This window comes from Pseudomonas huaxiensis, assembly GCF_003231275.1.
Lineage (GTDB): Bacteria > Pseudomonadota > Gammaproteobacteria > Pseudomonadales > Pseudomonadaceae > Aquipseudomonas > Aquipseudomonas huaxiensis.
Genome location: NZ_QKVL01000032.1, coordinates 1 through 56739 on the forward strand (window position 1 = coordinate 1; position 56739 = coordinate 56739).

The following is a 56739-nucleotide window of genomic DNA, read 5'->3' on the forward strand; positions in this document are numbered from 1 at the left end:
CCGGCCATAAAACAGACCAAATAAAAAGGGCTTGTCTCGTATCGAGGCAAGCCCTTTTCGTATGGTGCGAAGTAATCAGTCGCCGGTGTACTCACATCCGCTGGTACAGGTCTCGTGAATACGAACCTTGCTCAACTCCGGCAGCAGCGGTTTGACCTGTTCCCAGATCCACTTGGCGATCACTTCACTGGTCGGGTTTTCCAGGCCAGGAATGTCGTTGAGGTAGTTGTGATCCAACTGCTCATAGAGCGGCTTGAAGATGGCTTTGATTTCGGAGAAGTCGCGAATCCAGCCGGTATGAGGATCCAGCGGGCCGGTGAGGTGCAGGGCGACCTTGAAGGAATGGCCATGCAGGCGACCGCATTTGTGACCGGCGGGGACGTGCGGCAGGCGATGTGCCGATTCAAATGTAAATTCTTTGAAGATTTCCACGGTATCTATAACTCTGAGAACCAATGCTGGGGCGCAGTTTACCAGCAAGGTCACTTCAGTGGTTGCAGATGGTCGCCCAGCCTGCCGCTCTCCACCAGTTCGAGAAACGCGTCGCCCAGCCGTTGGCTTTCACTCATTGCCGTGTGCCAGTAACGCTGACGGCTAGAAGCATCGCCCATGAAACGTTTGAAGTCGCTGCGGTCTGGCAGCTTGCCGTAAGGCAGGCGTGCCAGGTATTGCGCTGACGGCGCCAGCAGCAGGACGTCTTGCAGTCGGTCCGCGTCGCCGCGTCGCCACGGCAATGCCTTGTCGAACCAGCCGGGAATCACCTTGTCGGTGAAGTGCGGGTAGAGAACGATGTCTTCGCCGGCGTAGGGCAGGTCGAGGTGGTAGTCGAGCAGGCCGCCGTCGCGATAGGTCCCTGGCCCTGCGCCCGGGATGTCCCGTACACCTTCCATGACCATCGGGATCGAGCCCGACGCCAGTAATGCATGGCGCAGGTTGCTGCTGGCCAATGGCAGATAACGCGACGGGAAATCTATCAGCGGCTGCAACGGCGGCGCGCTGCGGGCGTCGTGGAGGATGATTCGTTCGAAGTGTCGCGCCAGCCGCGGCCGACCGATCAGGTTGTCCGCGATCACCGAGGACAGGCCGATGCCCAGCCGCCCACGATGGTCATCGGCAAGTAAGCCATGGCTTTTCACTACGACGATGTTGAGTCGGTAAAGCGGGTTATCGAGGATGCTGGCATCACGGCCTTCCAGCAGGTCGTCGAGCATGCGTTGGCAACTCAGGCTGACTTCGCCTTGGGTCACGCCCTTGGCGAAGTCCTGGGCGGTATAGAGGTCGCCGAGTCGGCGGAGGGCCTGGGCCGGGTCGGGCAGACAGGCGCTGGCGAAGCGCCAGGAACCGATCGAGGCGCCAATCAGCGCGCGCTCGCGTGGTGCACCTGGCAGCCACTGACCGAACAACGCCAGATCCAGCCCCTGTATGCCCAGCGCCTTTGGCCCGCCAGCAGCGCCGGGCAGTACACCGATGTCAGCGGGCGCCAGGCCGCGTTGACGGATGCGGGCAAGGGCACGTTTACCGGCCTTCAGGGTCAGCGCGGGGTATTTGATCTGGATGGCGGTCATGCGGGTCTCTCTGTGTCGAGGGTGCGAGTATAGAGAATCGCTGCGACCTTGCGCGCCAAGACGGTGCGCCCCTGCGGCGCTATCATGTCGCCAGCTGTTTTCAGGTTCAATTAAGTTCGGCTGGGTAATATTTCCTCGTACCCCACCGAACCTCAATGGAGAAACACGATGAAGACCCTGACTGCCCTGTTCGCAACCGCTGCCCTGGCCTTGAGTGCCAACGTCGCGATGGCCAAGGATGTGCGCACCGACGAAGTGGTGAAACTGGTCCAGGCCAAGCAGATCCAGTCGCTGGACGAACTCAATCAGAAGGCGCTCGCCAAGCACCCCGGCGCCACGATCAAAGACACCGAGCTGGAAGACGTCTACGGCCGTTACGTCTACAAGGTCGAACTGCGTGATGCGCAGAACGTCGAGTGGGATGTGGATCTGGACGCCAAAACCGGTGAAGTGCTCAAGGATGTTCAGGACCGCTGATGATCCGGCTTTCGCAAACGGCACGCTGGACACTGCTCGCGCTAATGGCCTGCTGCTCGCTGGCCATGGCCCGCGACCTTGACCAGGACGAAGCCCTGCAGTTGCGGCGAGAAGGGGTGATCCTGCCGCTCGAGCAACTGTTGCAATCCGCCCTGGGACGCTATCCCGGGGCGCGTTTGCTGGAGGCGGAGCTGGAAGAGGACGACGATGAATACGTCTACGAGGTCGAGTTGCTGACTGTCGAAGGCGTGGTGCGGGAAATCAAGTTGCATGCCGCCACCGGTGTCCTGCTCAAAGATGAGGAAGATGATTGATGCGTTTGCTACTGGTTGAGGACACCGTCTCGCTGGCTGACGAACTGACCGTCAGCCTGCAACGTCAGGGCTACGCGGTGGACTGGCTGGCCGATGGCCGTGACGCGGTGTATCAGGGCAGCAGTGAGCCCTATGACCTGATCGTGCTCGACCTCGGTCTGCCCGGCATCCCCGGTCTTGAAGTGCTGAAGCAATGGCGCGCGGGAGGACTGGCCATACCGGTACTGATCCTCACCGCACGCGGTTCCTGGGCTGACCGCATCGAAGGGCTCAAGGCCGGTGCCGATGACTACCTGAGCAAGCCGTTCCATCCCGAAGAGCTGCAATTGCGTATCCAGTCGTTGCTGCGCCGAGCACGTGGCCTGGCCAATCAGCCGACCCTGGAAGCCTCTGGTCTTCATCTGGACGAAGGGCGCCAGTGTGTGACCCGTGAAGGCGAGGACGTACAACTGACTGCCGCTGAATTTCGCTTGTTGCGTTACTTCATGCTGCACCCGCAGCAGATCCTTTCGAAAAGCCATTTGGCCGAACACCTTTACAACGGCGAGACCGAACGTGACTCCAATGTTCTGGAAGTCCACGTCAACCACCTGCGCCGCAAGCTGGGCCGTAGCGTGATCGAAACCCACCGGGGCCAGGGCTACCGCTTCGGTGGGGCCGTGGCGTGAAGTCTATTCAGTCACGCCTCAGCCTCGGCCTGGCCGGGGTGTTGATCGTCGTGGGCCTGGCTCTGGCCCAGGTCAGTCTCTGGTTGTTCGAAGTGGGATTGCAGCGTTACCTCGAAGCCGGCCTGCGCAAGGAAAGTGAGAACCTGCTGGTCGCCCTGGTCCACGGTCACGACGGTGTCGAGCTGGATCAGCAGCGGATTTCTGCCGCCTACAACCGGCAGTTCTCCGGCTATTACTTCCGCATCGATTTCGACGGCAAGACCTGGCGCTCCCGCTCGCTGTGGGACATGGAAATGCCCAAACCGGAGACGCCCGGGCTGCACGACGGCTTCGAGCTCGGCCCGCGCGGCCAGCAGTTGCTGGTGTTGCGAGCCGACTACCGGCGTCAGGGCCAGGCGATGTCCATCAGCGTCGCCCAGGACTACACGCCGATGCGCGACAGCTTCCGACGTCTGCAACAGATCGGCCTGGGCCTCGGGCTGTTGGCTTTGGTGCTGGTGCTGGTGTTGCAGCGCGTGATCGTCAAACGCTCGCTGAATCCGCTTGAGCGCGCCCGCGAGCAGATCGCGCAGTTGCAGCAGGGCAAGCGTTCGCAACTGGACACCGAGGTGCCGAGCGAACTCGAACCGTTGGTGGCGCAGGTCAACCACCTGCTGGCCCATACCGAAGACAGCCTGCGCCGTTCACGCAACGCGCTGGGCAATCTCGGACACGCTTTGAAGACGCCGCTGGCCGTGTTGCTCAGCCTTGCCGCCAGCGAGCGCCTGCGGGAAGTGCTGGGGTTGTCCGCGCAGATGCGCGAGCAACTGGAGCAGATCCAGCAGCGTTTGAGTCGCGAACTGAACCGCGCCCGGCTGGCCGGCGATGCGCTGCCGGGCGCGCATTTCGATTGCGATGCGGAATTGCCAGGCCTGCTTTCCACCCTGGGAATGATCCATGGTGACGGGCTGTTGATCCGTCAGGACGTTCCTGCCGGCCTGTCATTGCCGTGGGACCGTGAAGACCTGCTGGAGCTGCTCGGCAACCTGCTGGACAACGCCTGCAAATGGGCCGACAGCGAAGTCTGCCTGAGCATCAGCCAGACGCCGGATCACTACCGACTGTGTATCGATGACGACGGTCCGGGTATTCCCGAGGACGCCCGGCAGGGCGTGCTGGAACGCGGCGCGCGGCTGGATGAGCAGATCGATGGCCACGGCCTCGGCCTGGGCATCGTGCGCGATATCGTCGAGGCCTGGCATGGCCGGATGGACCTGGAGGGGAGTGCGCTTGGCGGGTTGCGGGTGAGTATCGAGCTGCCGCGCCGGGCCGGGCGCTGAGGCCCGGCCGGCGCGGCATACAGATCAAACCTGGAAGTGATCCATCAGGCTTTGCTGCTGGTTGGCCAGGCTGTTCAGTGACTGGCTGACCCGGGCCGACTCATCGGCCTGATGAGACAGCGACTCGGTGACGTCACGGATGGTCGCGACGTTGCTGCTGATTTCCTCGGCCACCGCGCTCTGTTCTTCAGCGGCACTGGCGATCTGCAGATTCATGTCAGTGATGACCGTCACCGCTTCGCCAATCTGGCGCAGCGCGCTTACCGCCTGACCGACCTGCTCGACACTGCCCTGGGCCTGGCGATGGCTGCTGTCCATCGCACCGACCACTTCGCGGGTACCGGCCTGCAACTGCTCGATCACATGGCGGGTTTCTTCCACCGATTCCTGAGTGCGCTGGGCGAGGTTGCGCACCTCGTCGGCGACCACCGCGAAGCCGCGCCCGGCCTCGCCGGCGCGGGCTGCCTCGATGGCAGCGTTGAGCGCGAGGAGGTTGGTCTGTTCGGCGATGGAGCGGATCACTTCCAGTACCGAACCGATCTTCTCGCTGTTTTCCGCCAGGCCTTCGACCTGATTCATCGCGGTGCTCATGTTGGCGGCGAGGGCGTCGATGCTGCTGGTGGTCTGGTTGATCACCGCCAGGCCCTGGCGAGTGGCCTGATCGACGTCGCGGGCGGCTTGCGCGGCTTGTGCGGCGCTGCGGGCCACGTCATGGGCGGTGGCGCTCATTTCGTGGGACGCGGTGGCCACCTGATCGACCTGGCGGTATTGCTGCTCCATGCCGGCGCTGGTCTGGCTGGCGATCGCCGAAGACTGGTCGGCGGTGCTGCGCGCCGCGTGCACCGAGCGTTTCACCTCGGCGATGGTCGGTTGCAGTTTGTCCAGGAAGCGGTTGAACCAGCCGGCCAGTTCACCGAGTTCGTCCTGCTTGTTGTAGGCCAAGCGGCTGGCCAGGTCGCCGTCGCCGCTGGCGATTTCGCGCAGGCGGTGGGCGACGTGGAGAATCGGCCGGGTCACGCCGCGGGCCATCAGCCAGATCAACAGCAGGCCGACCACCGCGGCCAACAGGCCAAGCCCCAGTTCGATCAGCGTGCCATTGGTGTTGCGTTGATCGAGTTCCTGCTTGAGGGTTTCGGCGGGGCCGATCAGGGCGCTTTCCGGCACATCGAGCAGCACGCCCCAAGGCTTGGCGCCCGGGGTCGGGGCGAAGGAGGCGAGGATTTTCAAGCGGCCGTCGTTCTGAATGCTGTGCAGCACCTTGCCGTCGGCCATCAGGCGCACCAGTTCGGCGCCGTTGCGGGCGTCGATCTGTTCGTAGCGCTGGGCCAGCTTGCTGGCGTCCGGGCTGTAGCCGGCCAGCAGGCCGGCGGGGCTGAGGATGCCGATCTGGGTCTGGCCGCCGTAGAGGTTGGCGCTGGCCTGTTTACTCATGGCTTGCAGGCTGTTCAGGTTGATGTCGATGGAGAGGGTAGCGATCACCTTCTCGGCGACGATCAGCGGGAACACGATGCTGGTCATCAGCACCTGCTGGCCGTCGATTTCGTAGAAATACGGTTCGGTCACGCAGGTCTTGCGGGTGGTGCGCGGGCACACCGACCAAGTGTTGGCGGGCTCGCCGCTCGGGCCGATGGTGGTGTCGGCCATGTCACGCTCGGGCAGCGCCATGGAGGTCAGCTTGCCCGGGGTCGGCTGCGACCAGTACAGGGCGAAACGGCCGGTTTCGTTGCCGCCGATGGCCTCCTGGCCGGCGAACAGTTCATCTTTGCCATCCAGCGCGTTGGGTTCGAACACCAGCGACAGGCCGAGCAGGTCGGGGTTGGCCTGCAGCGCCGAGCGCACCTGGCGGGTCATGTCCTCGCGCAGGTCGAAGGCATCAAGGAAGCGCTTTTCCGCTTGTTCACGCAGAAACAGCACCTGGCGCGAGAAGCCCGCGCCATATTGATAGGCGTCCATGAACTGGCGCCGGATGTTCAGTGCCTGGACTTCGCCCTGGGATTCGATACGGCCCTGGGCCGCCTCGGTGAGCATGTGCATGCTGCTGGCCTTGACCAGCTCCGTTGTGTGTTCCATGCGATACAGCGAAAGACCCACCAGCAGGGTAACGATGCCTGCGAGGCACAGCCCGGCCAGTGAAGTGATCTTCCATTGAATGGAAAGTTGTCTGAACAACATCGGCGAAATCCTTTGGACCAAAAGAGATAGACACTGCCGACTGTAACGGCAATCTGTGAACTTTCTTTATTCAAACGTTCAATTGAAATGCGCCGTTTTCGTTCATTCAGGCGACCCTTGCACCAAGGCGAGGCGTCGCGCTTTGACATCCGCGGGGGCCTCCGTCAGAGTGTGCGCCTTCCAAAAACATACCGTCATTCGGCCAGTGCCTGAGGGCAAAACTGTCGCCGACGTACCCGCTTTTTGTCCGTTTCAAGAGGTTCACAGAATGAATGCAGTCATTGCCGCGGTCGGCATCATGCTGATACTGAGTCTGTCCCGCGTGCATGTGGTCATCGCCCTGATCGTCGGTGCGCTGGTCGGTGGCCTGGTGGGCGGATTGGGTATCGAGGCCACGCTGAAGGCCTTCAACGGTGGCTTGGGCGGTGGTGCTACCGTGGCGCTGTCCTACGCCTTGCTCGGCGCTTTCGCCGTGGCTATCGCCAAATCCGGCCTGGCCCACGCCCTGGCTGATCGCGCCCTGGCGATGTTCCACGGGCAGAGCGAAGGCAACGGTGCCCGGGTGAAGTGGTTGCTGGTCGGGCTGATGCTGGTGGTGGCGATTTCCTCGCAGAACGTTCTGCCGATCCACATCGCCTTCATTCCATTGCTGGTGCCGCCGCTGCTCTATGTGCTGACGCGCCTGCAGATTGATCGCCGGCTGGTGGCCTGTGTCATCACTTTCGGCCTGATCACGCCGTACATGTTCCTGCCCGTAGGCTTCGGCAATATCTTCCTCAACGAAATTCTGCTGGCCAATGTGGCTCGCAGCGGTGTCGACGTCAGTGGCGTCAATGTCACCCATGCCATGGCCATTCCGGCAGCGGGCATGCTCGCTGGCCTGCTGATCGCAGTGTTTTTCAGCTACCGCAAGAAGCGCGTCTACGATCTGGAGAAAATCGAGCAAGTGGAGCAAGTGGCGGTCAGCTACAACCCGCTGACCCTGCTGGTAGCCGGTTGCGCCATCGCTGCGGCGTTCATCATTCAGTTGTGGCTCGACTCGATGATTATCGGCGCCATGGCGGGCTTCCTGATTTTCTCGGCCTCCGGCATCGTGCGCTGGAAGGACACCGACGACCTGTTCACCGAAGGCATGAAGATGATGGCGATGATCGGCTTCATCATGATTGCCGCGTCCGGGTTCGCCGAGGTGATGAAGGCGACCGGAGAGGTGAAGACGCTGGTGGAAGCATCCGCGTCGTGGATCGATCACAGCAAGGGCGTCGGCGCTTTACTGATGCTGCTGGTGGGCTTGCTGGTGACCATGGGCATCGGATCGTCGTTCTCCACCGTGCCGATTCTCGCGGCCATCTTCGTGCCGCTGTGCGTGCAACTGGGTTTCGATCCGATCGCCACCGTGTGCATCGTCGGCACCGCCGGCGCCCTGGGCGATGCCGGTTCGCCGGCGTCTGACTCGACCCTCGGCCCGACCTCGGGGCTGAACGTCGACGGTCAGCATCATCACATCTGGGACACGGTGGTACCGACCTTCATCCATTACAACCTGCCATTGCTGGCGGCGGGATGGGTGGCGGCGATGGTGCTGTAAGCAGGAAGCGCAAGAGGGCGGGGCGCGAGGCTCAGCCCTTTTTGGGAGGCGGGGAGATGCGGTTGAGGACGGTGTTGCCGTCTTTGTCCTGGGTCAGGTAGACCGGCAGTACCTTGGGCAGGCTGCGGACCAGACGGTTGACGTCGTTGGTGTTGTAGATACCGCTGATGCGCACGTTGCCGGTGCTGGCATCGGCCAGACGCAGCGGGCTTTCCAGGTAGCGGTTGATCAGCGGCAGTGCCTGGTCGAGGGTGAGGTTGTCGATCACCAGCTTGCCGCTGCGCCACGACAGGCTGGAGTCGTTGGCGTAGGTCTGGTTCAGGCTCGGTTCGAGATCGCCGGTATTGTAGCTGGCCTGCATTCCAGGGCCGAGGCGGTAGCCGCTGCCGGGCTTGAAGCTCTCGCTGCTGACCAGCACCGAACCTTCCACCAGCGTCACTTTGACCTGATCACGGTATTTCCAGACGTTGAACTGGGTGCCAGTCACCTGCGTCTGGCCGTTGCCGGCGCGGACGATGAAGGGATGGCTGGTGTCGTGATGGACCTTGAAGAACGCCTCGCCCTTGACCAGGGTCACCCGGCGCTCATCCTTGTAGTGGGTGTAGCGCAGGGAGGTGCCGAGGTTCAGTTCGACTTCGCTGCCGTCGCCCAGGGTGACGGTTCTGCGGGCGTCGGTGGTTTTTTCCGACTGGTAGTCGTTGGGCAACCAGCCTTGTTCCCAACCGATCCAGGCGCCGACCGGCAGCGCCAGCAGGGTGATCACTGCTGCCGACGCGTAGTGACGCAGACGCTGGGGCTGTGGTCTGGGCTTGACCGGCAGGTGCAGAATCTGTGCCTGCGTGGCTCGCGGCAGGTGATCGGCAGTGACCCAGATCTCCTGCATGGCTTCGTATTCCTGCAGGTGAAGCGGGCTGGCAGCCAGCCATTGTTCGAATTCGGCGAGTTCTTGCGCGGTGCAGTCATCAGCGTGCAAGCGCATGCACCAATGCGCGGCGGCATCGGTGATGGCATTCAATTCGGCGTCGCTGGGGCTGACCTGATTCATTGATACTCCCGGTTTTGCGCAATTCTAACCCCGCCGGGTAGGCGGGGAGAACCGAGATCATGGCGAATCACTATCAGTTGTGAGATTTATTCGCAGGAAATCACCTACAAAAACGATTTTCTCCGCACAAACCGACCAACGGTCGCAAGACTACGGCAAGCCGCCTCGCTCGCCGTAGTGCGTGCAGTTCAGAACTGTTCGGCGGCCAGTTGGAACAGGCTGTCGCTACCCGCCTGAATGCTCGCCTGCAACGACAGAACCCGTGGCAGCAAACGCTCGAAGTAGAACGTCGCCGTGGCCAGCTTGGCGCCATAGAAGTCCGGCTCGTCGGCGTGATGCGCGCGGGCGGTGGCGGCCATGCGCGACCACATGTAAGCGTAGGCGACGTAGCCGAACAAATGCAGGTACTCCACCGACGCAGCACCCACGGCATTGGCGTCCTGGCTGGCCTGCTCGCGCAGCCACTGGCTGGTGTTTTCCAGCCGCTCCAGGGCACCCAGCACCTGCGCGGCGAACGGCGGTTCGCTTTCGCAGAAGGCACGGATTTCCGCCGCCAGCAACGCCAGCGACTGGCCGCCATCGGCCACCACTTTGCGCCCCAGCAGATCCAGCGCCTGGATGCCGTTGGTGCCTTCGTAGATCTGCGCAATACGCACATCCCGTACCAGTTGCTCCTGGCCCCACTCGCGGATATAGCCATGGCCACCGAACACCTGCTGGCCGAGTACGCAACTCTCGAGGCCGGTATCGGTGAAGAACGCCTTGGCCACTGGTGTCAGCAGTGCGACGAGGCGTTGCGCCGCCTCGCGCTCGGCGGCGTCTTCGGTGTACTTGGCGGTGTCCAGTTGCTGGCCGACGTAGGTGGCGAAGGCGCGGCCACCTTCGGTCAGGGCGCGCATGTTCAGCAGCATGCGGCGCACGTCGGGGTGGACGATGATCGGGTCGGCGATTTTGTCCTTCGCCTGCGGGCCGCTGGCGGCGCGGCTTTGCAGGCGATCGCGGGCATAGCGCGCGGCATTCTGGTACGACGCCTCGGCGCAGCCGATGCCCTGGATGCCGATGGACAGGCGCTCGTAATTCATCATGGTGAACATCGCCGCCAGGCCGCGGTTCGGCTCGCCGACCAGGTAGCCGACAGCGCCGTCGAAGTTCATCACGCATGTGGCCGATGCCTTGATGCCCATCTTGTGCTCGACCGAGCCGCAACTGACCGCGTTGTCTACGCCCAGGCTGCCGTCCTCAGCGACGATGCGCTTGGGCACCAGGAACAACGAGATGCCTTTCGGTCCGGCCGGGGCGTCAGGCAGCTTGGCTAGCACCAGATGGATGATGTTGTCGGTGAGGTCCTGGTCGCCGCCGGTGATGAAAATCTTGGTGCCGCTGATGGCGTAGCTACCGTCGATCAGCGGCTCGGCCTTGCTGCGGATGATCCCCAGGTCGGTGCCGGCGTGGGGTTCGGTCATGCACATGGTGCCGGCCCACTCGCCGCTGTACAGCCGTGGCAGGTACAGGGCGCGCAGTTCGTCGCTGGCGTGGGCGTCAATCGCCAGGCAGCAGCCGGCACTCAGCGCCGAATACAGGCTGAAGCTGCAGTTGGCGGCGTAGAGCATTTCCTCGAACTGCACCGCGAGCATCTTCGGCATGCCCATGCCGCCGTGTTCCGGGTTGCCGGCGAGGCCGACCCAGCCGCCTTCGCGGTAGGTCTGCCAGGCCTGCTTGAAGCCGTCGGGCGTGGTGACTTGACCCGCTTCGAAGCCGACTCCCTGTTCGTCGCCGCTGCGGTTGAGCGGGGCGATCAACTGACCGGTGATTTTCGCCGCTTCTTCAAGGATCGCGTCGGCGGTCTCGGCATCGACACTGGCCGCCAGCGCGGGCAGGCGTGCCCATTGGGCCGGGCCTTGGAACACTTCGTGGAGGACGAAACGCATGTCGCGCAGCGGGGCATTGAATTCAGGCATCGTGGTTCTCGTTCGAATAAGTAGGAGGGATCAGAGCGCCTTGGCCCAGTCGCGCAACAGGTATTTCTGGATCTTGCCGGTGGAGGTCTTCGGCAGCTCGCGGAACACCACCGTCTTGGGCAGCTTGAAGCCGGCCAGGTGTTCGCGGCAGAAGGCGATGATTTCGACCTCGCGGGTATCTTCGTAGCCGGCCTTGAGGGTGATGTACGCGCACGGGGTCTCGCCCCACTTTTCGTCGGGCCGGGCTACTACCGCAGCTTCCAGCACGGCGGGGTGGCGGTAGAGGGTGTCTTCGACTTCGATGGTGGAGATGTTCTCGCCGCCGGAAATAATGATGTCCTTGAGCCGGTCCTTGATCTCGACGTAGCCGTCCGGGTGGCAGACGGCGAGGTCGCCGGTGTGGAACCAGCCGCCCCGGAAGGCTTCGGCGGTGGCTTCGGGGTTCTTCAGGTAGCCCTTCATCACCGTGTTGCCGCGCATGAAGATCTCGCCCAGGGTGTTGCCGTCGCGGGCCACCGGTTCGAGGGTTTGCGGGTCGGCGACCATCAGGCCTTCGAGGGTGGCGTAGCGCACGCCTTGGCGCGACTTGATCCGCGCCCGTTCCTGCAGCGGCTTTTCATCCCATTCGGCATGCCAGGCGCAGACGGTCACCGGGCCATACACCTCGGTCAGGCCATAAACGTGGGTGACCTTGATGCCCATTTCTTCCACGGCGCCAATCACCTTGGCCGGCGGCGCGGCGCCGGCGACCATGGCGTTGACCGGGTGATCGATCGCCGCCTTGGCCGAGTCAGGCATGTTGATCAGCGCATTGAGGACAATCGGCGCGCCGCACAGGTGAGTGACCTGGTGTTCGCGGATCAGCGTAAGAATCTTCTGCGGATCGACCCGACGCAGGAACACATGCGTGCCGGCCAGCGCGGTGACGGTCCACGGGTAGCACCAGCCATTGCAGTGAAACATCGGCAGGGTCCACAGGTAGACCGGATGGTTGCCCATCGCCCAGGTCATCTGGTTGCCCAGCGAGTTGAGGTAGGCGCCGCGGTGGTGATAGACGACGCCCTTGGGGTTGCCGGTGGTGCCGGAGGTGTAGTTCAGCGAGATCGCCTGCCACTCGTCCTCGGGCCAGTGCCAGGCGAACTCCGGGTCGCCCTCGGCCAGAAACGCCTCGTAGTCCAGCTCGCTGACGGCGCAGCCTTCGCCGTATTCCGGGTCATCGACATCGATCACCAGCGGCGGATGAGCCATGAGCTTCAGCGCAGCGCTGATGATCTTGTGGAATTCACGGTCGGTGATCAGCACCTTGGCTTCGCCGTGTTCGAGCATGAAGGCGATGGCCTCGGCGTCGAGGCGAACGTTGAGGGCGTTGAGTACCGCGCCGATCATCGGCACGCCGAAGTGCGCTTCGAGCATCGCCGGGATGTTCGGCAGCATGACCGCCACCGTATCGCCCTGACCGATGCCGCGGCCCGCCAGGGCACTGGCCAGGCGCCGGCTGCGCTGGTAGGTTTCCTGCCAGTTGCGGCGGATCGAACCGTGGATCACGGCAGGGTACTGGCCGTAGACCGCGGCGGTGCGTTCGATGAAGCTCAGGGGGGTGAGGGCGACGTGGTTGACGGGGGCGGGCTGCAGGCCCTGAGAGAAGATCGACATGAAAAGCATTGTCCTGTGCAGGAGGCAGCCTGCCCGGACGGTGTACGGCAAGTACACGCCCTGGACGCATGCTGAAACCTCCGATGGCTGATTGTTAGCTCTATCAGGTTTCGTGGAGCAGATTCACGGGGACTGCTCCGGTGGTGCATTTTTACGCTGTTCGCCATGTTACCTGGAAGATAGACTATAGCAATATGGTACAAATACTATAAAAATCCCGGAGCAGACGCTTTGATCGCCATCCCCTCGGCCTTGCTCGACAAGGACCCGCAGCCCAGTTTGCTGCTCGATGCCGGTGCCAGCCTGCGCGCGGCCAACCCCGCGATGCTTGAACAGCTCAATGGCTGGCCGCCGCAGAGCCTGGCCGTGTTGCTGCCGGCCAATCATGGCGCCCTGGTCAGTGCCTGCCTCAGCCAGCAACGGGCGATCAGCGATGTCGAGAGCCAGGCCGGCGAGCGCATTTTGCTCTGGACCTTTATCCCCGCCAGCGAAGCCCTGGTTATTGCCCGCTGCCGCGACGCCACCGCCGAGCGCTGTGCCGAACGCGAGGCCAGTCAGGCCCGCCGGCTATACCGGCTGATCACCGAGAACACCACAGACCTGATTTCCCGGCACACGCCCGACGGCTGTTTTCTCGACGCGTCGCCGGCGTCCTATCGCCTGCTTGGTTACTGGCCGGAAGAGCTGCGCGGGGTCGCGGTGCAGTCGCTGTTCCATCCTCAGGACCGCCAGCAATTCCTGCAACAGGCGGCGCAGGCGCTGGAGAAAGACGGCTACCAGACCATGACCTGCCGGGTGCGCCACCGCGATGGCCGCGACCTGTGGTTCGAGATCGCCAGCCGGGCGATCCGCGAAACCTACACCGGCGCGGTGGTGGAGATCGTCAGCGTCTCGCGGGATATCAGCGTGCGCATCGAGGCGCAGGAAAACCGTCGGCGACTGGCCGAAGTCGTCGAAGCCAATACTGATCTGGTGCTGTTCACCGACCCGGACGGTCGCCTGACCTACCTCAATCGTTCCGCGCGCCGTGCCCTCGGGTTGATGGACGTGGACGCGGTGCCGCCGCTGCGCCAACTGCTCGATGAAGACGCCCAGCAGCGTCTGGATGATGAAGGCTGGCTGTGCGCCGAGCGCGATGGTGTCTGGCAGTGCGAGGCGCGGCTGGCGCCGTACCATGGCGGCGCGGCGTTTCCGGTGTCGCTGGTGTTGCTGGCACACAGCGCCGCAGGCGGCGAGCGCTATTACTCGCTGGTCGCTCGTGACATGACCGAGCGCGAGCTGCGCGAGACCCAGCAACGTCGGCACCAGGACGAACTGGCCCACACTGCGCGGCTGGTGACCCTCGGCGAACTGGCGTCCGGTATCGCCCACGAAATCAACCAGCCGCTGGCTTCGGTGCTCAACTACGCCGCCGCCAGCCAGCGCTACCTGCATGCACTCGATCGTGATCCTCAGGCGGCGGGGCGGGTTGCTCAGGGCTTGCAGCGCATCAGCGAACAGGCGACCCACGCCGCCGAAGTGATCAAGCGCCTGCGCGCCTTCCTGCGCAAGGAGCCGCGGCGTTTGCAGGCGCTGTCGATCGCGCAGGTGGCGCGCGAGGCGGTGCGCCTGTGCGCCTGGGAAGCCAATCACGCGCAGGTGACGATCGAGCAGCGAATGACGGACAATCTGCCGCCGGTCTACGCCGACCGGGTGCTGCTGGAGCAGGTGCTGCTCAATCTGCTGCGCAACGCCATCGACGCCAACCGCGAGAAACAGCCGGGCCAGCCTTCGCGGATCGTGCTCAGCGGTGAACAGGAGAGCGGCTGGCTGTTGATCCAGGTGATCGACCAGGGCCCGGGCGTGGCGCTGGATCGGCTGGACGGGATTTTCACCCCGTTCACCACCAGCAAGCCCGAAGGGCTGGGCCTCGGCCTGAGCATGAGCCGTAGCATCGTCGAAGGCTTTGGCGGCACCTTGCAGGCCGGCCCGAACGAGGGCGGCGGATTGATTTTGAGCTGTCGGCTGGCGCCGGCGGCGAGTGTTTGAACAAGGGGATTTTCATGCAGGATCCGAAGGTCTATGTGGTCGATGACGACCAGGGCATGCTCGACTCCACGGTCTGGCTGCTCGAATCCGTCGGCCTCAAGGCGCTGCCCTTCACCAGTGGCCAGGCGTTTCTCGATGCCTGCGAGGGCGACTTGCCGGCCTGTGTGCTGCTCGACGTGCGCATGCCCGGCATGGGCGGGTTGAGTGTTCAGGAAGCGCTGCGCGCACGCGGCGTTGACCTGCCGGTGATCTTCGTCAGTGGGCACGCCGACGTGCCCATCGTGGTGCGGGCATTCAAGGCCGGCGCCTGCGATTTCATCGAAAAGCCCTACAACGACCAGTTGCTGCTGGACAGCGTTCAGGAAGCCTTGGGCCGCTCCTCGAAAGTCCAGGTGGGAAGCCGTCAGCGCGACACGGTGCAGGCGCGGATCGACAGCCTGACCCCGCGCGAGCGGGACGTGTTCCTGCCGCTGGTGCAGGGCTACACCAACCGCGAGATTGCCGAGCAACTGGAAGTCAGCGTGAAGACCGTGGATTTGTACCGTTCGCGGGTGATGAAGCGAATGCAGGCCGAGCACCTGCCTGATCTGGTGGGCATGGCGATTGCCTGTTCGCTGGTGGATCCGTTGCAGTTGCGGTGAGGGATCAGGAGATTTAGCGCCGCTCATGCGGCGCATCGCTGCGGTTCGGCGCCTCGACAAGCCATCTCCCACAGGTATGTCACGCCATGCACCAAGGCCGGCAACGCCAAACTCACCGGCGATGGCGCGTTGCAATCAATGTGGGAGCCGGCTTGCCGGCGATGCGCCGCGCGGGCGGCGCTCAATCTCCAATGCGCTGAAAATCAGTCGGCTAGCACATGGCGGCCACAATTTTCAGCTCAAGGCCTGCGCCCCAGCAGCAACCCCACCACCAGCCCGAAACCCGCCGAAATCGCCACGGTCTGCCACGGATGGCCGCCAATGTAGGTCTCGGTGGCGTCCACCACCGGCTTGACCTGGTCGCGCACGCTGCCGACTGCATTACTTGCCTGCTTGAGCTTGAGCTGTAATTGCGCCCGCAGGGTTTCGGCTTCTTCGCCGACCAGCGCGGCGCTCTCGCTCAGCAGCTTTTCCGATTCTTCGATCAGTGCCTGCAAGTCACTGAACGCCTGATCCTTGATTTGCTCGCTTTCGCTGTGCAGGGTGCTTTTCCTCGCCATGAATACTTCCTCGGGTAAGTGATGGACCTACAGAATGGAGTGTCCGTCTGTACGGAAAGTTGCAGTGGTTTGCCGGGCGTCGGCGGCTACAGTGTAAGATAGCGGCCATTTTCACGCGGCAGGAATTACCCCCATGAGTTTCAATCTGGCCAACAAGAGCTTTGCCGAGCGGGCGGAGATCGAGGATGAGAAAGCGCGGCTGTTCGAGCTGTGGCAGACCAACCTGGCCAAGGCCAAGGGCGAAGCGGCCCGCATGATTGGCGAGAAGCCGCGGCGCAAGGGCAAGTGGGCCGAGTGGGTGCGCGCGGAGCTGGACAGCATGACACCGCCGGAATTCGCCAACATGGTGCGCAGCGAGATCAACAAGCTGATGGCGGCGGCCAGCGCCGGGAAGTCCTGACCCAGGCCGCATGCCTCAGGCTATTCAGCATTTTTGAGGCCGGGCGCGCCCTGCGCTCGGTCTCGACATCCCTCCTAAAATCCGACAAAAAAACCAGACCTCTCGCTCAAGATTGAAATTCGGACACATTATGAAAGATACTGTTTCTCATTAACGTCCGATAACTCCTCCCACCGGCGATCCTTCTTCCCATGCTGACGTCTCCCGTGTCCGGGCTGCTGGCCAGTTTCCAGGAACACTACGATGAGCTGTTGCAGTTCCTGACCCGGCGCATGAACGACCGCCAGCGCGCGGCCGATGTCGCCCAGGAAACCTACCTCAAGCTGGTGAAGATCGAGCAGCAGGCGCTGCCGGTGCTGCATGCGCGCAGTTTCATTTTCCGCGTCGCCGGCAACCTGGCGATCGACACCTTACGCCGCGAACAACGCCAGGAGAGCAACCTCGGCGACAGCGACGCCGCAGCGCAAATGGCCTGTCCTGCGCCAGCACCGGAGGCGGCGCTGCTGGCCCGGGAGCGTCTGGAAATTCTTGATGAAGCCTTGTTGCAACTGTCGGACAACGCCCGTCAGGCGCTGTTGCTCAATCGCGTCGAGGGCCTGACCCAGGCGCAGATTGCACAACGGCTGGGCGTTTCCGAGAGCATGGTGGCAAAATACATCGGCCAGGCCCTGCGCCATTGCCGGGATTGGCTCAAGCACAACCATGACTGAAGCCTCCATGTCCGAACCGCAGCCACTGACCGACCTTTCCGACGATGCCATCGACTGGCAGGTCCTGTTGCATTCGGGCAACGCCAGCCAGGCCGACCGTGAGCGTTACCAGCGCTGGCGCGGGCTCAGCGCCGAGCATCTGGCCGCCGCTGAAGAGGCCGAAGCGCTGTGGGGCGATCTCGGTCACACCCAGACCGCGATGCAACTGCCGAAGGCCCCGCATCGTCGCCATTGGGGTTCGGCCATCGCCGCCTCGCTGCTGGCGGCCATGCTCGGCTACGGCGGCTGGCAGCAGGCCCCGGCGCTGCTGGCCGATTACCACACCAGCACCGGCGAGCGTCGCACCATCACCCTGGAAGATGGCTCGAAGGTCACCCTCAATAGTGCCAGCGCGCTGTCGGTGAATTTCAGCGGCGAGCGCCGGACGGTGTCGCTCAAGGCGGGCGAGGCGCTGTTCGAACCGGCCGCGGACCCGCGCCCCTTCGTGGTGGACAGCGGCGCCGAGGCGGTGCAGGGCAGCGACGCGGTGTTCAGCGTGCGTCGGCAGGGCAGCGTCAACAGCGTGGTGGTCACCCGTGGCGAAGCGCAAGTGGGCGAGCGGCGCGTGACGGTCAGTCCTGACGCCCAGGCCCAGACCGCCTGGCAACGCGGCAAGCTGATCTTCAATGGCCGGCCGCTGCGTGAAGTGATCGCTGAACTTGAGCGCTACCAGCACGGGCGCATTCTGATCTCCGATAGCCAGGTGGGCGCGCTGCAAGTCAGCGGCGTGTTCGACCTCAATGACCCCCATGCGCTGCTGCGCACCCTCGAACAGCGCTATGCGCTGAAGGTCACCTACCTGCCGTGGTTGGCCGTGCTCTACTGATTTTTTCCGGGCGAAAATAATTTCGGAAAGTCACTGCAAGTTCTTCGACGCCAGATCGTCGTAGTGGGACTGATCAGCAATCCGTTCTCATTTACGTTTACCTGTCTGGAAGAAAACAGTGAAAGGTCCGTTCAACTCCGCCGCGCGTTCCACCGACTATTTCAAGCATGCCGTGCTGGCATCCTCCGTTGCCGCCGCGTTGCTCGGCGCCGTTGCCGTGCAGGCCGCCGAGGCCGTCGCCCCGGTACAGGCCGCCGCTTCGCAGGCCCGCCAGGTCAGCCTGGACCTGCCAGCGCAAAGCCTCGACCAGACCCTGACCCGCTTCGCTGACCAGGCCGATTTGCACCTGCTGTTCACTACCAGCGATGTCGCCGGGCTGTCCAGCACCGAGCTGCGTGGCATCTTCAGTATCGAAGACGCGTTGCAGCGGCTGCTGGCTGGCAGCGGCATGAGCTGGCAATTCAGTGACGCGCGCACGGTGATCCTGCGCAAGGGCGAGCCGCAGGCCAGCGTCAGCCTCAAGCCGATCGAAGTCAGCGTTGCCTCGCGTACCAGCACTTCCATCAGTGAAATCCCTGGTACTGTCTGGGTGGTCGACCAGGAGCAATTGAAAGAACAGATCAGCAGTGGCGTCAGCCTCAAGGAAGCCATCGGCAAGCTGGTACCAGGCCTCGACCTGGCGCCGGAAGGGCGGACCAACTACGGCCAGAACATGCGCGGCCGCAACGTGCTGGTGATGATCGACGGCGTCAGCCAGAACAGCTCCCGCGGCCTGTCGCGGCAGTTCGACAGCATCTCGCCGTTCAACGTCCAGCGCGTCGAAGTGCTGTCTGGCGCCAGCGCCATTTATGGCGGCGGCGCCACGGGCGGCATCATCAACATCGTGACCAAGAAGGGTGAGCCGGGACCGGCGCGCTTCGAAACCCAGGTTGGTGCCAGCAGCGGCTTCAACAACAGTGATGACCTGTCGACCCGCGTCGCCCAGTCCATCAGCGGCGGCAACGAGCGCATCAATGGCCGCCTGGGCGTTTCCGCCGAGCAGAACGAAGCCTTCTACGATGGCGCCGGCAACCAGATCTTCATCGACAACACCCAGACCGACCTGCAATACAACCGCACCATCGACGTGATGGGCAGCCTCGGCCTGCAGTTTAACGAGCAGCAGAGCCTCGACCTGCTCGCCCAGTACTACGATTCGGGCAACCACGGCAGCACCGGGATCTTCTTTCCGCACCTGAACTACAACGCCCCGTCGGACCTGGAAAACGCCGAGCTGCGCAGCGGCTACTCCACCGACCTGGAGCCGCGCACCAAGCGCTTGCTGCTCAACGCCAACTATCACCACGCCGACGTGCTTGGTCAGGACTTCTACCTGCAGGCGTCGTACCGCAAGGAAGACGACAACTTCTACCCGTTTCCCTACTACAACTCGGGCACACCGACAGGTTCCCGTGGCGTGTACTTCGCCGCATCGCAACAGAACTTCGAAGTCAGCAGCCTGAAGGCGTTGTTCGCCAAGCAGTGGGACAGCCTCAAGCTGACCTACGGCGTGGACCTCGACCGCGAACGTTTCAACGCCGAGCAGACCACCTTCGACGCCCGCACTTCGTCGAGCAGTGGCGGCCTGGATCTGAACGAGGCGAGCAAGGCGGCGCGCTATCCCAGCTACCGCGTCGACGGCATTTCCGCCTATGCGCAACTTGATTGGCACCTCACCGACAACCTGACCCTGTCCGGCGGCGCCCGGCGCCAGCAGATGGACGTGGATGTCAGCAACTTCAAGGGCGTTCCCGGCGGCAGCAACGATTACCAGGTCAGCCTGTACAACCTTGGCGCAATCTATGACTTCAAGAACGGTCATCAGGTCTGGACCAACTACGGCGAGGGCTTCGACCTGCCGGACCCGGCCAAGTACTACGGCAAGGCCGGTATGAGCGTCGAGGACAACCCGCTGGCGGGGATCAAGAGCCGGCAGGTGGAAATGGGCTGGCGCTACGCCGACCTGGACTGGGATGCCCAGGCCGCGGTGTATTACATCTGGTCGGACAAGATCATCAACGTCGATTCGAAAACCCTGACCATCAACGTCGATGAGAAGAAGAGCCGTGACTTCGGCTTCGAAGGCGCGCTGACCCGCCACTTCGAAAGCGGCTGGGAAGCCGGCACCACCCTGCATCTGGTGCGCTCGGAGGAAGAAGACGCCAGCGGCGACTGGATCAAGCGCGACGCACGTTATGCCTCGCTGTCCAAGTCCACCGCCTTCGTCGGCTGGAAGGGCGATGGCCGCAGCGCGCGCCTGCAGGCGAACAAAGCCTTCACCCTCAAGGACGATGCCGACCACAAGATCAGCGGTTACACCACCCTCGACCTGCTGGGCAGCCAGGACACCGGCTTCGGGACTTTCAGCGCCGGCATCCAGAACCTGCTGGACAAGCAGTACAGCACCGTTTGGGGCCAGCGCGCGACGCTGTTCTATTCGCCGGTTTACGGCCCGGCCTACCTCTACGACTACCAGGGGCGCGGCCGCACCTACACCCTGACCTGGTCGCTGGCCTACTGATCCGGCCAAGGCACCTGGCGAGCGCGCCGGGTGCCATCAGGGCAATCGTTCCCCTGTAACAATATGAATTACCTCCGTGGGGTTTGCGGCTTTGTCGCGAACCTCTCGGGCCGTAGGCTATCCAACGCTTGGTGATGCCCACGTGCGGAGGTGATTGTGTTCGAACGCGCCCATTCCATCCTGATCGGTACCGCGCTGATCTTCTCGGTCAGCGGGCCACTGCTGGCCGCCACTGCCGACAACCCGCAAAACAGCCCGATCCACCGGGCCAATCCCAACAGCCGCCAAGGCACGGTGCCGGCCACGCCGCCCATGCCCGGACCATCCACCGCACCCAATCCGCGTCCGCCGACCCTCGAAAACCGCGGCATCGGCAATGGCGACAACCTGCGGCGTGAACAACAGACGCCGCGTCTGGAACCCTCCCGTCCGCCCCGCGATTCACAGCGCGCGCCGTGATCGCCCCTCGAAAGGAATCCCGCATGACTCCACGTTCCTGGCTACTCGCCCTGGGTGCCGCCGTTCTCTTGCCGCTCGGTGCCCAGGCCGCTCCCGAACGCACCTTCCCCAGCGAAGACGGCACCCTCAAGGTCAACACTCTGGCCGAGGGCCTCAAGCATCCGTGGGCCCTGGCCTTTCTCCCGGGAGCCCAGGGCATCCTGGTTACCGAACGCCAAGGCAACCTGCGGGTGATCGGCGCTGAAGGGCGGGTCGGTCCGCCGCTGAGCGGCGTGCCGGAGGTCTGGGCGCAAGGGCAGGGCGGGTTGCTTGATGTGGTGCTGTCACCCACCTTCGACAAGGACCGGCTGGTCTACCTGTCCTACGCCGAAGGCGGTGGCGACGGGGGCACGGCGGGCACCACGGTGGGGCGCGGACGGCTGTCAGCCGACCTTGCCCGGCTTGAGGATTTCAACGTGATCTTCCGCCAGGAGCCGAAGCTCTCGACCGGCAACCACTTCGGCTCGCGGCTGGTGTTCGACCGCAATGGCTACCTGTTCATCGCTCTGGGCGAGAACAACCAGCGGGCCACCTCGCAAGACCTCGACAAGCTGCAGGGCAAGGTGGTGCGCATCCTGCCTGATGGCGAGGTTCCCAAGGACAACCCCTTCGTCGGGCAGAAAAACGTGCAACCGGCGATCTGGTCCTATGGCCATCGCAACCAGCAGGGCGCCGCGCTCAACCCCTGGACCGGGCAGCTCTGGACCCACGAGCACGGCCCGCGTGGCGGCGACGAAATCAACATCCCCAAGCCCGGCAAGAACTATGGCTGGCCGCTGGCGACCCACGGCATCAACTACTCGCTGCTGCCGATACCCGAGGCCAAAGGCAAGGAAGTGGAAGGGACCGTGTCGCCGCACCATGTCTGGGAGAAATCCCCGGCCATCAGCGGCATGGCCTTCTATGACAACGAGCGCTTCAAGGCCTGGGACCACAGCCTGTTCATCGGCGCGCTGGCGGCGCAGGAAGTGATTCGCCTGCAACTGAACGGCGACAAGATCGTCCACGAAGAGCGGATGCTCGGGCAGTTGAATGCCCGGGTCCGCGATGTGCGTGTCGGGCCGGACGGATTCCTGTATGTGCTGACGGACGAAGAAGACGGGCAGTTGTTGAAGGTGGGGTTGGCCGAGTAATTCGCGGCCGTCTGTGCGGGCCTCATCGCCGACGATGCCGGTAATGAGGCCCCTGAAAATCCCTACACAATCCGCGTCATCCCTGATGTACCCTGTGCCCTTTTTCCCACCGAGGGCCTGCATGTCCAGCGTCAACACCCCATTGGCCCTCTACCAGCAGGCCATCACCGCCCAAGGCTTCGTCGCCGACCCCGCCCAGCAACAGGCCGCCCAGGCCCTGCAGGCCTGCTTCGAGGCTGTCGAGCGTGGTGAAGTGGCCAATGGCGTCTACCTCTGGGGCCCGGTCGGGCGCGGCAAGACCTGGCTGATGGACCAGTTCCATCGCTGCCTGACCATTCCCGCCCGGCGCCAGCACTTTCACCATTTCATGCGCTGGGTTCACCAGCGTCTGTTCCAGCTCAACGGCACCGCCGACCCGTTGCAGGCTCTGGCCCTTTCCCTGGCTGAAGAAATCCGCGTGCTGTGTTTCGATGAGCTGTTCGTCAACGACATCGGCGACGCGATCATTCTCGGCCGTCTGTTCCAGGTGCTGTTCGAGGCCGGCGTGGTGGTGGTCGCCACTTCCAACCAGCCGCCACGGCAGCTCTATGCCGATGGTTTCAACCGCGAGCGTTTCCTGCCGGCGATCGAGGCGATTGAGCGCTGCATGACTGTGATGCCGGTTCACGGCGAGCAGGACCACCGCCTGCATCCGGGCGCGTTGCATCAGCGTTATTGGGTCCGCGATCCGGCGGTGCTGGCCGGCGTGTTCGCGCAATTGAGCGGTGACGCGCCGGCGACCAGCGAAGACCTGGAAGTCGGTTATCGCACCCTCCAGGTAGTGCGCCGCAGCGACAAGGTGCTGTGGTGCGATTACCCGCAACTCTGCGAACAACCGTTGGCGGCCATGGAGTTCATGGCTCTGTGCGAGCGTTTCGACGCCATCCTGCTGGGCGGTGTGCCGGCCCTTGGCGCGCCGACGCGGCCGGGCAAGATCGCCCGCGGCACCGAGGACGCCGCCGAACGGGTTGTGGCGGGAGACCGCGAACTGCCGCAACTGTCGGTGCAGGATGACGGCGCCCGGCGCTTCATCGCGCTGGTCGATGAGTGCTACGACCAGCGCGTGGCCCTGTACCTCGAAGCCGAAGTCCCGCTGGAAGCGCTCTACACGCAAGGGTATCTGGAGTTCCCGTTTCGGCGGACCCTCAGCCGGCTGCGGGAGATGCAACTGCAACGCTTTTGCTGAGGGTTTGCGTAGGTCCCTTGACAGGCATGCCGGAAGTTTCCCTGCGTTCTTGAGATCGAGCGCCGCGCGGGCGGCGCTCGATCTCAAGAACGCTGAAGAACTATCGGCTAGCACTTGGTAGCCATGACCAGATCCTCTGACAGGCAACTCGTCGCCAACCCTTGCTGTCACAAGCTCTGCCAGCCCAGGGTAATCATCACCAGCACCAGATAGCGCCCGCCTTTTGCCAGGGTCACCAGCAGCACGAAACGCCAGAACGGCTCGCGCATGATGCCGGCGATCAAGGTCAGCGGGTCGCCGATCACCGGCATCCAGCTCAACAGCAACGACCACTGGCCATGGCGGCGGTAGCGCTGCTGGGCCTTTTCCAGTTGCGCGGCGGAGAAGGGGAACCAGCGTTTGTCGCGCCAGCGCTCGATGGCCCGTCCCAGCAGCCAGTTGACGATCGAACCCAGCACATTGCCCACCGTCGCCACCAGCCACAGGCTCGCCACGGCGGCCGGGTCGTGGAGCAGCAACCCTACCAGCACCGCCTCGGACTGCAACGGCAGCAAGGTGGCGGCGCCGAACGCCGCCAGAAAAAGACCCCAGTAACTCAACACGGCATGGCCACAATCATCGCTCGACAAGCCCCGTAGGATATTTCCCGGATATCGCCGCTGCCAGTGAGGAAATCTTTGCTGACATGATCGTTCTTTAAATAGAACGCTAAAGCGAATTTTCGCTATCTAGTGCCAATAAGGTTCTGAATTTAATCTTCTCCCATCAACGCAAACGCAGCCGAGCGGCCTCAATATCGGGGCACGGGCCAACTAATCGTCAGGGGAATGTTGCAGATGAACAGCGCCGATCAAGACAACCGCAACGTGGTAACACTGGTGATCCAGCACAAGGCCCGCGCCGACGCGCTCGCCCAGTATGAAACCTGGCTCAAGCGCGCGGTCAGCGTCGCTCGCCAGCAGCCTGGTCACCTGGACGTCAACGTGATCCGCCCGGACGCCGATGGGCGCCACTTCACCACCGTCGTGCGCTTTGCCCAGGCGAGCCAGTTGCAGGCGTGGGTCAACTCCGCCGAGCGCCAGGCGATGATCAATGAGGTCATGCCGCTGTTGGAAGATGGCGACAACACCCAGGTCCATGACGACCCCGAATTCTGGTTCACCCCGCCCAGCCTCAACGCGCCACAACCGCCGCGCTGGAAACAGGCATTGCTGACGTACCTGGTGATCTGCCCGATGACCTTTCTGATCCCGGCGCTGCTGGCGCCGCTGTTCGCGCAGTTCCCGCTGCTGGGTGGGCGGATCATCGGCAACATGATTGGCAACCTGTTCGTCATTTTGCCGGTGGTATTTTTCATCATGCCCTGGCTGACCCGTCGCACCGCCGCCTGGCTGCGCGCCTGAACGTTTTCCACACCCTGAACTCAAGACTCAAACCACCTGTTTCCCGGAGATACCACTATGAGCACTCTCGTTACCCGTGATGGCACCGCGATCTATTACAAAGACTGGGGCAGCGGCAAGCCCGTACTGTTCAGCCACGGCTGGCCGCTGGATGCCGACATGTGGGATGTGCAGATGGAGTTCCTGGCCAGTCGCGGCTACCGCGCCATCGCCTTCGACCGCCGTGGTTTCGGCCGGTCCAGCCAGCCGTGGAACGGTTACGACTACGACACCTTCGCCGATGATATCGCTCAGTTGATCGAGCACCTCGACCTGCGCGACATCACTCTGGTGGGCTTCTCCATGGGCGGCGGCGATGTCACCCGCTACATCGCCCGGCATGGCAGCGAGCGTGTCGCCGGCCTGGTGTTGCTCGGCGCGGTGACCCCGCTGTTCATCAAGACCGCCGACAACCCCGATGGCGTCGACAAATCGGTGTTCGACGGCATCAAGGCTGGCCTGCGCGCCGACCGCGCCCAGTTCATCGCCGACTTTGCCGCGCCGTTCTATGGCATCAACCATGGGCAGCAGGTTTCCCAGGGCGTGCAAGCACAAACGCTGAACATCGCGTTGATGGCGTCGCTCAAGGGCACCCTGGATTGCGTGACGGCATTCTCGGAAACCGACTTCCGTCCGGACATGGCGAAGATCGACGTGCCGACGCTGGTGATCCACGGTGACGACGACCAGATCGTGCCGTTCGAAACCACCGGCAAGAAGGCCGCGGAGATGATTCGCGGGGCGGAACTGACGGTGTACAGCGGTGCGCCGCACGGGTTCGCGGTGACCCATGCACAGCAGTTGAATGACGATTTGCTGGCGTTTTTGTCGCGGTAAGTCGGGTTCACGGCCACAAGGCCAAACTACTTCGAGGCGAGGATCGGGCGAGGGCTGCCCGGTCCTCGCTTCGATCGTTTTGGCGCCCTTGAGATCGAGCGCCGCCCTAGCGGCGCATCGCGACGGTTCGGCGCCCCGACAAGCTCGCTCCTACAATGTGGTCAACTAACTGTAGGAGCGAGCTTGTCGGGGCGCCGAACCGTCGCGATGCCTTCCCTATCCCCCCACTCACGCCATATCGCTCTGCGCAAACTCCTCCGCCAGGTGGTCAATCAGCGAGCGTACCGACGGCAGCAACCCGCGCCGCGACGGGAAGATGGCATGGACAATCCCGCAACGCGGATGCCACTCCGGCAGCAACTCCACCAGCCGACCCTCGGCCAGGTCTTCACGCACCGCGACCCGCGGCAAATGAGCGATGCCCACTCCCGCAACCACGAAGTGACGCAAGGCGAACAAGTCGTCGGTGACCATCCGTGGTTTGTGCGGGATCACCAGGCTGGTGCTCATGTCCTCGCCCTGGAACAATTCCCACTGGTATTCGCGCTGGGCGCTGCCCCAGTGAACGCTGGGCAACTGGCTGAGCATCTGTGGATCGAAACCCTTCGGCAAACGTTCGAGAAGTGCAGGCTGGCCGACCAGGCATTGGGTGCTGTTGCTCAGCACCTTCATCACCATGTCGGTGTTCTCCAGCGGCGGAAAGCGCACCCGCAGCGCTACGTCGACGCCTTCGTGAAGCAGGTCGACGCGGCGGTTGGTGCTCTCGATGAACAGCTCAACCCGTGGGTACTTGAGCATGTAGCGGGTCAGCATCGGGCCGACCCAGGAGTTGAGCAGGGTGGTGGGGCAACTGATTCGCACCAGGCCGCGGGGTTCGCTGAGGTTGCGCGCGATGACTTCCGCCGCGCCTTCGGCCTCGACCCGCATGGCCGTGCAACGGCGGTAATACTCCTGGCCGATTTCGGTCAGCGAGCAATGGCGGCTGGTGCGGTGCAGCAGGCGAACGCCAAGCCGCTCTTCAAGATCGGCGATGCGCCGGCTGAGCTTTGACTTGGGCATGTCCAGCGCCCGCCCGGCTGGGGCGAAGCCGCCGTGTTCGACCACTTGGGTGAAGTAATAGAGGGAGTTGAGGTCTTCCAAGGATCGTTCTCCGGCTGGAACGCTTGTGGAAAACCGGGGAGTCTATCTCAGCAAAGGTGATCTTTCAGGTCTCTTGAGCTCTCAGAGGGTAGGTTGCTGTAGGAGCAAGCTTCGCTCCTACAGCAGGGCTCGGTTCAATCCACATCCGCCTCGAACAGCCGCTCCAGGTCCAGCCGCGCCTCCTGGGCGGTCTGCATCACCTTGGCCTTGTCGTCGCGGACACGCCCCTGAACGCTGAGCACTTCCTCGTCATGCCGGGTAAAGCGCTGGATGCGATCCGCCGCTTGCGCCTCGCTCAAACCCAGCCCCACCAGCGTCAGCCGGCTCATTTCCAGGCTGGAGTGGAAAGTCTCGCGGATCGGTTCGGCGCCCACGTCCACCAGCTTGTGCACATGCTGGCGGTTACGCGCCCGGGCGATGACTTTGAGGTGCGGGTACAACTGCTTGACCCGTGCGGCGGTGCGGGTGGTGATCTCCGGGTCGTCGGTGGTGATGACGAAGTATTCGGCCTCGCCGACCTTGGCCGCATGCAGCACTTCGGGGCGCTGCGGGTCGCCATAGAACACCGGCGCCTGTTCGAACATACGGGTCATTTCGATGGCATCCACCGACGTTTCCAGGGCAACGAAGGGAATCTTCTGTGCGCGCAGGATGCGCGCGATGATCTGGCCCATGCGGCCCATGCCGACAATCACTACCCGCGGTGCATCGGTGGCGATGTTCTTGTACTGCTCCGGCACTTCGCGGGCCACTTGCGGGCGTTTGCCGAGACGGGCGCACCCCAGCAGCAACAGTGGGGTGATGGCCATGGACAAGGTGATGGTCATCAGCAGCAGGTCGAAGGTCTGGGCGTCGAACAGGCCCTGGTCGCGGCCCAGCTTGAACACCACGAAGGCGAACTCGCCGCCCGCCGCCAGCACCACGCCGAGGCGCAGGGCACTGACATTGCTGAGCCCACCGGCAAGGCGCCCGACCAGCATCAACAATGGCAGCTTCACCCCCACCAGCAACAGGGTCAGGCCAAGCACCACCAGCGGCATCTGCACCAGCAGGCTGAGGTTGGCGCCCATGCCGACGCTGATGAAGAACAGCCCCAGCAATAGGCCCTTGAATGGTTCGATCTGCGATTCCAGCTCATGCCGGTATTCCGAATCGGCGAGCAACAGCCCGGCGAGGAATGCGCCGAGCGCCATGGAAATCCCGGCTTCTTCCATCAGCCAGGCAGTGCCGATGACCACCAGTAGCGCGGTAGCGGTGGACACTTCCGGCAAGCCGGTGCGGGCCACGGTGCGGAATAGCGGGCGCAGCAGGTAACGGCCACCGACGATGACAATCGCGATGCTGCCGAACACTTTCAGACCGTGCTCTAGGCTGTCGCCGTGGCTGGTGTCCGGGCCGCTGGCGGCCAGCAATGGCACCAGGGCGATCAGCGGAATTGCGGCGATGTCCTGGAACAGCAGGATGGCGAATGCCAGTCGGCCGTGAGGCGCGTTGAGTTGTTTGCTTTCGGCGAGGCTTTGCAGGCCGAAGGCGGTGGACGACAGCGCCAGCCCCAGGCCAAGCACCAGCGCGGCCGGCAGCGACTGGGCAAAGCCGAACAGGGCAATGGCGCCGATCACCGCACCGGTCAGCAGCACTTGCGCCAGGCCGACGCCGAACACCGACTTGCGCATCAACCACAGCCGACGCGGCGACAGCTCCAGGCCGATGATGAACAGGAGCAGGACCACGCCCAGCTCGGAAATATGCGCGACGCTTTGCGTGTCGCGAATCAGCCCCAGCGCCTGCGGACCAATGACCACCCCGGCCAGCAAATAGCCGAGCACGGCGCCGAGTTGCAGGCGCTTGGCCAGGGGGACGGTGATGACTGCGGCGAGGAGAAAAATCACTGCGGTTTGCAGCAGGCTGCCTTCGTGTGGCATCGCTCGGACTCCATGAGCTGCATGAGGCAGCGTTAAAAAAGAGCCTGCATTTTGGCGTCGGGGTCAGGGCGGGACAATCTGTCTGAATGGCGACAGATCGTCCACCTGAGGGGGACAGTAAGCGGCTTGCTGCTTATTTGTACTGCGCGACCACTTCGTCCTTGCCGTCGGTGGTCAGCCCGATCACCTGATAAGCGTCCTTGTGGTCGCCCATTTCCATGCCGGGCGAGCCCATCGGCATACCGGGCACGGCCAGGCCGCGCAGGTCAGGGCGTTTGGCCAGGACCGAAATCTGCTCCGCCGGCACATGGCCTTCGACGAATTTGCCGTCGATGACGCCGGTATGGCACGAAGCCAGGCGCGGCGCCACACCGAGGCGCTGCTTGACCGCGCTCATGTTCGGCTCGACATGGTCGTTGACGGTGTAGCCGTTGTCGCGCAGGTGGGTGATCCATTCCTTGCAGCAGCCGCAATTGGGATCGCGGTAGACATCGATGGTCTGGCCGGCCTGGGCCAGGGTGCTCATGGCCAGCAGACCGAGGGCGGCGAGGTTGTTTTTCAGCATTGTTCTATCTCCTTGGAATTCTGTGTGCTTGAGGGCCTCATCGCCGGCAAGACCGGCTCCCACATCAACTGTGGGCTTGCCAGCGATGAGGCTCTAAAACCTGAACCTCACCCCAGCCAGCCACCGCGTCTGCCCGACATCCCCGTCTTCATCCCGGGTCATCTCGGCCGTGTCGCCATACACCCGGTTGAACGACACCCCGACATAGGGCGCGAACCACGGCGTGATTTCGTAGCGCAGGCGCAGCCCGACCTCACTGTCCGACAGCCCGGAACCCTGGGTGCGGCCCGGGTCATCGCGGCCATGAAGGTTCACCTCCACGTTCGGTTCAAGCCGCCAGCGTTGGGTCAGGAGAATAGCGTACGCCGCCTCCAGGCGCAGCGCGGTTTGATGTCGCTCGCCCGCGTACAGCGTGGCTTCCAGCTCCATGCCGTAGAGCGGCGTGCCCTGGATGCCGAGGGCGGCCCAGGTCTGGCCGCTGCCTGGCTTGAAGTCCTGACGCAGGCCAGCGACCACTTCCCACCACGGGCTGACCGCATGGCCCCACAGCGCCTGCAGTTCGGCCTTGTGGGTCTTGCCCTGTTCGCGCTCGCCTTCCGTGCGCAGCCACAGCCGGTCGATATCGCCGCCGATCCAGGCATTGGCATTCCAGTTCAGCGCACTGTTGTTCTCGACGTCCTGATATTCAAGTTGCTCGACGGTCACCGCCCAGTTGATCTGCCGGTCATGCACCTGATGGCCCGGCAGCGGCGGGAAGGCGGCCTGGCGATCGGCGTCGGTGAGAGGTTTCAGTGGCGCGCGCGGCTGATCGGCGTCGGGCGTCGGGCTGCCGTGGTCCATGCCGCCATGGCTCATGCTGCCGTGATTCATCGCGCCATGATTCATGCTGCCGTGATCCATGCCCGCATGGTTCATGGTCGCTGCCCGCAGTTCTTCACTGCCCAACAGCAACACTAGAGCCATGCTGCCGAGCAGCGGCCGGTTGAGTCGTTCATTCATCGACGCGCACCTCGCGGAACATGCCGGTCTCCATGTGATAGAGCAGGTGGCAGTGATAGGCCCAACGGCCCAGGGCATCGGCGCTGACCCGGTAGCTGCGGCGGCTGCCCGGTGGCATGTCGATGGTGTGCTTGCGCACCTGGAACCGGCCGTGTTCATCCTCCAGGTCGCTCCACAGGCCGTGCAAGTGAATCGGGTGGGCCATCATGGTGTCGTTGACCAGGGTGATGCGCAGGCGCTCGCCGTATATCAGGCGCAAGGGCTCGGCGTCGGAGAAGCGCACGCCGTCGAACGACCAGGCGAAGCGCTCCATGTGTCCGGTCAGGTGCAGTTCTATTTCCCGGCCCGGCTCGCGGCCATCGGGGTCGGCGAAGGTGCTTCTGAGGTCGGCGTAGCTCAGCACACGGCGGCCATTGTTGCGCAGGCCGAGGCCGGGATCGGCGAGGTTGGCCTTCGGTGTCATGGTCTGCATGTCCACCAGCGGGTTATTGGTTTCCGACGCGGGGTGCTGCTGCATGCCGGGCGTGTTGCCGTGATCCATGCCGCTCATCTGGCTGTGGTCCATGCCGCCCATGCCCGCCATGGCGCCGTGATCCATGCCCATGTCGGCCATGCGCAGTCGCGGGCGTGGATCGGTCGCTGGCACCTCGGCTTGCAACCCCGGCGCCCGGGCCAAAGTGCCACGGGCGTAACCGCTGCGGTCCATGCTCTGGGCGAACAGGGTGTAGGCCGGCTGGTCGCCGACGCTGACCAGCACGTCATAGGTTTCCGCCACCGCCAGGCGCAGCTCGTCCACGGTCACCGGTTGCACCGGCTGGCCGTCGGCGGCGATCACGGTCAGCTTCAGGCCGGGGATGCGAAAGTCGAAATAGGTCATCGCCGAGCCGTTGATCAGCCGCAGGCGCAGGGTTTCGCCGGGCTGGAACAGGCAGGTGAAATTGCCCTCGGGCGCCTGGCCGTTGAGCAGGTAGGTGTAGGTGGCGGCGCTGATATCGGCGATATCGGTCGGGGTCATGCGCATCTGCGCCCATTCCGTGCGTTCGGCCAGGGTCGCGCGCCAGCCGTCACGGGCGACATCGTCAACGAAGTCGCCCAGGGTGCGCTGCTGCCGGTTGAAGTAATCGGACTGCTTTTTCAGCGTTGTCAGCAGCTCGGCGGGTGGCTGGTCGCTCCAGTCGCTGAGCAGCAGCACGCAGTCGCGCTGATAGACATGCGGTTCCGGCTCTCTCGGCTCGATGACGATGGCGCCATAGACGCCGGCCTGCTCCTGCAGCCCGGAATGGCTGTGGTACCAGTAGGTGCCGTGCTGCACCAGGGTGAAGCGGTAGAGGTAATCGCCACCGGGTTCGATACCGGCGAAACTCAGGCCGGGCACGCCGTCCATGTTGGCGGGCAGGATGATGCCGTGCCAGTGCAGCGACGTGGGTTCGGCGAGGCGGTTGCGCACCCGCAGGGTCACGGTGTCGCCTTCGCGCCAGCGCAGCACCGGGCCGGGCAGGCTGTCGTTGATGGTCAGCGCAGTGCGCGGCTTGCCGGTGAAGTTCACGGCCGTCTGGCCGATGAACAGCTCGAAGTGCTGGCCGGCCAGTTCGCCGCTGTTGCGCTCGCTGGCCCAGGCGTGCGGGCGCCAGAGGCCGAGGCCGCCAAAGGCGCCGGCCGCGGTCAGGCCCTTGACGAAGGTGCGTCGGGTCGGGAGGTGGGGCATGGGGTCGTCTGTCCATCAGCAAAGATGGGCTGACCTTAGTCGCATGGTGCTGTCAGAAAACTGAGGTTTGAATTACAGATTTGTCAGCGAGAAAATAGCGGGCTTCATGGCGTAATGCCAGTCAGTTAAACCTGTTCAGGCCCATCGCGAGCGAGCTCGCTCCTACAGTGTAGGAGCGAGCTCGCTCGCGATGGGCTGCAAAGCAGCCTGACTGGTATTGGGCTTCATGCGCGGGATTTTTGCGCCGCAGGATTTGAATGGTCGGTTGTACCAGGAGTAGCAATGGACAAAGTTATCATCATCACCGGTGCCAGCCGTGGCATCGGCGCCGCCACCGCGTTGCTGGCGGCGCGTCAGGGTTACCGGATCTGCATCAACTATCTCGCCGACGATGACGCGGCGCACCGCGTGCTGGCCCAGGTACGCGAATTGGGCGCCGAGGCGATCGCCGTGCGCGCCGACGCCAGCGTCGAAGACGAGGTGATCCACCTGTTCCAGCGGGTCGACCACGAGCTTGGCCGGGTCACCGCACTGGTCAACAACGCCGGCACCATCGGCCAGAAAAGCCGGGTCGAGGAAATGTCCGAGTTCCGTCTGCTGAAGCTGATGAAGACCAACGTGGTCGGGCCGATGCTCTGCGCCAAACATGCGCTGGCGCGGATGTCGACCCGCCACGGCGGCAGCGGCGGTAGCATCGTCAACGTCTCCTCGGTGGCCGCGCGACTGGGCTCGCCCAACGAATACGTCGATTACGCCGCCTCGAAGGGCGCGCTGGACACCTTCACCCTTGGCCTGGCCAAGGAAGTGGCGGGTGAGGGCGTGCGGGTCAACGCTGTGCGGCCGGGCTACATCTTCACCGACTTCCACGCCCTGAGCGGCGACCCGGACCGCGTCAGCAAACTGGAACCCGGCATCCCCATGGGCCGCGGCGGTCAGGCCGAAGAAGTGGCCGAAGCGATCCTGTGGCTGCTGTCGGACAAGGCGTCGTATTCGACGGGGAGCTTCATTGATCTGGGGGGCGGGCGCTAAGCGCGCTCGTCACCCAGCATCTGACTCACCCGCTCCACCAGCATCTCCAGGCTGAACGGTTTGATCATCACGCTCATCCCCGCGCCCAGCGGGCCGTCGCTGAGGGCGGCGCTCTCGTCGTAGCCGGTGATGAACAGCACCGGCAGGTGCGGGTGCAGGAGACGTACTTTCTCGGCCAGTTGACGGCCATTGAGGCCGCCAGGCAGGCCGATATCGCTGAGCAGCAGGTCCGGCCGCGGGCCGTGTTCAAGGGCGGGCAGGGCGGCGACGGCGGTTTCGAACGATTCGACCCGGTAACCGGAGTCTTCGAGGATTTCAGCGATCACCATGCTTAGCGCGGTCTGGTCCTCCACCAGGACGATCCGCCGACCGCTGTCGCGTTCGCTGAGTGATTCATCGGCTTCGGCAATGCCGGGCGCTGGCGCCTGGTGATGGCGGGGCAGGAACAGTTCGACCCGGGTGCCGGAGCCGGGTGTCGAGGAGATCCGCAACTGGCCGCCGGACTGGCGTACGAAACCGTAGGCCATCGACAGCCCCAGTCCGGTGCCCTGGCCCATCGGTTTGGTGGTGAAGAACGGGTCGATCGCGCGCTCGACCACTTCCGGTTGCATGCCCTGGCCGTTGTCTTCGACGCTCAGGCACAGGTAATCGCCGGGGGCGAGGTCCAGGGCGCGGGCCTGTTCGTCGTCGAGGCTCAGGTTGTCGCTGCCGATATCAATGCTGCCGCCGACGGGCAGGGCATCGCGGGCGTTGATGCAGAGGTTGAGCAGGGCACTTTCCAGTTGCGGCGGGTCGATCAGGGTCGGCCACAGGTGGGCGGCGAAGTGGCAGCGGACGTCGATGGACGGCCCGACGCTGCGACCGATCAGGTCTTGCATGCCACTGACCAGGCCGCCGACATCGGTCGCCTGCGGTTGCAGTGTCTGCCGGCGGGAGAACGCCAGCAGGCGGTGCACCAGCGATGCGGCGCGCTGCGCCGAGCCGCTGACGGCATCCAGCAGCGGGGTGAGGTCTTCGTAACGTTGCTGATGGATGCGCTGGCGCAGTAGCTCCTGAGCACCGAGGATACCGCCCAGCAGGTTGTTGAAGTCATGGGCGATGCCGCCCGTGAGCTGGCCGACCGCCTCCATCTTCTGCGCCTGACGCAGGGCTTCCTCGGCGCTGAGCAGGCGTTGCTGTTCTTCGATGCGCGCGCTGATGTTGTAGGCAAACAGGTACGCGCCCTGTTGCAGACCTTCGCTGTCATACAGGGTGTTGAAGCGCAGTTCATAGTGGCGGCGCCGCTCGCCGACACCGAATGCCGCGTTCTCGATAAAGACTTCCCCGGCCAGGGCGCGGCGCCACAGGGACAGGCCCAGCTCGCAGTCGGCGGGATACCGGCCCAATGTCTGCTCGACGGTGTCGCCGACGTTCGGTACATGGTCGTAGAGGAAGTGAAAGTCCTTCAGCGACTGGTGATTGATCGCCAGCCAGCGCAGGTTGCGATCCACCACCTGAACGCAGGCCACGCTGTTGTCGACCAGCATGGCGAACAGCTCGCGCTCGGCCACGGCGCCGAGAATACGCTGCTCCAGTTCTTCGTTGAGGTCCTGCAGGGCCTGTTCGGCGCGGCGTCGTGCCGTTACGTCCTTGAACAGCACGGCGACCTGACGGCGCTCGGCCGGCTCGATACGAAAGGTGCTGACCGAGAGAATACGGCCGGTGGCTACCAGTTCCTGCTCAAACTGCAGCGGTCGACCGGTGCGCAACACTTCGCCGTAGCGGGCGACCCACTCGTCAGCTTCGTCGGGCACCATTTCCCGCAGCTTCTGACCGACCACGTCGGGAATTCCGGTGTGCCGGGCGTAGGCCGCGTTGGCCGAGACATGGACGTAGTCACTGAGCGGGCCATGTGGGCCGTCGAAGAATTCGATGACACAGAACCCGTCGTCCATGGTGTCGAAGAGAAAGCGATAGAACGCCTCGTTCAGCGGTTGCTGCTGCACCCGTTGCTGCTCCAGCGCGGCATTGCGTTCCTGGAGTTCGCGCAGTTGCTGGCGCAGGGCGTTCAATTCGCTGGTGGGCATGGGGCTTTCCGAAGGTGAACCATGCGGAACTTTAGCCTGACGAGCGGGGTGGCGGCTAGAACGAGCGTACGATCCGTCCGAGTGTCTCCATGGCTTTTTCTGATTGATCGCTCCATGGGCTGCCGTAGTTCAGGCGGATGCAGTTGCGAAAACGTTGGGTCGGCGAAAAGATCGGCCCCGGTGCAATGCTGATGCCTTGGGCCAGGGCCATCTGGAACAGCTTCAGCGAGTCCATGCGCTCGGGCAGTTCCAGCCAGAGGAAGTAGCCGCCTGACGGCTGGCTGACCCGCACTTGCGCCGGGAAGTGCCGGGCGATGGCGGCAAGCATGGCGTTTTTCTGTTCTTCCAGGGCATAGCGCAGGCGCCGCAGATGGCGGTCGTAGCCGCCGTGCTGGAGGTAGTCGGCGATGGCAGCCTGGGCCGGCATCGAGGCGCACAGCGAAGTCATCAGCTTCAGGCGCTCGATCTTCTGCGCGAAGCGTCCGGCCGCGACCCAACCGATGCGGTAGCCGGGCGCCAGACTCTTGGAGAAGGAACTGCAATGCATCACCAGCCCCTCCGTGTCGAAAGCCTTCGCTGGCTTGGGCGCTTGCTGGGCGTAATACAGCTCGGCGTAGACGTCGTCCTCGATCAGCGGCACTTGATGCTGGCGCAGCAGCTCCACCAGCGCCTGCTTGTTGTCTTCCGGCATGCTCGCGCCGACCGGATTCTGGAAGTTGGTCATGCACCAGACCGCTTTTACCGGGTGACGCTCCAGGGTCTGTGCCAGCACGCCGAGGTCGATGCCGTCGCGCGGGTGCACGGGAATTTCCACGGCCTTGAGCTTGAGCCGTTCCAGCACCTGCAGGCAGGCATAGAAGGCCGGCGCCTCGATGGCCACCAGGTCGCCCGGCTCGGTGACCGCTTGCAGGCACAGGTTCAGGGCTTCCAGCGCGCCGTTGGTGATCAGCAGTTCTTCCATCGGCAACATCAGCCCGCCGACCATGTAGCGCAGGGCAATCTGCCGGCGCAGGTGCGGGTTGCCCGGTGATAGGTCGGTGACCACCATGCGCGGGTCCATGTCGCGACTGGCGCTGGCCAGCGAGCGGGCCAGGCGCGGCAGGGGGAACAGCGCCGGGCTGGGGAAGGCCGAGCCGAAGGGCACGGTGTGCGGGTCCTTGATCGACTCGAGAATGGAAAACACCAGCTCGCTGACATCGACCTCGGTGGACTCATTGGCCGATTCGCTGATCTGCGGTTCGCTGAACGGCCGCGGGGCGTGGGCGTTGACGAAGTAGCCCGAGCGCGGCCGGGCGCGGATCAGCCCGCGCCGCTCCAGCAGGTAATAGGCCTGGAACACCGTGGACGGGCTGACCCCGTGGGTCTGGCTGGCGTAGCGCACCGACGGCACTCGCTGGCCGGGGCCGAGGACCCCGGAGTAGATCAGTTCAGCAATGTCGTCGGCGAATTTCTCGTAGCGTTTCATCATGGCTCTGCACGGTCGGACTGCAACGCAGTGTATGTGATCAGCGGTTCAGCGGCGCGACGAAACGGCTGCGGGCAACGCTGCGGATGTTCGGCTCGTCGCTGTCCACCAATTCGAAGTCCAGCTCCAGCGAACTGCTCGCGGGACGGTCGCTCAGCATCGCCACCGATACCGGCAGCTCGGCCATTTCGCCGGCGGGGATGCTGAAGTGGGTCTTGCCGTGCAGTTCGAAGCCCTCGGCTTTGAGCAGGCGCAGGTCGTAGTTCTGCGGTTGCAGGGTCTTGTTGATGACCTTGAGGATGTAGATGTTCTCGATCTGGCCGAGTGCGTTCTCGCGGAACAGGCCACGGTCCTTGATGATGTCCATCGACACCATTGGCCGCTCGTGCAAGGCGATCGCCAGCGCGCCGATCATCACCACCAGCACCGTGACATAACCCAGCAGGCGTGGGCGCAGCCAATGGGTGTGGCCACCTTGCAGGCTGTGTTCGGACTTGTAGCCGATCAGTCCGCGAGGGTAGTTCATCTTGTCCATGATGCTGTCGCAGGCGTCGATGCACGCCGCGCAGCCGATGCATTCCATTTGCAGGCCGTCGCGGATGTCGATGCCGGTCGGGCAGACCTGGACGCACATGGTGCAGTCGATGCAGTCACCGAGGCCACTGGCCTTGTGGTCCACTTCCTTTTTACGCGGTCCGCGGGACTCGCCGCGGCGCGGGTCGTAGGCCACGGCCAGGGTGTCCTTGTCGAACATCACGCTCTGGAACCGGGCGTACGGGCACATGTGCATGCACACGGCTTCGCGCATCCAGCCGGCGTTGATGTAGGTGGCGCCGGTGAAGAACAGGATCCAGAACAGGCTGACCCCGCCTGCCTGCAGGGTGAACAGCTCTTCGGCCAGCGGCCGGATCGGCGTGAAGTAACCGACGAAGGTCAGGCCGGTCATTACGCTGATGGCGATCCACAGGGTGTGCTTGGTGGCGCGCCGGGCCAGCTTGTTGACGCCCCACGGCGCTTTGTCCAGCTTCATGCGCTGGTTGCGGTCGCCTTCGGTGACCTTCTCGCACCACATGAACAGCCAGGTCCAGGTGCTCTGCGGGCAGGTGTAACCGCACCAGACGCGGCCGGCAAACACGGTGATGGCAAACAGGCCGAAGGCGCAGATGATCAGCAGGGCCGAGAGCAGGATGAAATCCTGCGGCCAGAAGGTCGCGCCGAAGATATGGAACTTGCTATCCGCCAGGTCCCAGAGTACGGCCTGGCGACCGTCCCACGTCAGCCAGGCGGTGGCGAAGAACAGCAGGAAAAGGAAACCCGCGCCACCCAGGCGCAGGTTGCGGTACAGACCGGTGAAGCTGCGGGTGTAGATGTGTCCGTCGCTGCTGTTGGCGGCCTTCTTCTTGTGGGTCGGCTCGGCAATTTCAACGATCTGGACGGGAATATGTTCGCTCATGGTTCGTCGCTCATCAGGCCTCGATCAGGCCAGAACACTATGGCGACCCATCTGTTTGCATAACAGGCTCAGGTATTTCTATAAAAACCGTATCAGATCGTCCTCGAAACGGCTCCGGGCCTTAGATTATCGAGCCCGGAACGCTACTTTTCAGATGCCTGCGACCATCCACCGCACCCGCTACAGTCAGCGCATCGGCCTCGGCTTCGGTGATGGGTACACGCTTGCCGGCCAGTTCGGCGACCGACATGCGCAGGTCTTCATCGGTGGTCACCTGAACTTCGCTGGCAGCGCCTTCGATATTCAGGTCTTCGCCGATCAGGGTGCAGCGTTGGGTCTGTTCGTTGATTTCTACAGGCATGACGGTGTCCTCGGTAGGCGCGAGCGTGCTCGCGAACGGGCTGCAACGGCCCTTACTGTAGTGACCCCGCCCGGTGTCCGGTTACTGGCCCTGACCGATCAGCGGTCATATCGCACTTTGCCGAGCCCGCCGTTGTCCATCCCATAACTTCCCTGACGATGGACACGGCCATGGACGCTTGGTGGCATGAGGTGTGGGTGACGCTGGTGGCGGAATTCGCCGACATTACTGATGCCAAGCAACTGACGCAGGTTTCAGTGCGCCTGGTGATGGCGGCGCTGCTGGGCGCGGTGCTGGGGTTCGAGCGGGAGATGAAGGGCAAGGCTGCCGGGGTGCGCACCCACATGCTGGTGGCGATCGGCGCGGCGCTGTTTGTGCTGGTGCCGCGCATGGCCGGGGCCGATGATGCGGCGTTGAGCCGGGTGGTGCAGGGCATCGTTGCGGGGATCGGCTTTCTCGGTGCCGGGACCATTCTCAAAGGCCATGATCAGGACGCCAGTCATGTGAAGGGCCTGACTACCGCCGCCGGCCTGTGGATGACCGCTGCAATAGGCGTGGCCGCCGGTATGGGACGCGAAGCCACGGCGCTGGTCAGCACGTTGCTGGCGCTGGCGGTGCTGGGGGTGATGCCGCTGGTGGTGAATCGCCTGGAAGGCAAGGATGAGGAACACGAGGAGAAAAACTGAAAGGCCGGAATGCACTGAGGGGAGCCGAAGCTCCCCTCAAAGATTGTCGCGTGCTCTTTTTTTGTTATTGGAGGGCGGCCTATTGTTGTTTTTGGCAGCCGTTGCCTCTTTGGTGCATGTTCGATCCCCATCCGGGATCAAGAGCAAACGTATTTTTTTGAGCGCTGATCGACCTTCATCATTGCTGATCCAACCGTGACGGACGCTACCTTGAGGTAGTTTTATTGTTCTCTGTCTGGTTGCGGGGCACGCCCCCGAAAAGTCATCCTCTCCAAAAAAATCAGTTAGCTTCGCCTCTACCGTTTTGTTCTTGTTGTTCGAGAGCCGTTACGTCTTATTTTTATTGGGTTTGCCGCATTTCTTATTGTTGTTGTACGGAAGATATAGCAGGTGCCGTGCCAACTTTTTAAAACCTAATGAAATCAATGGTTTAGAGGTTTCAGGGGAAAAGCTGGCACGGGGAATTCTGCTGATTTGTTTCCGTGTTACCCGGAATTTCCCTGTGAAGTGTGAAGGCGGTAACACTTTGTGTCAGCGGGGGAGGTGTTACCGCCGGGCCTCAGCCGGCGTTACGGGCGCGCGCCACACGGGAGCCATTGGCACGGCCCAGCACCGCGCTGATGCGCTGGCCGGCCTGGATGAGTTTTTCCAGGTCGATGCCGGTCTCGATGCCCAGGCCTTGGAGCATGTACAGCACGTCTTCGCTGGCGACGTTGCCGCTGGCGCCCTTGGCGTAGGGGCAGCCACCGAGGCCCGCGACCGAGCTGTCGAATACGTTTATTCCTTCCAGCAGGCTGGCATAGACATTGGCCAAGGCCTGGCCATAGGTGTCGTGGAAGTGCCCGGCCAGTTGCGGGCGCGGCACCTGGGCGCCGACCACGTTGAACAGGTGGCGGGTCGCGCCGGGCGTGCCGGTGCCGATGGTGTCGCCGAGGGAGACTTCGTAGCAGCCCATCTCGTACAGCTCGCGGGCGACCGCGGCGACCTGGCTGGCGTCCACCTCGCCTTCATAAGGGCAGCCCAACACGCAGGACACGTAACCGCGCACGCGCACACCGTGCTGGCGCGCACCCTCCATGATCGGCACGAAGCGTTGCAGGCTCTCGCTGATGGAGCAGTTGATATTGCGCTGGGAGAACGCCTCCGACGCTGCGGCGAACACCGCCACTTCCTTGACCCCGGCGGCGAGGGCGTCCTCGAAACCGCGCAGGTTCGGCGCCAGGGCCGCATAGGTGACACCGGGCTTGTACTGGATTCCGGCGAAGACTTCGGCCGACCCGGCCATCTGCGGCACCCACTTCGGCGAGACGAAACTGCCGACTTCGACGTAGGACAGGCCGGCAGCGGTCAGGTCGTCGACCAGCCGGACCTTGTCCGCGACGCTGATGGGTTGGGCTTCATTCTGCAGACCGTCGCGAGGACCGACTTCGACCAGACGAACTGTGGCGGGCAATGGCATGGCTTCGGGTTTCCTGTGTGGGCTCAGTGGCCGTTCTTCTGATTGTTCAGGGTGTTGGTCAGCGCCAGCATGCAGCGCTCTTCGGCGGTGTCGAGTTCCAGTTGCATCTGCTGGATGTCGAGCAGTTGCTGTTCAAGTTGGGCGCGGCGTTCGGCGATCTTGGCCAGCATGCTGTTGAGCTGCTTGGTGTTGCCGCCGGAGGGATCGTAGAGTTCGATCAATTCGCGGCATTCGGCGAGGGAGAACCCGATGCGCTTGCCGCGCAGGATGAGCTTGAGGCTGACCTTGTCGCGGGCCGAATAGATACGCTCCAGACCGCGGCGCTCGGGGCTGAGCAGCCCCTGTTCCTCGTAGAAACGGATCGCCCGGGTGGTGATGTCCAGCTCGCGGGACAGGTCGGAGATGCTGTAGGTCTGGCTGCTCATTGCGCGGGGCTCGATGATGAAGGCAATGGGCCTAACCTATAGGCAGGTTTACGTTTACGTCAAGGTCGATGTGGCCGTAGGTGTAGGTGTAGGAGCGAGCTTGCTCGCGAATGGCGGCCGTTACCCCAGCATCCGCGCAATCACCTCCCACAACCGCGGATCCTCGAAATCTGCCACCACCAATTGCGCCCCGGCTTCCACCAGCGCTTCAGGCCGCTGGCTGGTGGACAAGCCCACGGTAAAGATCCCCGCGCCGCTCGCCGCCTTCACCCCCGGCAGCGAATCCTCGAACGCCAGCGAATGCGTGGCCCGTGCATCCAGCCTGTGCAGACCGGTGAGGTAGGGCAGAGGGTCGGGCTTGGCTCGGGCCAGTTCTTCGGCCACCAGCACATGCTCGAAGCGCCCGGCCAGGCCCAGGGCATTCAACATGTGCTCGGCATTGGCTCGCGGTGCGTTGGTGACCACCGCCATGCCGATCGCGTTTTTCTGTGCATGCGCCAGCAGGGCCAACAGCCCCGGGGTGGGCTGCAGGGTCGGCGACAGCGAGCGAAAGCGCGCTTCCTTGCGGTCGGCGAACGCCAGATGCTCGCTCAGCGGGCGATCAGGAAACAGATAGCGGCACAAATCAGCATTGGCCCGACCACTGACATGGGCGTCGAAGTCTTCCTCGGTGAGGGTGCGGCCTTCTTCGCTCAGCAGTTGCTGCATGGCCAGCAGGTGGAGCTTGTCGGTATCGGCGAGGGTGCCGTCGAGGTCGAACAGCAGGGCATCGAGCATGGAGAACATCCGTGAATCAGTGGTCGGCCATGATAACCGCAACGGCACGCCGATCAGCGGGGCTGGTCAGCCGGAAACGAAAAGAGTACAAATGTGCTCCATGACGACTCTATCCCCAAAACGCGCTGCCATCCTCACCTTCATCCGCGACCGCATCGCCGATAAAGGGCAGCCCCCCAGCCTCGCGGACATCGCCCAGGCCTTCGGTTTCGCCTCGCGCAGCGTGGCGCGCAAGCATATCCAGGCGCTGTGCGAGGCCGGCCTTATCGAGATCACCCCCAACCAGGCCCGCAGCATCCGCCTCGTCGGTCGGCTGCGCCGTCCCGAAGTGCTGGAAATCCCGGTGCTGGGCCAGGTGGCGGCGGGTCGGCCGATCGGTCCGGACGTGGGCATCCACGAACAACTGATGCTCGACGCCCACCTGTTCAGCCGCACCCCGGATTACCTGCTCAAGGTTCGTGGCGATTCGATGATCGACGACGGCATCCTCGACGGCGATCTGGTTGGCATCTACCAGCAGGCTGACCCCCGTGACGGCCAGATCGTCGTCGCCCGGCTCGATGGCGAGGTGACCATCAAGCGTTTCGAAAAGGCTGGCGGTCACTACCGATTGCTTCCCCGTAACCCGGCCTATGCGCCGATCGAGGTCGGCCCGGATCGCGACTTCGTCATCGAAGGCGTGTTCTGTGGCCTGGTGAGGCGCGACTGATGGGCGCGGTGGTCAGCCTCGACGGGCTGCTCGACACGCGGCGGGTCTGGAAGGGCCGGCCACTCGCCGAGTCCCACGGCCTGCAGCCCACCGGGCATGCCGCGCTGGATGCGCTGTTGCCGGGCGGCGGCTGGCCACCGGCGGCGCTCAGCGAATTGCTGCTGAGTGAAGAGGGCGCGGGCGAACTGCATTTGCTCTGGCCCAGTCTTGCGCGGTTGAGTTCGGCGGGCGAGCGTATCGTCCTGGTGGCGCCACCCTTCATTCCCTATCCCCCGGCGTGGCAGGCGGCGGGTGTCGATCTGCGCTGGCTGTCGGTGGTCGAGGCGAGCGCGGCGGAAAGCCTCTGGGCTGCCGAGCAATGCCTGCGCTCCGGCAGTTGTGGCGCCGTTCTGTGCTGGCCCCGGCGTGCTGACGACCGTGCGCTGCGGCGGTTGCAGGTGGCGGCGGAAACTGGCCAGGCGCTGGCGTTCGCCTGTCGCGATCAGTCGGCGGCACTCAACCCGTCGCCCGCTGCCTTGCGGATTGCCATCGATGCCAGCCCGGCGCGCTGGCGGGTGCTCAAGTGCCGTGGCGGGCTGGCGCCGAATACCCCGATTGTCGCACCCGGCCGTGTGGGCTGACGTGCCATGCTCTGGGCCTGCATTCTCTTGCCACAACTGGCGCTCGACTGCGTGCTGCGCGGACGTGACGATGCCGAGCAGCCGCTGGTGCTGCTCAGCGGCCCGGCGACGCGCCGGGTTCTGCAGGCGGTCAATCCGGCCGCCCGCGCCCTTGGCCTGCGTGCGGGCCAGAGCCTGACCACCGCGCAGGCTCTGGCCCAGGGCTTCAACACGGTCGAGCACGATGCCGCGGCCACCGAGCAGCAGCAACAACTGCTCGCCGCCTGGGCCTACCGCTTCAGCTCCCAGGTCAGCCTGCATTACCCGCGGGCCTTGTTGCTGGAGGTCGAATCCAGCCTCGGCCTGTTCGGTCCCTGGCCGCAGTTCGAGGCGCGCTTGCGGGCGGAACTGACGGCATTGGGCTTTCGGCACCGGATCGTGCTGGCCAGCAATCCGGTGGCGGCGCGCATGTTGGCCAATGCCTACGACGGTCTGGCCGCGACCGATGCCGAGACGACCCGCGCCGCCCTGGCCGCCATGCCCATTGACCGCCTCGGCCTGCCCACTGAGGCGGCCACGGCGTTCGGCCGCATGGGCCTGCGCCAGCTCGATCAGGTGCTGGCGCTGCCCCGCGAAACCCTGGCCCGGCGTTTCGCTGCGGCGGTGCAGTTGCACCTCGATCGGCTGCTGGGGCTGCGCGCCATGGCCCTTGACTGTTACCTGCCGCCCGACCGTTTCGAGGCCCGCCTGGAGTTGAATTTCGATGTGGAATCCAGCCAGGCGCTGCTGTTTCCGCTACGTCGCCTGATCGGGGACCTGGCGGCCTTTCTCGCCGGGCGCGATGCTGGCGTGCAGCGCTTCAACCTGTTTCTGCAACACGCCGAAGGCCCGGACACCTTGCTGCAGGTCGGCCTGCTCGCCGCTGAACGCGACGCCGGGCGTTTGCTGGAACTGGCGCGCGGCCGTCTTGAGCAACTGACCCTGAGAGCCCCGGTACGCACCCTGCGCCTGACCGCTGAAGAACTGCCGACATTCGTGCCCCAGGCCAGCGAACTGTTTTCGGCGCGCCCCCAACAGCAGCACAGTTGGGAACAGTTGCGCGAACGCCTGCGGGCGCGGCTTGGCGACGAAGCCGTGCGCGGCGTCGGGCTGGTGGCCGACCACCGCCCCGAATGCGCCTGGCGCAGCGATGGTCCGGCCTTGTCGCCGGCCAGCGGCAACCAGGCCCCGCGCCCCGGCTGGCTACTGGCCGAGCCGCGCGCCGTGTCGCCGACGAGCGTGCGCCTGCTTGCCGGGCCGGAGCGCATCGAGTCTGGCTGGTGGGACGGCGGCGATGTGCGCCGCGATTACTACCGGGTCGAAACCGACAGCGGTCTGCGCGGCTGGGCCTACTTTCACAGCGGCGAGCGCGATGTGCTGTGGCTGCAGGGCTGGTTCGCATGAGCGTCGGTTATGCCGAGTTGCACTGCCTGTCGAACTTCAGCTTCCAGCGCGGTGCGTCCAGCGCCCAGGAGCTGTGTGGCCGCGCCCGGCAACAGGGTTATCAGGCCCTGGCGATCACCGACGAGTGCACCCTGGCCGGTATCGTCCGCGCCTGGCAGGCGGCGCATGAGGTGGGGCTGCCGCTGATCGTCGGCAGCGAAGTGCGTATCGAGAACGGCCCGAAGCTGGTGCTGCTGGTGGAGAACCTGTGCGGTTACCAGCACCTGTGCGGTCTGATCACCCGGGCCCGGCGGCGGGCGGAGAAGGGCAGCTATCGGCTGCTGCGCGAGGATTTCGACAATCCCCCGCAAGGCCTGCTGGCGCTGTGGATTCCGGATGACCTCGACGACCCAGCGTCAGGGTACTGGCTGCGCGAAGTGTTCGCCGAGCGCCTGTGGCTGACCGTGCAACTGCACCACGGTCACGACGATCGCCAGCGTCTGGAGCGCTTGCTGGCGCTGGCCACGACTTTGGGCATTCCGGCGGTGGCCAGCGGTGATGTGCACATGCACGCTCGCGGTCGACGCGCCTTGCAGGACTGCATGACCGCCATTCGCCATCACACCACTGTCGCGGAAGCCGGGCACCGCCTGTTCGCCAATGGCGAGCGGCACCTGCGCAGCCTGCCGCAACTGGCGGCGCTGTACCCGTTCGCGTTGCTGGAAGAAAGCACGCGGATCGCCGAGCGCTGTCACTTCGATCTCAAGCGCGACCTGAAATACCACTACCCCCACGAAGTCGTGCCCGCCGGCTACAGCGCCAGCGCCTGGTTGCGCGCGCTGTGCGAGCGGGGCATCCCCCGGCGCTGGCCGCAGGGCATCGGTGCCAAGGACCGCGAGGCGCTGGAGCACGAGCTGGAACTGATCACCGACCTCAATTACGCGTCCTATTTCCTGACGGTCCACGACATTGTCCAGTTCGCCCGCGAGCGAGGCATCCTCTGCCAGGGGCGGGGTTCTGCGGCCAACTCGGTGGTGTGCTTCGTGTTGGGTATCACCGAACTCGACCCGAGCCGCAGCAATCTGCTGTTCGAGCGCTTCCTGTCCCGCGAGCGCAACGAACCGCCGGATATCGACGTGGACTTCGAGCACGAGCGCCGCGAGGAAGTCCTGCAATACGTGTTCAACCGCTATGGTCGCCATCGGGCGGCGTTGACTGCGGTGGTCAGTAGCTACCACGCCGCGGGGGCGGTGCGGGATATCGGCCGGGTGCTGGGCCTGCCGCCCGACCAGCTCGGCGCCCTGGCCGATTGTTGCGGACGCTGGAGCGATCGTGTGCCGTCCGCCGAGCGCCTTGTCGAGGCCGGCTTCGACCCGGACAGCCCGCTGCTGCACCGGGTACTGACCCTCACCGGCGATCTGATGGGTTTCCCTCGGCACCTGTCCCAGCACCCCGGTGGTTTCGTTATCAGCGAGCAGCCGCTGGACACCCTTGTGCCGGTGGAAAACGCGGCGATGGAAGGGCGCACGGTGATCCAGTGGGACAAGGATGACCTCGATGCCGTCGGTCTGCTCAAGGTCGATGTGCTGGCCCTCGGCATGCTCAGTGCCTTGCGCCGTTGTTTCGACCTCTACGCCTTGCATCGCGGCCAGCGCCTGACCATTGCCAGCATTCCCGCCGATGACACGCCGACCTACGACATGATCAGCCGCGCCGACACCATCGGCGTGTTCCAGATCGAGTCGCGGGCGCAGATGGCGATGTTGCCGCGATTGAAGCCCAGGGAGTTCTACGACCTGGTGATCCAGGTGGCGATCGTCCGGCCAGGGCCGATCCAGGGCGACATGGTTCATCCCTTTCTGCGGCGACGTAACGACAAGGAGGAAGTGACGTATCCGTCCGACAAGCTCAGGGCGGTATTCGAGCGCACCTTGGGCGTGCCGCTGTTCCAGGAGCAGGTCATGTCCCTGGCCATCGTCGCCGCCGACTACACCCCCGGCGAAGCCGACGAACTGCGCCGCTCCATGGCCGCCTGGAAACGCCACGGCGGCCTGGAACCCCACCGTCAGCGGCTGACCGAAGGCATGTTGAGAAACGGCTACGACCTGGCGTTCGCCGAGCGCATCTTCGAGCAGATCAAGGGCTTCGGCAGCTACGGTTTTCCCGAGTCCCACGCCGCCAGCTTTGCCTTGCTGACCTACGCCAGTTGCTGGCTGAAGTGCCATGAGCCGGCGATCTTCGCCTGTGCGCTGATCAACAGTTGGCCGATGGGGTTCTACAGCCCCGACCAGATTCTGCAGGACGCGCGCCGCCACCGGATCGAAACCCGTCCGGTGGATGTGCATCACAGCGATTGGGATTGCACCCTGGAACCGGGTGAAGACGGTCAGTTGGCGCTGCGCCTGGGCTTGCGCCAGGTGCGCGGATTTCGCCAGGACGACGCCCTGCGTCTGGTGCGGGTTCGGGAAGAGCGGGCTTTTCGCGATGTCGCCGACCTGTGCCTGCGCGCCAGCCTCGACGGTCGCGCCCGTGACCTGCTGGCCGATGCCGGGGCTCTCGCGGCGCTGGCCGGGCACCGCTATCAGGCGCGCTGGGAGGTGGCGGCGGTGCAGGCGCAATTGCCGCTGTTCGCCGGCCTTGAACCCACCGCAGAAGCGCCCGTCGAGTTACCTGCGCCGAGCATCGGCGAAGACCTGTTCGCCGATTACCAGAGCGTAGGCACCACCTTTGGCCCGCACCCGCTGTCCCTGTTGCGCCGACGCCTGACGGGACTGGGTTGTCGCAGTTCGCAGGGGCTGGAGGGCGTGGCCCATGGCGATGTGATCAGCGTGGCGGGTCTGGTGGTGGGCCGGCAGCGACCGCAGACCGCCAGCGGCGTGACGTTCGTCACTCTGGAAGATGAGTTCGGCATGCTCAATGTGGTGGTCTGGCGTGACCTGGCCGAGCGTCAGCGGCGGGTGCTGGTGGGGGCGCAATTGATGCGGGTGATGGGCAAGCTGGAGTTTGCCGATGGCGTGCGTCATCTGATCGCCCGCCGCCTGGAAGATCTCAGCCCGCTGTTACACGGGCTGGATGTGCGCAGCCGGGACTTCCACTGAGCCTCAGACCATCGCCAGGCGCTGCTTGCGGGTCGGCGCCGGAAACGCCTGGTCGATGGCCGGGTTATGGCTGCCATGCGCATGTCGATAAATCTCCAGCGTTCTCAAGATCGAGCGCCGCCCGCGCGGCGCATCGCGAGCGAGCTCGCTCCTACATTGGTTGCAACGTACCTATGCCTGTCAGGCCATAGTTGAACGCCTTGTTTGTACGAAGCGGTATCGAGTCGATCTCAATAGCCTCCCCGCGATTCATCGCCAAACGCCAAGGGCGGGCAACACCTCTCTGACAGGCCATGGCGCGTTGCAACCGATGTAGGAGCGAGCTCGCTCGCGATGCGCCGCGCGGGCGGCGCTCGATCTCAAGAGCGCTAGAAGATTTCCGACATGCGCCTGGTGGCCATTACTCGGTTTTTTGACTGGCACCTTCCTGCCACCACATGACCGAAAGATGTGTAGATACCCATGCTCATCGCCAGCAAACCCGCCCCCGCAGGTTCTTAACCCAACGCCGGATCTGTAATTTTCTCTATCAACACGTCCAGCACCGCCTGCGCCGCCGCCGACAGCTTGTGGTCCGCCAGCAGGATCACGCCGATCCGCCGCTCGATACTCGGCGCCACCAGCGGCACGCATTGCGCCCCCAGCTCGCGCATCTGGCCGATACACAGGGCCGGCACCGCGCTGACCCCCAGCCCATTGGCGACCATCCGGCCAATCGTGGACAACTGATGGCTCTCGAACGCCACCGCCAGTTTGCCGTGGTCCGCCGCCACATGCCGTTCCAGCAGCAGGCGCACCGCCGAAGGACGTTGCAGGGTGATGAAGTCCTCCTTGAGCAACTCTTGCCAGCGTACCTGTGGCTGCTGTGCCAGGGGTGAGTCGGTTGGCACCACCGCGACGAAGCGGTCCAGATAGAGCGGCTTGAACAGCAGCGGTTCGCTGGTTTCCGGCTCGAAGCCGATACCCAACTCGACCCGCCGGTGGCGCACCAGTTCCAGCACTTGTTCATTGATCACGTCATGCACGGTGACGTTGACCCGCGGGTAACGCTCGCGAAACACCTTCAAGACTGGCGGTAGCAGGTTACCGGCGAAGGCCGGCATGGCGGCGATGGACACCCGCCCCAGTTGCAGGGTGAAGCGCTGGCGCAGCAGTTCCTCGGTGTTATCCCAGTCGGCCAGCAGTTGCCGGGCCAACGGCAGCAGGACTTCGCCCTCCGGGGTCAGGCTGACGCTGCGCGTGGTGCGGCTGAGCAGGGTGCCGCCCAGGAGTTCTTCCAGGCTCTTGATGGTCAGGCTCAGGGCTGGCTGCGACAGGTGCAGGTGCTCACCAGCCTGGGCGAAGCTCTGGTAAGTGGCGACGGCGACGAAGGCACGCAATTGCTTGACGTTCATGGGATTGTTTTAAAAACCAAATCAATCGATGAGAAAAACAAAATTAACAAATCAGTCGCCAGGGGAGAAGATGCCGACAGACGCTTCCCGACACGCTGTCGGGCTCTTACAACGACAAAAGGCGGATCAGCATGGCCGGACTGGACAAGCGCGTAGCAACCTATGAACAGGCCCTCGAAGGCCTGACTGACAACATGACAGTACTGGCTGGTGGTTTCGGCCTGTGCGGCATCCCGGAAAACCTCATCGCTGAAATCAAGCGCCGCGGCGTCAGCGGGCTGACCGTGGTTTCGAACAACTGCGGCGTTGATGGTTTCGGTCTGGGCGTGCTGCTGGAAGACCGCCAGATCCGCAAGATGATCGCCTCCTACGTTGGCGAAAACGCCGAGTTCGAGCGCCAGTTGCTCAGCGGCGAACTGGAAGTTGAACTCACCCCACAAGGCACCCTGGCCGAGAAAATGCGCGCCGGCGGCGCCGGTATCCCGGCCTTCTACACCGCCACCGGCTACGGTACGCCGGTTGCCGACGGCAAGGAAGTGCGCCAGTTCAACGGGCGCAACTACATCCTCGAAGAAGCCATCACCGGTGACTTCGCCATCGTCAAAGGCTGGAAAGCCGACCACTACGGCAACGTGGTCTACCGCAACACCGCACAGAATTTCAACCCGCTGGCGGCCACCGCCGGCAAGATCACCGTGGTCGAGGTCGAGGAAATCGTCGAGCCGGGCGTGCTGCTGCCGAGCGAGATCCATACCCCGGGCATTTACGTCGACCGGGTCATTGTCGGCACGTTCGAAAAGCGCATCGAAAAACGCACGGTCAAAGCCTGACCCGTCCTTGCACAGAACAACAAAGAGATCCTGACCATGGCACTTACCCGCGAACAAATGGCCCAGCGCGTCGCCCGCGAACTCAAGGACGGCTACTACGTCAACCTCGGCATCGGCATCCCGACCCTGGTGGCCAACTATGTCCCGGCTGATATCGACGTGATGCTGCAGTCGGAAAACGGCCTGTTGGGCATGGGCGAATTCCCTACCGAAAGCCAGCTCGATGCCGACATGATCAACGCCGGCAAGCAGACCGTGACCGCCCGGCGTGGCGCGTCGATCTTCAACTCCGCCGAGTCCTTCGCCATGATTCGTGGCGGCCATGTCGACCTGACCGTGCTTGGCGCGTTCGAGGTGGATGTGGAAGGCAACATCGCCTCATGGATGATCCCCGGCAAGCTGGTCAAGGGCATGGGCGGGGCGATGGACCTGGTGGCTGGCGCCGACAACATCATCGTTACCATGACCCACGCCTCCAAGGACGGCGAGTCCAAGCTGCTGCCCCGTTGCAGCCTGCCGCTGACCGGTGCCGGCTGCATCCGCAAGGTGCTGACCGACCTGGCTTACCTGGAGATCGAGAACGGCACGTTCATCCTGCGCGAGACGGCGCCGGGGGTGAGTGTCGAGGAGATCATCGAGAAGACTGCGGGCAAGCTGATCGTGGCGGATGATGTGAAGGAAATGACCTTCTGATTTTGTAGGGGCTTTCAGGGCCTCATCGCTGGCAAGCCAGCTCCCACACTTACAGCGCTGTTCTGACGATCCGCGATGCCCGTGGGAGCTGGCTTGCCAGCGATGAGGCCCGAAAAAGCCGCCGAATACACCGGGTTGTATGCACTCGCGGGGCCGGTCCGGGACAAGGAACCACGCATTCCTTGCCCCGGACCGACCCCGCGTTTGTTTTTCTACACCTTCACGTCCCGCTCATCCTGCGCCAACACCGCCTGGCACAACTCGATCATCTGTTCGCGCATCCAGCGGTTGGCCGGGTCCTGGTCGGTGCTTTCGTGCCAGTACAGGTGGGTTTCCAGCGGCGGTACGTCATTCACCGGCAGACTCGCGTAGTTGAGGTTGTGCCGGCGGGCGAAGCGCTCGGGCACGGTCATGACCATGTCGGTCTGCTGCAGCACCTGCGACGCCATCAGGTAGTGCTGCGAACGTAGCGCGATCCGCCGTTGCAGGCCCATCTTGCCCAGCGCCAGGTCGACATAACCCAGGCCGTTGCGGCGGCTGGAGATATGGATGTGGGTCAGGCTCATGTACTCGTCGAGGCTGATCTTGTCCTTGGCCATCGGGTGGCCCTGGCGCATGGCGCACACGTATTGATCCTGGATCAGCTTGACGTGGCGCACTTGCGGGTCGGTGTTGAGCGGTGCATCGACGGCGAAGTCCAGGCGGCCAGCGGCCAGTTCCTTGGTGGTTTCGCGGCGTTTGCACAGGAAACTCTCGATCACCACCGCTGGCGCCAGGCGCCGCAGGCGCTGGAACAGCGGTGGCAGAACCACCGCCTCGGTGAGGTCGGTCATGCTGATACGGAAGGTCTTGTTGGCCTGCAGCGGATTGAAGATGCGGCTTTCCTGCACCGACACCCGCAGCAGCGACAGCGCGTTGCGCACCGGACCGATGATGTTCTGCGCCATGGGCGTCGGCACCATGCCCTGGGCGGTGCGCACGAACAGCGGGTCATTGAAGGTTTCGCGCAGGCGGGCGAGGGCGTTGGACACCGCCGGCTGGGTGATGCCGACGATCTGCCCGGCGCGGGTCAGGTTGGCTTCGGTGTAGATGGCATCGAAAACGATGAACAGATTGAGGTCGACCTTGCTCAAGTTCATGGCACTGCTCTTGTTGGCGTTATGGGGTCGATCATATATCGGTTATGAATGTTTATACACGCCGAAAATAGACTAGGTGGATTTTGCCCGGTGATCTAGCATCGATTCCAGATCCCTTTCACGAAGAAGGTACTGCTCATGGATTTCGCCTACTCACCCAAGGTCCAGGCCCTGCGCGAACGTGTCACCGCGTTTATGGACGCCTATGTCTACCCCGCTGAACCGGTGTTCGAGCAACAGGTCGCCGAGGGCGATCGCTGGCAACCGACTGCGATCATGGAAGAACTGAAGAACAAGGCCAAGGCCGAAGGTCTGTGGAACCTGTTCCTGCCCGAGTCGGAACTGGGCGCCGGGTTGACCAACCTGGAGTACGCGCCGCTGGCAGAAATCATGGGTCGTTCGCTGTTGGGGCCGGAGCCGTTCAACTGCTCGGCGCCGGACACCGGCAACATGGAAGTGCTGGTGCGCTACGGCAGCCCCGAGCAGAAGCGCCAGTGGCTGGAGCCGCTGCTGCGCGGTGATATCCGTTCGGCTTTCGCCATGACCGAGCCGGACGTCGCGTCGTCCGACGCCACCAACATGGCCGCCCGCGCTGTACGCGATGGCGACGAGTGGGTCATCAGCGGTCGCAAGTGGTGGACCTCCGGCGCCTGCGATCCGCGCTGCAAAGTGATGATCTTCATGGGCCTGAGCAATCCGGAAAACCCGCGTCACCAGCAACACTCGATGATTCTGGTGCCGACCGATGCGCCCGGCGTGACGATCGTCCGCCCGCTGCCGGTGTTCGGCTACGACGATGCGCCGCATGGCCACGCCGAAGTGCTGTTCGAGAACGTGCGCGTACCGTATGACAACGTGATCCTCGGCGAGGGCCGTGGTTTCGAGATCGCCCAGGGGCGCCTTGGCCCAGGCCGAATCCACCACTGCATGCGCTCGATCGGCATGGCCGAGCGGGCACTGGAATTGATGTGCAAGCGCTCGGTGGAGCGCACCGCTTTCGGCCGGCCACTGGCGCGGCTGGGCGGCAACGTCGACAAGATCGCCGACTCGCGGATGGAAATCGACATGGCCCGTCTGCTGACCCTGAAAGCGGCGTACATGATGGACCACGCGGGCAACAAGGTGGCCCGCAGCGAAATCGCCCAGATCAAGGTGGTGGCGCCGAATGTGGCATTGCGCGTGATCGACCGGGCGATCCAGATTCATGGTGGTGCCGGGGTTTCAGCGGACTTCCCGCTGGCCTACATGTACGCCATGCAGCGCACCCTGCGCCTGGCCGACGGCCCGGATGAAGTGCACCGGGCGGCGATTGGCAAGTACGAGATCGGCAAATACGTGCCGAAGGAGATGCTGCGCAGCAGCCACTGATCCCGTCTGAAGATGTGAACTGAACCTTGTGGGGCAAGCCCACAAGGTTCGGTATCAACGCTCCTTCTGCGGCTCTTTCTCATCCCGCGTCTTGAACAACGACAACACCACCCCGCCTGCCAGCAACCCGAACGTCACCCCCAGCGACAACAGCGCCGGAATCTTGCCGATGAATCCGTGCAGGAAAATCTTGCCGCCAATGAAGATCAGCACCAGCGCCAACGCGTACTTCAGGTAGACAAACCGGTGCATCAGCGCTGCCAGGGCGAAATACAACGCCCGCAGCCCGAGGATTGCAAAGATGTTCGAGGTGTAGACGATGAACGGGTCCTGAGTGATGGAGAAGATCGCCGGCACGCTGTCCACAGCGAATACCAGGTCGGCCAGTTCGATCAGCACCAAGGCGAGAAACAGTGGAGTGGCGTAGCGGATCGCCTTCGATTGCCCCGCCGGAACCAGGCGCACGAAGAAGCGTGCACCGTGCAACTGGTCGGTGACCCGCACATGCTTGCGGATGAACTTGATGAATGGATTGTTGGCCAAGTCCGGGTGCGACTCCTGGCGGCTGAACAGCATCTTCACCCCGGTAATCAGCAGGAACGCGCCGAAAATATAGAGGATCCAGTCGAACTCCTTCACCAGCGCGCTGCCGACGCCGATCATGATTGCCCGCAACACCACCACGCCGAGAATGCCCCAGAACAGCACGCGGTGCTGGTAACGCCGGGGGATGCCGAAAAAGCCAAAGATCATCGCCATAACGAACACGTTGTCCATCGACAGCGACTGTTCCACCAGCAGCCCGGTGTAGAACTCCAGGGCGCTCTGGGCACCCAGTTCGTACCAGATCCAGCCACCGAACATGATGCCCACGCTGAAATAGCCGGCATACAGCAGCAGGCTTTCGCGCATTTCGATTTCGTGCTGGTCGCGGTGCAGCACCCCGAGGTCGAAGACCAACAGGGCGATGACGATGACGATAAAGGTCAGCCAGAGCAGGCTGCTGGTGCCGAGGAATTCGGCGCTGAAAAAATCTTGCAGAGCTGTCATGAGCCCCTCCCGATGTCGTAGTTGGCAAGCAACTGTGACTCCGACATGGCGGTTGGCGACCGTCAGAGGGGCCCGGCGTCACATGTTCCAGCCTAGTTGCCGGACACGGGGCGGGGCGGGCGAGAGCGTTACAAGGTCTTACAAGGCGTTAAGAAATTTCCTTCGGTGCACCGTTCTTTCAGTACACCCAGGCTTCAACCCGGCGATTGCGGATGCGGCCCTGGGTATCGGTGTTCGCGGCTACCGGCAATTCGGCGCCGAGGCCGATGACATCGCGCAGGGTGACCTCGTGTCTGGCCAGTTCGCGGCGCACCGCCATTGCCCGCAGGCGCGACAGCAGGTCGGCGCGGCGGGCGTCGTCCTTGGCATCGCCGAAACCCACCAGGACCACTTTGCCGTCGAGCTTGCGGTTCTGCCGCAGGTAGTCCGCCAGTCGCTCGATATCCCGCAGGGCCTTGTTGTCGAGGGTCGCGCTGCCTTCCTGGAAACGGAAATTGACTGACAACCGCCGCGCCTCGCTGAGCAGGTGGCGATAGCGCGGTGGCAGGTCGGCCTGGGGCGGTTCGCTGAGCGGACGCACCTGCTGGGCGACAAAGCCGTTGCTGGCGACGATGGCCTGGCCGCGCGGGCTCTGGGTGAAGTCCAGCAGCGCTTTGGCGAGGGGATTGTGCTGCGTCGGTGGCAGGTAGAAATACAGGCGCCGCGACAGCGGATAGTCCTCGCTGGCGATCTGTTCGGCGCTCGGCAGCATGGCCCGCGAAGCTCCGTCGGCGACCGCCAGCACCCGCGCGCCGTGGACGGTGGTCAGGCTGCTGAAACCGATGGCCTGGCGGTCGTGGCGCACCGCTTCGGCCAACTGCTCGCCGGACTCGAAGCGCCGGGCACTGCCTGCGAGGCTTTGCTGGTGCGGGTCGAGCACCAGGGTCTTGAAGGTTTCCCAAGTGCCCGAGCGGTCGTCGCGGGCATACAACTGGATCGGACCACCGCCGACGCCGAGTTCTTCCCAGGTGGCGATGCGCCCGGAGAAGACCCCGGCCAGTTGCTCGGTGGTCAGTTGCGGCAGCGGATTGTCCGGATGGACCAGCACCGCCACGCCGTCCAGAGCGATGACTTGCTCGGCGTCGGCACCGGTCAGGTTGCCCAGCGCCTGGAGTTCGGCCTGTTCGCTGTCCTTGATCGGGCGCGAGGCGGCAGCGAGGTCGGCACTGCCGTTCTTCAATGCGCTGAATCCGGTGCTGGTGCCGTGGGCGGCGATCTCTACCTGCTGCACCTGGCCGTTGTCGTCACTGCCTTGCACGCGCACTTCATTGGCGACGTCCGAGGGCAGGATCTCGACATTGCGCAGGCCACGTTCTTCCAGCAGGCCACGCACCAACGCAGGCGCCAGCACCGCGCCGATGGTGTTGGAACCCTGGATGCGCAGGGTGTCGGCAACGGCAAGGGGCGTGAGCAGAACAAGGAGAAGGGCGCAGAGGCGGATCATTGCCGGCGGAGACTCTGGAAACGAAGGTTTCGGCAGATTAAGACAGGCAGGTGACCGAAAGATGACAGGTGCAGTGGCGGGCTTATCGCGAGCAAAGGGCCCTTGTGGGGGACCGCCAAGCGGTCCCCGGATCGATCAGCTCAATTCAAGCCAGATCGGCGCGTGGTCGGAAGGTTTTTCCATCCCGCGCAACTCATAGTCCACACCCGCCGCCTTGACCCGCGGCAGCAGTGCGTTGGACGTCATGATCAGGTCGATGCGCAGGCCGCGCTTGGGCTGGTCTTCAAAGCCGCGACTGCGGTAGTCGAACCAACTGAACTGGTCCACCACTTCAGGGTGCAGGTGGCGGAAGCTGTCGGTCAGGCCCCAGTTCTTCAGGCGGGCCATCCACTCGCGCTCTTCGGGCAGGAAGCTGCACTTGCCGGTCTTCAGCCAGCGCTTGGCGTTATCGGCGCCGATGCCGATGTCGCAGTCTTCCGGCGAAATGTTCACGTCGCCCATCACCACTACGGGCTGGTCGTTCTTGAACTGGGTTTCCAGCAGTGCCTGCAGGTCGCTGTAGAAGCGCTGCTTGGCCGGGAACTTGGTGGGGTGATCGCGGCTTTCACCTTGTGGGAAGTAGCCGTTCATGATGGTGATCGGGTTGCCATTGTCGTCGGCGAACGTGCCCCAGATGAAACGGCGCTGGGCGTCTTCTTCGTCGGTCGAGAAGCCCTTGAACAGGCTCAGTGGCGGCTTGCGCGAGAGCAGGGCGACGCCGTAATGGCCTTTCTGGCCATGGAAATGGACGTGGTAACCGAGGGCCTGGACGTCCGCCAGCGGGAACTGCTCGTCCGACACCTTGGTTTCCTGCAGGCCGATGACATCGGGCTGGTGTTTGTCGATCAACGCCGCCAATTGATGGGGCCGGGCACGCAGGCCGTTGATGTTGAACGAGACGATTTTCATGGAAACAGGGTCCTGGGTAAAAGGCTGGATGCTAGCCGACATCGGCTTGGCCGGCCAGCGATGATGCCGTTGAAGCGGCTGTCTATACTCCAGCCCAACCAAGAAGGAACGTTGGCGCCGCCCGCATCTCAAAGAGCCATGCCCAACTGCCATCAGGAGAACCGTGACCATGCCTGAATCGACCCCCGCGCCGGCCGAAGTCCGTCTACTCGACAGTGGCTACAGCCGCGAGGCACGTTCGCTGCTCTACCACGCCTACCGCCACGAACCCACCTACGGTTACCTGTTCGAAGCCG

50 protein-coding genes and 2 pseudogenes (1 of these 52 only partly in view) are annotated in these 56739 nt (G+C 63.9%); 26 read left to right on the top strand and 26 right to left on the bottom strand.

Features of this window, described 5'->3' with window-relative positions; translation table 11 throughout:
- Positions 1-75 precede the first annotated feature (75 nt).
- A complete protein-coding gene (queD, locus tag DM374_RS24715) occupies positions 76-432 on the bottom strand; it encodes a 6-carboxytetrahydropterin synthase QueD (protein ID WP_110972230.1) in 357 nt (118 codons plus the stop codon).
- Between the two features lie 50 nt (positions 433-482).
- On the bottom strand, positions 483-1565 hold the full coding sequence (locus DM374_RS24720) for a patatin-like phospholipase family protein (RefSeq protein WP_110972231.1): 1083 nt from the start codon (positions 1563-1565) through the stop codon (positions 483-485).
- Between the two features lie 168 nt (positions 1566-1733).
- Between DM374_RS24720 and DM374_RS24725 the strand changes: the two genes are divergently transcribed.
- The 4 genes from DM374_RS24725 to DM374_RS24740 are packed head-to-tail and all read left to right on the top strand — an operon-like array spanning position 1734 to position 4343.
- Positions 1734-2042, top strand: a complete 309-nt coding sequence (locus tag DM374_RS24725) for a PepSY domain-containing protein (RefSeq protein ID WP_110972232.1) — start codon at positions 1734-1736, stop codon at positions 2040-2042.
- Positions 2042-2356, top strand: coding sequence for a PepSY domain-containing protein (locus DM374_RS24730; protein WP_110972233.1), 315 nt, complete (start codon positions 2042-2044; stop codon positions 2354-2356). Before DM374_RS24725 ends, DM374_RS24730 begins: the two co-directional genes overlap by 1 nt.
- Positions 2356-3024 carry a response regulator transcription factor gene (locus DM374_RS24735; RefSeq protein ID WP_110972234.1) on the top strand — a complete coding sequence of 223 codons (669 nt, stop codon included), beginning with the start codon at positions 2356-2358 and terminating at the stop codon, positions 3022-3024. The genes DM374_RS24730 and DM374_RS24735 overlap by 1 nt, the downstream gene beginning before the upstream one ends.
- Positions 3021-4343 carry a sensor histidine kinase gene (locus DM374_RS24740; RefSeq protein WP_110972235.1) on the top strand — a complete coding sequence of 441 codons (1323 nt, stop codon included), beginning with the start codon at positions 3021-3023 and terminating at the stop codon, positions 4341-4343. Before DM374_RS24735 ends, DM374_RS24740 begins: the two co-directional genes overlap by 4 nt.
- A 24-nt stretch (positions 4344-4367) precedes the next feature.
- On the opposite strand, the gene DM374_RS34480 is transcribed toward DM374_RS24740, so the two are convergent.
- Together DM374_RS34480 and DM374_RS34485 are read right to left on the bottom strand one after the other, a co-directional pair.
- On the bottom strand, positions 4368-5123 hold the full coding sequence (locus DM374_RS34480) for a methyl-accepting chemotaxis protein (RefSeq protein ID WP_371864307.1): 756 nt from the start codon (positions 5121-5123) through the stop codon (positions 4368-4370).
- Between the two features lie 102 nt (positions 5124-5225).
- A pseudogene (locus tag DM374_RS34485) lies at positions 5226-6515 on the bottom strand (HAMP domain-containing protein); the annotation flags it as partial.
- Positions 6516-6783: 268 nt separating this feature from the next.
- Here DM374_RS34485 and DM374_RS24750 point away from each other — a divergent pair.
- Positions 6784-8103 (top strand): Na+/H+ antiporter family protein, encoded by a 1320-nt coding sequence (locus DM374_RS24750; protein WP_110972237.1) that lies wholly within the window; start codon positions 6784-6786, stop codon positions 8101-8103.
- A gap of 31 nt (positions 8104-8134) precedes the next feature.
- Here DM374_RS24750 and DM374_RS24755 read toward each other — a convergent pair whose 3' ends face one another.
- From DM374_RS24755 to DM374_RS24765, 3 genes are all read right to left on the bottom strand, one after another.
- Complete coding sequence (locus DM374_RS24755) at positions 8135-9148, bottom strand: FecR family protein (protein WP_110972238.1); 1014 nt, start codon at positions 9146-9148, stop codon at positions 8135-8137.
- Between the two features lie 188 nt (positions 9149-9336).
- Entirely contained in the window at positions 9337-11106 is a 1770-nt protein-coding gene (locus DM374_RS24760; protein WP_110972239.1) for an acyl-CoA dehydrogenase C-terminal domain-containing protein, read from the bottom strand.
- 30 nt (positions 11107-11136) lie between these two features.
- Positions 11137-12759 carry an acyl-CoA synthetase gene (locus DM374_RS24765; protein ID WP_110972240.1) on the bottom strand — a complete coding sequence of 541 codons (1623 nt, stop codon included), beginning with the start codon at positions 12757-12759 and terminating at the stop codon, positions 11137-11139.
- A 231-nt stretch (positions 12760-12990) separates the two neighbouring features.
- Between DM374_RS24765 and DM374_RS24770 the strand changes: the two genes are divergently transcribed.
- Both DM374_RS24770 and DM374_RS24775 read left to right on the top strand, forming a co-directional pair.
- Positions 12991-14787 (top strand): PAS domain-containing sensor histidine kinase, encoded by a 1797-nt coding sequence (locus DM374_RS24770; protein ID WP_110972241.1) that lies wholly within the window; start codon positions 12991-12993, stop codon positions 14785-14787.
- Between the two features lie 14 nt (positions 14788-14801).
- Complete coding sequence (locus DM374_RS24775; protein ID WP_095157148.1) at positions 14802-15428, top strand: response regulator transcription factor; 627 nt, start codon at positions 14802-14804, stop codon at positions 15426-15428.
- Positions 15429-15667: 239 nt separating this feature from the next.
- Here the strand turns inward: DM374_RS24775 and DM374_RS24780 are convergent, their stop codons facing one another.
- Positions 15668-15988, bottom strand: a complete 321-nt coding sequence (locus DM374_RS24780) for a DUF883 family protein (protein ID WP_110972242.1) — start codon at positions 15986-15988, stop codon at positions 15668-15670.
- A gap of 133 nt (positions 15989-16121) precedes the next feature.
- Here DM374_RS24780 and DM374_RS24785 point away from each other — a divergent pair, with 133 nt between their 5' ends.
- The 7 genes and pseudogenes from DM374_RS24785 to zapE all read left to right on the top strand — a co-directional run bounded on the left by DM374_RS24785 (position 16122) and on the right by zapE (position 23379).
- On the top strand, positions 16122-16388 hold the full coding sequence (locus tag DM374_RS24785; RefSeq protein ID WP_095157150.1) for a hypothetical protein: 267 nt from the start codon (positions 16122-16124) through the stop codon (positions 16386-16388).
- A gap of 191 nt (positions 16389-16579) precedes the next feature.
- A pseudogene (locus tag DM374_RS24790) lies at positions 16580-17086 on the top strand (RNA polymerase sigma factor); the annotation flags it as partial.
- Between the two features lie 4 nt (positions 17087-17090).
- Positions 17091-17963 carry a FecR family protein gene (locus tag DM374_RS24795; protein ID WP_110972244.1) on the top strand — a complete coding sequence of 291 codons (873 nt, stop codon included), beginning with the start codon at positions 17091-17093 and terminating at the stop codon, positions 17961-17963.
- 118 nt (positions 17964-18081) lie between these two features.
- The gene (locus tag DM374_RS24800) at positions 18082-20523 is read left to right on the top strand and encodes a TonB-dependent siderophore receptor (RefSeq protein WP_110972245.1); all 2442 of its coding nucleotides are present in this window, start codon (positions 18082-18084) and stop codon (positions 20521-20523) included.
- Positions 20524-20700: 177 nt separating this feature from the next.
- Complete coding sequence (locus DM374_RS24805; RefSeq protein ID WP_404821377.1) at positions 20701-20982, top strand: hypothetical protein; 282 nt, start codon at positions 20701-20703, stop codon at positions 20980-20982.
- A 23-nt stretch (positions 20983-21005) separates the two neighbouring features.
- Entirely contained in the window at positions 21006-22154 is a 1149-nt protein-coding gene (locus tag DM374_RS24810) for a PQQ-dependent sugar dehydrogenase (RefSeq protein WP_110972247.1), read from the top strand.
- Positions 22155-22275: 121 nt separating this feature from the next.
- Entirely contained in the window at positions 22276-23379 is a 1104-nt protein-coding gene (gene zapE, locus DM374_RS24815; protein WP_110972248.1) for a cell division protein ZapE, read from the top strand.
- Between the two features lie 167 nt (positions 23380-23546).
- Here zapE and DM374_RS24820 read toward each other — a convergent pair whose 3' ends face one another.
- Positions 23547-23981, bottom strand: a complete 435-nt coding sequence (locus tag DM374_RS24820; protein ID WP_110972249.1) for a YqaA family protein — start codon at positions 23979-23981, stop codon at positions 23547-23549.
- A gap of 234 nt (positions 23982-24215) precedes the next feature.
- Here DM374_RS24820 and DM374_RS24825 point away from each other — a divergent pair, with 234 nt between their 5' ends.
- Positions 24216-24782 carry an antibiotic biosynthesis monooxygenase gene (locus DM374_RS24825; RefSeq protein ID WP_110972250.1) on the top strand — a complete coding sequence of 189 codons (567 nt, stop codon included), beginning with the start codon at positions 24216-24218 and terminating at the stop codon, positions 24780-24782.
- 57 nt (positions 24783-24839) lie between these two features.
- A complete protein-coding gene (locus DM374_RS24830) occupies positions 24840-25658 on the top strand; it encodes an alpha/beta fold hydrolase (protein WP_110972251.1) in 819 nt (272 codons plus the stop codon).
- 228 nt (positions 25659-25886) lie between these two features.
- Here the strand turns inward: DM374_RS24830 and DM374_RS24835 are convergent, their stop codons facing one another.
- The 5 genes from DM374_RS24835 to DM374_RS24855 form a co-directional block, all read right to left on the bottom strand.
- Positions 25887-26798, bottom strand: coding sequence for a LysR substrate-binding domain-containing protein (locus DM374_RS24835; RefSeq protein ID WP_110972252.1), 912 nt, complete (start codon positions 26796-26798; stop codon positions 25887-25889).
- A gap of 134 nt (positions 26799-26932) precedes the next feature.
- Positions 26933-28720 (bottom strand): monovalent cation:proton antiporter-2 (CPA2) family protein, encoded by a 1788-nt coding sequence (locus tag DM374_RS24840; RefSeq protein ID WP_110972253.1) that lies wholly within the window; start codon positions 28718-28720, stop codon positions 26933-26935.
- A gap of 133 nt (positions 28721-28853) precedes the next feature.
- Entirely contained in the window at positions 28854-29285 is a 432-nt protein-coding gene (locus DM374_RS24845) for a DUF411 domain-containing protein (protein WP_110972254.1), read from the bottom strand.
- Between the two features lie 93 nt (positions 29286-29378).
- Positions 29379-30284, bottom strand: coding sequence for a copper resistance protein B (locus DM374_RS24850; RefSeq protein ID WP_110972255.1), 906 nt, complete (start codon positions 30282-30284; stop codon positions 29379-29381).
- Entirely contained in the window at positions 30277-31989 is a 1713-nt protein-coding gene (locus DM374_RS24855; RefSeq protein ID WP_110972256.1) for a copper resistance system multicopper oxidase, read from the bottom strand. Before DM374_RS24855 ends, DM374_RS24850 begins: the two co-directional genes overlap by 8 nt.
- 282 nt (positions 31990-32271) lie before the next feature.
- On the opposite strand from DM374_RS24855, the gene DM374_RS24860 reads away from it, so the two are divergent.
- The gene (locus tag DM374_RS24860; RefSeq protein WP_110972257.1) at positions 32272-33018 is read left to right on the top strand and encodes an SDR family oxidoreductase; all 747 of its coding nucleotides are present in this window, start codon (positions 32272-32274) and stop codon (positions 33016-33018) included.
- On the opposite strand, the gene DM374_RS24865 is transcribed toward DM374_RS24860, so the two are convergent.
- The 4 genes from DM374_RS24865 to DM374_RS24880 form a co-directional block, all read right to left on the bottom strand.
- Complete coding sequence (locus tag DM374_RS24865; protein ID WP_110972258.1) at positions 33015-35084, bottom strand: ATP-binding protein; 2070 nt, start codon at positions 35082-35084, stop codon at positions 33015-33017. The two genes, DM374_RS24860 and DM374_RS24865, sit on opposite strands and share 4 nt — an antisense overlap.
- Positions 35085-35139: 55 nt before the next feature.
- On the bottom strand, positions 35140-36549 hold the full coding sequence (gene mapR, locus DM374_RS24870) for a GntR family transcriptional regulator MpaR (RefSeq protein WP_110972259.1): 1410 nt from the start codon (positions 36547-36549) through the stop codon (positions 35140-35142).
- 40 nt (positions 36550-36589) lie between these two features.
- Complete coding sequence (gene ccoG / locus DM374_RS24875; protein ID WP_110972260.1) at positions 36590-38002, bottom strand: cytochrome c oxidase accessory protein CcoG; 1413 nt, start codon at positions 38000-38002, stop codon at positions 36590-36592.
- Between the two features lie 121 nt (positions 38003-38123).
- The gene (locus tag DM374_RS24880; RefSeq protein WP_095157216.1) at positions 38124-38363 is read right to left on the bottom strand and encodes a DUF3203 family protein; all 240 of its coding nucleotides are present in this window, start codon (positions 38361-38363) and stop codon (positions 38124-38126) included.
- 170 nt (positions 38364-38533) lie between these two features.
- Between DM374_RS24880 and DM374_RS24885 the strand changes: the two genes are divergently transcribed.
- On the top strand, positions 38534-39049 hold the full coding sequence (locus DM374_RS24885) for an MgtC/SapB family protein (RefSeq protein WP_110972261.1): 516 nt from the start codon (positions 38534-38536) through the stop codon (positions 39047-39049).
- Positions 39050-39608: 559 nt separating this feature from the next.
- Here DM374_RS24885 and DM374_RS24890 read toward each other — a convergent pair.
- The 3 genes from DM374_RS24890 to DM374_RS24900 all read right to left on the bottom strand — a co-directional run bounded on the left by DM374_RS24890 (position 39609) and on the right by DM374_RS24900 (position 41710).
- On the bottom strand, positions 39609-40508 hold the full coding sequence (locus tag DM374_RS24890) for a hydroxymethylglutaryl-CoA lyase (protein WP_110972262.1): 900 nt from the start codon (positions 40506-40508) through the stop codon (positions 39609-39611).
- Positions 40509-40531: 23 nt separating this feature from the next.
- On the bottom strand, positions 40532-40933 hold the full coding sequence (locus tag DM374_RS24895) for a MerR family transcriptional regulator (protein WP_095157219.1): 402 nt from the start codon (positions 40931-40933) through the stop codon (positions 40532-40534).
- A gap of 120 nt (positions 40934-41053) precedes the next feature.
- The gene (locus tag DM374_RS24900; RefSeq protein WP_110972263.1) at positions 41054-41710 is read right to left on the bottom strand and encodes an HAD family hydrolase; all 657 of its coding nucleotides are present in this window, start codon (positions 41708-41710) and stop codon (positions 41054-41056) included.
- Between the two features lie 100 nt (positions 41711-41810).
- Between DM374_RS24900 and lexA the strand changes: the two genes are divergently transcribed.
- The 4 genes from lexA to DM374_RS24920 are packed head-to-tail and all read left to right on the top strand — an operon-like array spanning position 41811 to position 47538.
- Positions 41811-42419, top strand: a complete 609-nt coding sequence (gene lexA / locus DM374_RS24905; protein WP_450088433.1) for a transcriptional repressor LexA — start codon at positions 41811-41813, stop codon at positions 42417-42419.
- On the top strand, positions 42419-43039 hold the full coding sequence (gene imuA / locus DM374_RS24910) for a translesion DNA synthesis-associated protein ImuA (RefSeq protein WP_110972265.1): 621 nt from the start codon (positions 42419-42421) through the stop codon (positions 43037-43039). The genes lexA and imuA overlap by 1 nt, the downstream gene beginning before the upstream one ends.
- A gap of 6 nt (positions 43040-43045) precedes the next feature.
- A complete protein-coding gene (locus tag DM374_RS24915) occupies positions 43046-44461 on the top strand; it encodes a Y-family DNA polymerase (protein ID WP_110972266.1) in 1416 nt (471 codons plus the stop codon).
- A complete protein-coding gene (locus DM374_RS24920; RefSeq protein WP_225422583.1) occupies positions 44437-47538 on the top strand; it encodes an error-prone DNA polymerase in 3102 nt (1033 codons plus the stop codon). The genes DM374_RS24915 and DM374_RS24920 overlap by 25 nt, the downstream gene beginning before the upstream one ends.
- A gap of 497 nt (positions 47539-48035) precedes the next feature.
- On the opposite strand, the gene DM374_RS24925 is transcribed toward DM374_RS24920, so the two are convergent.
- On the bottom strand, positions 48036-48932 hold the full coding sequence (locus DM374_RS24925) for a LysR family transcriptional regulator (RefSeq protein WP_110972268.1): 897 nt from the start codon (positions 48930-48932) through the stop codon (positions 48036-48038).
- 131 nt (positions 48933-49063) lie between these two features.
- Between DM374_RS24925 and DM374_RS24930 the strand changes: the two genes are divergently transcribed.
- Both DM374_RS24930 and DM374_RS24935 read left to right on the top strand, forming a co-directional pair.
- Complete coding sequence (locus DM374_RS24930; RefSeq protein WP_095157226.1) at positions 49064-49762, top strand: CoA transferase subunit A; 699 nt, start codon at positions 49064-49066, stop codon at positions 49760-49762.
- A 36-nt stretch (positions 49763-49798) separates the two neighbouring features.
- Positions 49799-50455, top strand: a complete 657-nt coding sequence (locus DM374_RS24935) for a CoA transferase subunit B (RefSeq protein ID WP_095157227.1) — start codon at positions 49799-49801, stop codon at positions 50453-50455.
- A gap of 212 nt (positions 50456-50667) precedes the next feature.
- On the opposite strand, the gene DM374_RS24940 is transcribed toward DM374_RS24935, so the two are convergent.
- On the bottom strand, positions 50668-51594 hold the full coding sequence (locus DM374_RS24940) for a LysR family transcriptional regulator (RefSeq protein WP_110972269.1): 927 nt from the start codon (positions 51592-51594) through the stop codon (positions 50668-50670).
- 138 nt (positions 51595-51732) lie between these two features.
- Here DM374_RS24940 and DM374_RS24945 point away from each other — a divergent pair, with 138 nt between their 5' ends.
- Positions 51733-52962 carry an acyl-CoA dehydrogenase gene (locus DM374_RS24945; protein WP_110972270.1) on the top strand — a complete coding sequence of 410 codons (1230 nt, stop codon included), beginning with the start codon at positions 51733-51735 and terminating at the stop codon, positions 52960-52962.
- Between the two features lie 54 nt (positions 52963-53016).
- On the opposite strand, the gene DM374_RS24950 is transcribed toward DM374_RS24945, so the two are convergent.
- The 3 genes from DM374_RS24950 to xthA all read right to left on the bottom strand — a co-directional run bounded on the left by DM374_RS24950 (position 53017) and on the right by xthA (position 56443).
- Entirely contained in the window at positions 53017-54012 is a 996-nt protein-coding gene (locus DM374_RS24950; protein WP_110972271.1) for a TerC family protein, read from the bottom strand.
- Positions 54013-54190: 178 nt separating this feature from the next.
- On the bottom strand, positions 54191-55495 hold the full coding sequence (locus tag DM374_RS24955) for a substrate-binding domain-containing protein (protein ID WP_110972272.1): 1305 nt from the start codon (positions 55493-55495) through the stop codon (positions 54191-54193).
- Between the two features lie 135 nt (positions 55496-55630).
- On the bottom strand, positions 55631-56443 hold the full coding sequence (gene xthA, locus DM374_RS24960) for an exodeoxyribonuclease III (RefSeq protein WP_110972273.1): 813 nt from the start codon (positions 56441-56443) through the stop codon (positions 55631-55633).
- Between the two features lie 169 nt (positions 56444-56612).
- Here xthA and DM374_RS24965 point away from each other — a divergent pair, with 169 nt between their 5' ends.
- Positions 56613-56739 carry the 5' portion of a GNAT family N-acetyltransferase gene (locus DM374_RS24965; RefSeq protein ID WP_110972274.1) on the top strand. Its footprint extends 524 nt past the window's final position, so only the first 127 of its 651 coding nucleotides appear in the window; the start codon lies at positions 56613-56615; its stop codon lies off the right edge, out of view.

Bases quoted from the DNA above. Each gene is read 5' to 3' on its own strand.
- DM374_RS24720 (WP_110972231.1), bottom strand. From the start codon at position 1,565: ATGACCGCCATCCAGATCAAATACCCCGCGCTGACCCTGAAGGCCGGT.
- DM374_RS24725 (WP_110972232.1), top strand. From the start codon at position 1,734: ATGAAGACCCTGACTGCCCTGTTCGCAACCGCTGCCCTGGCCTTGAGT.
- DM374_RS24730 (WP_110972233.1), top strand. From the start codon at position 2,042: ATGATCCGGCTTTCGCAAACGGCACGCTGGACACTGCTCGCGCTAATG.
- DM374_RS24735 (WP_110972234.1), top strand. From the start codon at position 2,356: ATGCGTTTGCTACTGGTTGAGGACACCGTCTCGCTGGCTGACGAACTG.
- DM374_RS34480 (WP_371864307.1), bottom strand. From the start codon at position 5,123: ATGGAGCAGCAATACCGCCAGGTCGATCAGGTGGCCACCGCGTCCCAC.
- DM374_RS24750 (WP_110972237.1), top strand. From the start codon at position 6,784: ATGAATGCAGTCATTGCCGCGGTCGGCATCATGCTGATACTGAGTCTG.
- DM374_RS24755 (WP_110972238.1), bottom strand. From the start codon at position 9,148: ATGAATCAGGTCAGCCCCAGCGACGCCGAATTGAATGCCATCACCGAT.
- DM374_RS24760 (WP_110972239.1), bottom strand. From the start codon at position 11,106: ATGCCTGAATTCAATGCCCCGCTGCGCGACATGCGTTTCGTCCTCCAC.
- DM374_RS24765 (WP_110972240.1), bottom strand. From the start codon at position 12,759: ATGTCGATCTTCTCTCAGGGCCTGCAGCCCGCCCCCGTCAACCACGTC.
- DM374_RS24775 (WP_095157148.1), top strand. From the start codon at position 14,802: ATGCAGGATCCGAAGGTCTATGTGGTCGATGACGACCAGGGCATGCTC.
- DM374_RS24780 (WP_110972242.1), bottom strand. From the start codon at position 15,988: ATGGCGAGGAAAAGCACCCTGCACAGCGAAAGCGAGCAAATCAAGGAT.
- DM374_RS24785 (WP_095157150.1), top strand. From the start codon at position 16,122: ATGAGTTTCAATCTGGCCAACAAGAGCTTTGCCGAGCGGGCGGAGATC.
- DM374_RS24795 (WP_110972244.1), top strand. From the start codon at position 17,091: ATGACTGAAGCCTCCATGTCCGAACCGCAGCCACTGACCGACCTTTCC.
- DM374_RS24810 (WP_110972247.1), top strand. From the start codon at position 21,006: ATGACTCCACGTTCCTGGCTACTCGCCCTGGGTGCCGCCGTTCTCTTG.
- zapE (WP_110972248.1), top strand. From the start codon at position 22,276: ATGTCCAGCGTCAACACCCCATTGGCCCTCTACCAGCAGGCCATCACC.
- DM374_RS24825 (WP_110972250.1), top strand. From the start codon at position 24,216: ATGAACAGCGCCGATCAAGACAACCGCAACGTGGTAACACTGGTGATC.
- DM374_RS24830 (WP_110972251.1), top strand. From the start codon at position 24,840: ATGAGCACTCTCGTTACCCGTGATGGCACCGCGATCTATTACAAAGAC.
- DM374_RS24840 (WP_110972253.1), bottom strand. From the start codon at position 28,720: ATGCCACACGAAGGCAGCCTGCTGCAAACCGCAGTGATTTTTCTCCTC.
- DM374_RS24845 (WP_110972254.1), bottom strand. From the start codon at position 29,285: ATGCTGAAAAACAACCTCGCCGCCCTCGGTCTGCTGGCCATGAGCACC.
- DM374_RS24850 (WP_110972255.1), bottom strand. From the start codon at position 30,284: ATGAATGAACGACTCAACCGGCCGCTGCTCGGCAGCATGGCTCTAGTG.
- DM374_RS24855 (WP_110972256.1), bottom strand. From the start codon at position 31,989: ATGCCCCACCTCCCGACCCGACGCACCTTCGTCAAGGGCCTGACCGCG.
- DM374_RS24860 (WP_110972257.1), top strand. From the start codon at position 32,272: ATGGACAAAGTTATCATCATCACCGGTGCCAGCCGTGGCATCGGCGCC.
- DM374_RS24865 (WP_110972258.1), bottom strand. From the start codon at position 35,084: ATGCCCACCAGCGAATTGAACGCCCTGCGCCAGCAACTGCGCGAACTC.
- mapR (WP_110972259.1), bottom strand. From the start codon at position 36,549: ATGAAACGCTACGAGAAATTCGCCGACGACATTGCTGAACTGATCTAC.
- ccoG (WP_110972260.1), bottom strand. From the start codon at position 38,002: ATGAGCGAACATATTCCCGTCCAGATCGTTGAAATTGCCGAGCCGACC.
- DM374_RS24880 (WP_095157216.1), bottom strand. From the start codon at position 38,363: ATGCCTGTAGAAATCAACGAACAGACCCAACGCTGCACCCTGATCGGC.
- DM374_RS24885 (WP_110972261.1), top strand. From the start codon at position 38,534: ATGGACGCTTGGTGGCATGAGGTGTGGGTGACGCTGGTGGCGGAATTC.
- DM374_RS24890 (WP_110972262.1), bottom strand. From the start codon at position 40,508: ATGCCATTGCCCGCCACAGTTCGTCTGGTCGAAGTCGGTCCTCGCGAC.
- DM374_RS24895 (WP_095157219.1), bottom strand. From the start codon at position 40,933: ATGAGCAGCCAGACCTACAGCATCTCCGACCTGTCCCGCGAGCTGGAC.
- DM374_RS24900 (WP_110972263.1), bottom strand. From the start codon at position 41,710: ATGCTCGATGCCCTGCTGTTCGACCTCGACGGCACCCTCGCCGATACC.
- lexA (WP_450088433.1), top strand. From the start codon at position 41,811: ATGACGACTCTATCCCCAAAACGCGCTGCCATCCTCACCTTCATCCGC.
- imuA (WP_110972265.1), top strand. From the start codon at position 42,419: ATGGGCGCGGTGGTCAGCCTCGACGGGCTGCTCGACACGCGGCGGGTC.
- DM374_RS24915 (WP_110972266.1), top strand. From the start codon at position 43,046: ATGCTCTGGGCCTGCATTCTCTTGCCACAACTGGCGCTCGACTGCGTG.
- DM374_RS24925 (WP_110972268.1), bottom strand. From the start codon at position 48,932: ATGAACGTCAAGCAATTGCGTGCCTTCGTCGCCGTCGCCACTTACCAG.
- DM374_RS24930 (WP_095157226.1), top strand. From the start codon at position 49,064: ATGGCCGGACTGGACAAGCGCGTAGCAACCTATGAACAGGCCCTCGAA.
- DM374_RS24935 (WP_095157227.1), top strand. From the start codon at position 49,799: ATGGCACTTACCCGCGAACAAATGGCCCAGCGCGTCGCCCGCGAACTC.
- DM374_RS24940 (WP_110972269.1), bottom strand. From the start codon at position 51,594: ATGAACTTGAGCAAGGTCGACCTCAATCTGTTCATCGTTTTCGATGCC.
- DM374_RS24945 (WP_110972270.1), top strand. From the start codon at position 51,733: ATGGATTTCGCCTACTCACCCAAGGTCCAGGCCCTGCGCGAACGTGTC.
- DM374_RS24950 (WP_110972271.1), bottom strand. From the start codon at position 54,012: ATGACAGCTCTGCAAGATTTTTTCAGCGCCGAATTCCTCGGCACCAGC.
- DM374_RS24955 (WP_110972272.1), bottom strand. From the start codon at position 55,495: ATGATCCGCCTCTGCGCCCTTCTCCTTGTTCTGCTCACGCCCCTTGCC.
- xthA (WP_110972273.1), bottom strand. From the start codon at position 56,443: ATGAAAATCGTCTCGTTCAACATCAACGGCCTGCGTGCCCGGCCCCAT.